Here is a 55436-nt window from a genome sequence, read left to right as displayed (position 1 = left end):
GCCCTCGGCCATCACCGCTTCGGTGATCTTCTGGCGGCGATCGAGCTGCTTTGCGCGTCGACTGTCCGCGGGTGCCTTCTCACTGAACAGTGCATCCAGCGCGTCGTTGGACTGCGTGCCCGTCATGGCCATACGAGGGGTCCTTGGTTTGGATCTCCTCGCAGGATAGCCGCTGTACCCGGCGGTTGCACGACGATCATCAAAGCTCCACCGAATGCCTGCGGCGCAGGCCATCTAAGGTCTGATCCACCTCGGCCCGGGTGCGCTGTTCGTCCCAGCCGCACGCAGCAGCGGTGACGCGCGCCACCTGAACGAGTCCGGCCCGCGTCAGTTGACCGGTGATGGCGAGCAGGGTGCGCCGTAGCACGATGTCCTCGAGGTGCTCGATGCGCTCGTTTCTCGCGAGCCAGTCAATCTCGGCCTCGGTATGCGTCCGTGCGCCGTCGATGGTGACTGTTGATGACGTCGCCTCGTGAGCAGCAATGACCGCCGCTCGGGTGCCATAGCGCTCCAGTAGGATATTCAGACGTGAACCGGTAAGGCCCGTGTCCGATTCGAGGGCACTCAGCCAGGTCGTCCGGGCGTTGGCATCGGCGGGAAAGGCATGTCCGCCGCCGATGGCCAGGTCTCGCGTATGCCTGCGCCGGGCCGCGCCCAGCTCCTCCAGGACATGGTCACTCACTTGCTCGGCGAATGCGCGAAAGGTGGTCCATTTGCCCCCCACCAGCGACAGCACCGAAAACGGCCGATCGCCGCTCGCCGGGAGCCGCGGCATGGAGTGGTCGCGACTGATCAGACTCGGGTCGTCGGAGTCGCTGTTGGGCAGTGGGCGGATGCCGCTGTAGCGGTAGAGGATTTGATCACGCGAGAAGGTCAGCCCGGGTAGCAGCTTGCGCAGGCTGTCGAGAAAGTACTCGACCTCGTCATCATCGCAGCGCACGTTATCCGGATCCGCCGCTGGTTGATCGGTCGACCCCACCAGGGCGCGGCCGTTGTAGGGAAAGACGAGACAGATGCGCCCATCGTCTGCCTCAAAATAAATCATTCGCCCGTCCAGCTGTCGGAGCAGCTCGTCGTGATCAAGCAGGATGTGCGAGCCTTTGGCACCGCCGATCAAGCGGGTAGGCTCCCCAAGGCGGGCATTCACGGCATCGATCCAGGGACCGGCGGCGTTGATCACGGTCCGCCCGCGTGCCTCGAGGGTTGTCCCATCCGGGCGGTCAAACACAAGCCTAGCCCCGTCGCAGCTCCGCAGTGGTGTCCAGTTGCAGGCCATTGATGCCGGCTGCGCGGCGAGTCCGTCCTCGATCAGCTCGAAGACCATGCGCTCCGGTGCGGTCACCACGGCATCATAGTAGAGGCCGGCGGCGCTCACCCGCCGGGTGAGCGCAGGAATCATCTGCCGCGCCGTACGTCGGCTGAACAGCCGATGCCGCGGCATCACCCGGTCGCGGGCGCCATAGAAGTCATAAAGGCTCAGTCCGATCTTGACTAGCAAGGCACCGCGGCTGCGGGGGGCATTGGTGGCGCCGAACAGGGTCTGCAGCGCCGCCCCGGTCCCGCGCAACCATGAAAACGCCGGCAGTAGAGAGGGCAGGGGGTGGACCACGTGCGGGGCATTGCGAAGCAGCCGATTGCGCTCGTGGGTGGATTCGGCGACCAGACGCAGCTCTGCGGTCTCGAGGTATTTGAGGCCACCGTGAATCAGCCGCGAGGGAGCGGCTGAGGTGCCTGCGCCGAAATCCCCCTTGTCCACGATCAGGCAGCGCAGGCCCTGTTCGCAGAGATCGCGAAAGACACCCGCGCCGTTGATACCGGCACCGATGATGATGACGTCGAAGGTTTCGTCACGCATTGGGGCCTGGGCCTCCTTTGTCATTGCAGTGTTTCGAGGCTGGCCAGGCTTTCCCAGTGGGGCATAAGGCCCTGAGCGATTTGCTGGTGGATCCGGTAGCGCCCATCGCGGATCGTCTGCTGGACGGGATCGGGCTCGAACCGAGTGTCGAGCGCCTGCATGTCGCGGGGATCACTCTGGACATCGTCGTACAGGCCCACCGCCGCGCCAGCGCAAAGGGCGGCTCCCCAGGCGGCCGCCTCGTCGGTGGCCGACACCGTGACGGGAAGCCCAAGGACATCGGCGAAGAGCTGGGCGATCAGGGGATTGCGGGATATCCCGCCGGTCAGGCGAATGTCCGTGGCAGAAAAGCCCTCCCGCAGTGCGTCAACGTGAACACGGTGGTTGAAGGCAACGCCCTCAAGGACCGCCGCGAGCATGTCACCGCGGTCGTGCCAGCCGTGCAGGCCCAGAAAACCCGCCGAGGCAACGGCGCCGTGGGGTGATCCGTATAGATAGGGGTGATAGAGCAGCGTCGATGGCTGCGCCAGCGCGCGGGCAATCTCGGGTGAGAGGTGCTTGTGGACACTGATGCCCTCGGACTCGGCGGCTTCGCGCTCGCCGGTGCAAAGCGTATCGATGAACCAGTCGTAATTGGTGGCGGACGCCGGGGAAATGGCCATATTGTTCCATTGTCCGGGCTGGATGGCGCTGCGGCAAAACCAGCGAGGGTCGGTAACCGGTGCCGTCGATACCACCTCGTTGATCGAGTAGGTGCCGGCCACGATGCCGACAACATCCGCGCGGTGAGCGCCGATACCGAGGGCTGAGGCGGTGACATCATGCAAACCGGTAGCCACCGGCGTGCCGGCTAGCAGGCCCGTGCGCGCCGCCGCAGCGGTGGTGATGTGACCCGCCACCGCGGCCGGGTGGTGGATGGGCGGCAGGCAGCCTTGCAACTCCAACAGTCCCAGCTGCTCAAGCAGCTCGGGACTATAGGTCTGGGTGTTTACATCGGTGAAGGCGGTGCTGGCCTCGGTGCGATCCATGCCGGCCTGACCGGTCAGGCAAAGGCGCAGCCAGTCCTTGCAGCCCAGCACATGACCGATGCGCGCATAGCGGGCAGGGTCGTGATCGCGGATCCAGGCCAGCAGCGTGGATGCCGCGGATACGTGGGGCTGCTGCCCAGAAAGCGCCAGTGCGCGATCGGATACCCCGGTTGCCTTCCACTTGCTTAGCGTTGAGCCGGCGCGACTGTCCAGCGACAGGATGCCCGGGCCCAGCGCATCGCCGTGGGCGTCGACCAGATAGAGGCCATCGCCGTGCGCCGTGACGGCCACCGCGACGATTTCGCCGGGCGCGCGACCGGACTGAGTGATGGCGGCGTGGATGGCGCGAGCGGTCGCGTCCCAAAGCACACGCATATCGCGCTCGACATGATGAGGCTGCGGGACGGATTGCGGGACGCGCTCGCGGCAAACCGCCAGCGGCGTGCCCTGTTCATCAAAGACTACCGCCTTGGTGACGGTCAGTCCGTTGTCGATACCCAGCAGGCAGGCCATGGAATATGCCCCTCGGCGGAGGGAAAAAAGAAGGGGGCACCGGGCGGTTGCGCCGGTACCCCGTGGCTTGACTCAGTCGGAGAGAACGAACGGTGCGGTGTACTGATCCACGTTGTCCGCGGTGATGAGAATGCAGTCAAAGAGCTGCTTTTCTTCGTCCACCATGGGCTCGCCGTTGCGGATGTAGTAGTCCGCCTGACGCACAGCCTCTTCAGCAAATACAGCTACGGGCTGGAGGACCGTATAGGCCATCTCGCCGGCCTTGATTGCATCGACCGCATCCGGCGAGCCGTCGAAACCACCGACCATCACTTCATCGAGCTGTCCGCGCTCCTTGAGCACCGCGATGGCTCCCAGCGCCATTTCGTCGTTGCCCGAGATTACGGCGTCAATGTCAGGATTGGCCTGCAGCATGGCTGCCATCTTGTTGTAGCCCTCGGTGCGGTCCCAGTTGGCGACCTCCATGGCCAGACGCTGGACATCCGGATACTGGCTGATAACCGTCTCGTAGCCGTTGGATCGGGTTGCGGCATTGTTATCCGCCGGGTTGCCGAAAAGCTCGACGTAGTCACCCGAGCCGTCCAGACGCTGGACCCACTCGGCGGCACCGATGGCGGCACCCTGGGCATTATTGGACACCAGCTGAGCCACAGCGAGGCCTGCCTCGTTGATTTCGGCATTGACCAGAAACACCGGAATATCGGCATCGACGGCCTTGCGCACGGCACCCACCGAGCCATCGGCATTGGCGGGGTCAAGGATGATCGCGGCCGACTCGTTGGTGATCGCCGTGTCGATCAGGCGGCTCTCGGCATTAGTGTCTCCGTTATGGGCGGCGACATTGGCCTCGTAGCCGAGTTCTTCGGCGGTTTGCCGGGCGACTTCGCCTTCGGTGTACCAGTACGGGTTGGACGGATCGGTCACGATGATTGAAACGAGTCCCTCCGCCGATGCGGCACCGGCAAAGAGCATGGAGCCGGCCAGTACGGCCCGGCCGATATGCTTGAGGGGATTGGGCATGATGATTGATCTCCTGTTGGTGCTTATTATCCAGCCGGGTTTGGCTGGCTCTCCTCCGCAGCGAGGTTGTCCCCGTCTCAGTGGCGGTGAAGTCATTGTGCGGGCGTCAGGACGTCCTGCGCCCGCCGTATTCGAGTGAGTTGAGCAGAACCGCGAGCACGATGACCGAGCCCGTGAATACCTGCTGCCAGTATTCCGAGACGCCGATGATGACCAGTCCGTCGGCTAGAAAGCCGATGACAAAGGCGCCAAGCAGCGTGCCGCGAACCGTGCCGCGACCGCCGGCGAGGGCCGCCCCGCCAATCACCACCCCGGCAATGGCGGTGAGCTCGTAGGTAAAGCCGGCCGTGGGGCCCGCCGAGGTTAGCTGAGAGCTGAGCACAAGCCCGGCAATGGCTGCACACATACCCGAGAACACATACACGCTGATGGTCACGCGGCGGGTGGGAACGCCGGAGAGTTCGGCGGCCCGGTGGTTGCCGCCGGTGGCGTAAAGCCAGCGTCCAAAAGCGGTGCGCGAGATCAGCAGTGCGGCCAGCAGGCTGACCACGGCAAGGATGATGATGCCAATGGGCACGCCCGCGAGGCGGTTGAATCCGAGCCAGTCGAACCCCGTGTTGCCCAGCGCCGAGCTGCCGCCAAGGTTGTTGTAGGTCAGGCCGTTGGTCATGAGCAGGGCAACCCCGCGGGCCACGTACAGCATGCCCAGCGTGGCGACGAAGGCCGGCACCTTGAACACGGCCACCAGGATCCCGTTGATGGCGCCGATGAATGCGCCGAAGCCGAGGGTCAGGATGGCGACGGCCCAGACCGGCGGGTAGAGGATGACGCCGGCGGACTGGATTTCGATGCCCTGCATGAGGAAACCCGCAAACACTCCGGAGACCGCCAGAACGGATCCCACCGATAAGTCGATACCACCGGTCAGGATGACCATCAGCATGCCGACGCTCAGCAGGCCGAAGATGGCGACATGCGAGGACATGGTTAGGAAGTTGCTGATCGTGAAGTAATGGGGAGACAGCAGTGAGAAAACCGCGATGATAGTGATCAGGGCAAAAAACGCTCGCCCCTGGAGCAGGATTCTGCCGGGGTTGAAGCGCCGCCAGGCCGAGGTCGCAACGGGGGCTTGGGTCATGGTTTGAGTGTTCTCCATGGCAATCACGCGATCACGGCTTCGCCCGAGGCGGCCATGATCTCCTCTTTAGTGGTGTTATTACTGAACTCGGCAACAATGCGGCCGCGGTGCATGACAAGGATGCGGTGAGCAATGGCGATGCATTCCTCCACCTCTGAGGTGGAATAGATCACGGCGAGGCCTCTTTCAGCGTGCTGAGCGAGCAGGCGGAATATTTCGCCCTTGGCGCCCACGTCGATGCCACGACTCGGCTCATCCAGGACCATGACCGTGGGTTGAGTGGCAAGCATCTTGCCAATCACGACCTTTTGCTGGTTGCCACCGGACAGTGAAGTAATCGGCGCATCGGGGCTGTCCGCTTTGACGGTCACTTCCTTCATGGCGCGATCGACAATGTCGTGCTCCCGACGGTCCGAGACAAACGCCCGACGACAGAAGTCGGCGATCGAGGCCAGCGAGAGGTTCTGGCCCACGCTCATGGTCTGGACCAGCCCGTCGCGCTGCCGGTCCTCGGGGACCAGAACAAGGCCGTTGTCGATGCGCTCGGGAATGGTCAGCTCGCTGATATCCTCGCCCCGCAAAAGGACCTGGCCGCTTTCCGCCGGCAGCCGGCCGGCCAGGCACTCCAGCAGTTCGGTGCGCCCGGCGCCCATGAGTCCATAGATGCAAACGATCTCGCCAGGGCGCACGCTGAGGTTGAGGTTGGTCACCGCCTTGCCGCCGGCGGCCTCCATGCGAATGCTGACCTCGCGGAGCTCGAGTACCGGATCGGTGTCAAGGGCCAGTGCCGGGGGCGTGCCCAGATCAAAGTGGCTGCCGACCATACTGCGGACGATCCAGGCAAGATCGATCTCGTCTCGCGGCGCGCTCGCCACCATGTTGCCGTCGCGCAACACAACGGCGTGATCGGTGACCTGTAGCGCCTCTTCGAGGTGATGCGAGATATAGACAATGGAGACTCCGCGCGACTTGAGCTCGCGAATCACCCCGAACAGCACCTCGACCTCCGAGGCTGAGAGTGCCGATGTCGGCTCATCCATGATCAGGATGCGCGAGTTCACAGAGAGGGCGCGGGCGATCTCGACGATCTGCTGTTGGCCGAGCCGTAGCGAGCCGACCGGAGCAAGCGGGTTGATGGCCTCCTCGAGATCATCCATCAGGGCCTGCGTCTGGCGGCTTTCCTCGGCATAGTCGACACCACCCTTCCCGGCAATCTCGCGGCCCAGAAAGATGTTGTCGCGCACGTTCAGGTTGGGCGCCAGGCTGAGTTCCTGGTGGATGATCGACACCCCGTGGCGCGCGGCATCAGAGGTTGACTGGAATTCCACCGGGCTGCCGTCCAGCAGAATCTCGCCAGCGGTGGGCTGCATCACACCGGAGAGAATCTTCATCAGCGTGCTTTTGCCGGCGCCGTTTTCGCCGAACAGGGTAGTGACCTGGCCGGCATGGACATCAAAGTTGACGCCTTTGAGGGCCTGGACGCCGCCGAAGGACTTCGCGATGTGGCGCGCGGCGAGTACGACGTTGTCGGCCATGCTCACCGGACCTCCAGCGCCACCGGCGTCACGAACCAGTTATCGGGGTTGATCAGGCGGAAAACGCCAGTCACCTCGAGCGTCCGGCCGGAGAGTGCCTCGCGGTCAAGGTCCTCGAACACCGCGGCTTTCATGGCGTTGTTGATGCCCGAACCAGCGTCCTGATACTCGATTTGGTTGGTGAACTGGCCGAAGCGGATGGTTCCCGTAGCGTCACGCAGGTCGGTGCCGTTGATGGCGGGACCGGTCTGCACGCGGATGTTGCGCCCGGCTGATAACCCGTCGACCCGTACGTTGAAGACGCCAGTGCTGCCTTCACCCACCGTGCCGGTGAAATGGACCGGAATGATCGCGCCGACGCCGGCGCTGACGCCGTACTCGGCAGCCGCCGCGCTGCTGTCGGCATCGATCGCCTCGCTCAGCATGCGGGCGTCGACGGCATTGTCGACGACGTAATCGCGGATCTGCGGGAAGTGCTCGTTGCCGAAACCCACCGGATCGAATGCCGCCTCGCGCTGGTCGGCGGGCGTGCCCATGGAAACCACCGCAGTATCGAGGCCGGCAGCAGCAATGAATGCGAAAACCGCCGCACCCAGCAGCCACCCGCGCCGGCGGCGCTGACGCCGCATTGGCATCTCGGCGTTGACTGACGCCATCGTCCTCTCCTCCTGTTGGGTATCGCGGACCTGACCGGACTCTGTGCGATAAACTTAACTTGAAAGTGATATATGTCACACAGTCTGTCAAGGGGTGTCTCGGGGGGCATCAAGGGCAGGAGCTGGCATGCCGTCAGTTGACACTCAATGGCAGAGATGAAATTAATTACATAATATGAAAAAAGATTCAAAGCCTGATTTGATCGTAGGGATCGACGCCGGCACATCAGTGATCAAGGCGGTGGCATTCACGCTGGATGGCCGGCAAGTCGGCGTCTCGGCAAAGGCCAACCAGTACCGCACCGGCGATGACGGCCGGGCCGAACAGTCGCTGACTCAGACGTGGTCGGATACTGCCCATGCCCTTAAAGCCCTGAGCGATCAGATCGACGGGCTTGGCGAGCGAACGGCTGCCATTGGTGTGACCGGGCAGGGGGACGGGACCTGGTTGATCGGCCCTGGCGGTGAGCCCGTTGGCGATGCCTGGCTGTGGCTGGATGCCCGCGCCGCTGCCACCACCGCGGCCCTGTCGGGTACAGAGGCGAACGCTACCCGCTTCGCGGCCACCGGCACGGGTCTGAACACCTGTCAGCAGGGTGCCCAGCTGGCGCACATGGACCGTAACTGCCCAGAGCGGCTGGACTTGGCTTCAGTCGCCTTTCACTGCAAGGACTGGTTGTATTTCCAGTTGACCGGCATCGCCGCGACAGATCCCTCCGAAGCGAGCTTCACCTTCGGCAACTTCCGGACTCGGGCCTATGACAGCGCAGTACTCGACGCGCTGGGCCTGAGTCATCGGCGCTCGCTGCTGGCCCCGATACTCGAAGGGACCGAGCACACCCATGGACTGACCGAGGCGGCGGCGGCCACGACCGGCCTGCGTGCCGGCACTCCGGTCTGTCTTGGGTATGTGGACATGGCCATGAGTGCGCTGGGCGCCGGCGTGCACACCGGTGAGGCGGGCACCGCCTGTTCAGCCATCGGTTCAACTGGTGTGCACCTGCAAAGCTGCGCGGATCATCAGGTGGTGCTCAATGCCGAGCGCACCGGTTATGTCATCTGTCTGCCGGTGGCCGGCCGCGTCACACAGGTGCAGACCAACATGGCCGCAACCCTCAACATGGACTGGCTGCTGGGGGTGCTTGCCGAAGTGCTCGAGACCTTCGGGCAGCCAGTGAGCGGGCGGGATCTGGTGCCGCGGCTGGACGCCTGGCTGCGCGAGACGCGCCCGGCGGAACTGCTCTATCTACCGTTCATCTCGGAAGCCGGGGAGCGCGGGCCCTTTGTGGATGCCCGCGCCCGCGCCGCGTTTATCGGCCTGTCAACGCGCCATGGCTTCAAGGACATGCTGCGCGCGGTGGTGGATGGCGTAGCGCTGGCAGCGGCGGACTGCTATGCCGCGATGGGCGGTGCTCCGAGGGAGCTGCGCCTGAGTGGCGGTGCGGTGCGATCGCCAATGCTGCGGGCCGCGCTGGCATCGGCAGTGGGCGCCCCGGTGCGGGTCTGCAGCCGCGACGAAGCGGGGGCCGCAGGCTGCGCCATGATGGCCGCGGTGGCCATCGGCGCCTACCCCGACATGGAATCGTGTATTGCCGACTGGGTCGTGCCGCTACTCGGCGAGCGCGAGTACCCGGACGCCGCCGTCACCGAGCGTTATCACGCACTGCTGCCCGCCTACCAGCACGCTCGACAGGATCTTGCGCCCGTCTGGGCCCAGCTTGCCGACATTAGAGGAGTCTGAAATGTCCAATCCGCCGATCGTCGACCTGTTTATCATCGGAGGTGGCATCAACGGCGCCGGGATGGCGCGTGATGCCGCCGGCCGGGGGCTGAATGTGGTGCTCTGCGAGAAGGACGACCTGGCCGAGGGCACCTCGTCGCGCTCGGGCAAGCTCGTTCATGGCGGGCTTCGCTACCTTGAGTATTACGAGTTTCGCCTGGTGCGCGAGGCCCTGATTGAGCGCGAGGTGCTCATGAACTCCGCCCCGCATATAATCTGGCCGCTGCGATTCGTGCTGCCACACTCGCCCGAGGACCGGCCGGCCTGGCTGGTTCGCCTGGGGTTGTTTCTCTATGACCATCTGGGAGGGCGTAAGCGGTTGCCCGGGACTCGCACCCTGGACATGCGTCGCGATCCCGAAGGTGCTGCCATCAAGGATGCCTACAAGCGTGGTTTCGAGTATTCCGACTGTTGGGTGGACGATGCCCGACTGGTGGTGCTGAACGCCCGTGATGCGGCTGAACATGGGGCCACCGTGCTGACTCGCAGCCCCTGTACCATGGCACGGCGTGAGGGCGACTGCTGGCACATCGAGACGCGGGATTCGCTGACCGGCGAGACCCGTGAATTTCGCGCCCGGGCGCTGGTGAACACGGCTGGTCCCTGGGTGACCGATGTGATCACGCGCGTAGCCAATGCCGAGTCCAGCCGCAATGTCCGGCTGGTCAAAGGCTCACACATCATCGTCCCCAAGTTCTGGGACGGCGCCAATGCCTATCTGGTGCAAAACCACGATAAGCGCGTGATCTTCATCAACCCCTACGAGGGTGACAAGGCGCTGATCGGCACCACGGATATCCCTTGGGAGGGGCGGGCCGAGGATGTGGTCGCTGATGAGGAGGAAATCGAGTATCTGATCGCCGCAGTCAATCGCTACTTTAAGCAGCAACTCGGGCGCGAGGATGTGCTCGAAACGTTCTCCGGCGTGCGGGCACTGTTCGATGACGGTCAGGGTAACCCCTCGGCAGTGACCCGCGACTACGTCTTCGATCTGGATGAAAGTAAGGGCGCACCGCTACTCAATGTCTTCGGCGGCAAGATCACTACCTTTCGCGAACTCGCTGAACGCGGCATCAACCGGATGCGCGACTACTTTCCAGCCATGGGTGACGACTGGACCGATCGCTCGCCGTTGCCGGGCGGCGATATGCCGGATGCCGATTACGAGGCGTTCATGCAGTCGGTCAAGGCCCGCTACCCGTGGATGCCGCGCGGGGTGCGCCGGCACTACGGGCGCCTGTACGGCTCACGGGTAAGCGACATTGTCGGCGGCGCCGACTCGCTGAAAGCCCTCGGCCGTCACTTCGGTGGTGACTTCCATGAAGCAGAGGCCCGCTATCTGATCGATCATGAGTGGGCGCGCACGCCAGATGACATCCTCTGGCGACGCACCAAGCACGGCCTGCATCTAACCGAGGCCCAGCGGGAGGCATTCGCCGATTGGTTCCGCGAGCGCACCCGGAAGGCCGCCTGAAATGGCGCTTGTCCTGTCGCTCAATACCAATCCTTTGGTCAACCGCTTTGCCGAGCCCGAGGATCTGATTGAAACCGTGGCGTCGCGAATCCGTATTCGGGATCTGCAGCTCACCCACGAGTTCATCAATCCGAGCTGGCCGGCCGAGACACGGCGAGCCTTGATGCGCCGCATGGATCGGTCGCTGCGCCAGACCGGTGTGCGGGTCACCTCGGGGATGACCGGGCCCTATGGGCGTCTCAATCATTTCGGCCATCCCGACCCCGGGGTTCGCGCCTACTATGTTGACTGGTTCAAACGCTATGCCGATATGATCGCCGAGATCGGCGGACAGGCCATCGGCACGCAGTTTGCCATTTTCACCTATCGCGATTTCGATGACTCCGCTCGCCGTGAAGCTCTGATTGATACCGCGATGGAGTGCTGGGCAGAGGTGGCCGAGCATGCCCGACGGGCGGGTCTGACCTTTTTGTTCTGGGAGCCGATGAGCATTGGCCGCGAGTTTGGTGAGACCATACCCGCCGCCTTGGCATTGCAGCAGCGCATCGATCGGGCTGATCTCGCCTTACCGCTGCGGATGATGGCCGATATTGATCATGGTGATGTCACAAGCCGCGATCCGGCCGATCACGATCCCTATGCCTGGGCCAGAGCCGTACCCCGGCACTCGCCGATCATCCATATAAAACAGAGCCGGATGGACAAAGGAGGGCATCGGCCCTTTACCCCGGCGTACAATGCCGAAGGTCGTATCCAGCCGCAGCCGCTACTCGAGGCGCTCGGCGAGGGCGGTGCAATGGACAACGAGATCTGTCTGGAGCTGAGCTTCAAGGAACGTGAGCCGGACGATCGACAGGTGGTGTCGCAGATTGCCCAGAGCGTGGCGTTCTGGGCGCCGCACATCGATACCGGGGCGGCGGATCTCGCCGGATAGGGAGGATCGGGCGTGGGCCGAGGCAACAACGCAAATGGCGGCGACGAGTACAGCCTGGGGCTGCGAGCCGCCTGGCTGCATTACGCGGGCGGGCTCACACAGGCAGCGGTGGCGCGCAAGCTCCGTCTGACCTCGGTCAAGACGCATCGCCTGATAGCCCGCGCCGTCGCCGACGGGGCGGTCAAGCTGAGCATCGACGGGGATATTATCGAGTGCCTCGAAATGGAAGCCGCCCTGTCCGAGCGCTATGATCTACAGGTCTGCGAGGTGGCGCCTGACCTGGCGGAGCCCGGGCTGCCGCTACGGGCGCTGGGGATTGCCGGCGCCAGCTATATGGCACGGGTAATCGATCAATCCGGCGGCGGGCCAATCGGCCTGGGCCATGGGCGCACCCTGGCCGCGGCAGTGGGGGAGTTGCCGCAGCGGGCCGGAGACAAGACCCGGTTCGTATCCTTGCTGGGCGGGCTGACCCGCAACTTCGCCGCCAATCCCCATGACGTTATGTATCGCATCGCCGAGCGAACCGAATCGCCCGCGCATGTCATGCCGGTGCCGTTTTGCGCCAACAGTGTCCACGATAAGTCCATCCTGCTCGCCCAGCGCGGTGTCCGCGAGGTGTTTGAGATGGCGCAGTCGGCGCCGATCAAGCTCGTTGGTCTGGGCACAGTGGATACCGAGGCTCAGCTCGTGAGAGCCGGAATGATCGATCAATCCGAGCTGGCCGGCATTGTCGCAGCGGGCGCCGTGGGTGAGGTTCTGGGGCACTTCTTTGATGCCGACGGGCAACAGGTGGCGACCCCACTCGATGGGCGGACTCTGACCATCTCACTGCTCGAGAACACCGGCGACGACGAACTGGTGGCGATCGCCGGCGGCGTCGACAAGGCAGCCAGCATCGCCGCCGTGCTTGAGAGTCGCAAACTGACCGGTCTAATCATCGACGAGGCGACGTCGCGACGCATTCTGGGTCGCCCCGCCGCCTGATCGACGCCTTATTCAACGAATCGACTGCCCGGTCGCCTGCCAGTCGCGAATGAACTGATCGATCCCGTTGTCGGTGAGCACATGGCGGGCAAGCCCACGAATCACCGCCGGCGGAATGGTCGCTACATCGGCGCCGGCGAGCGCCGCTTCCTTGACATGGTTGCCGGTGCGGATGGATGCCGCGAGGATCTCGGTGTCGAAGCCGTAGTTGTCGTAGATCGCGCGAATCTCGCGGATCAGTTCCATGCCATCCAGATGGATATCATCGAGTCGGCCGAGGAAGGGCGAGATGTAGGTGGCGCCGGCCTTGGCGGCGAGTAGCGCCTGATTGGCCGAAAAGCATAGTGTTACGTTGGTCTGGATTCCATCGCCACGCAGACGCCGGCAGGCCTTGAGTCCTTCCAGGGTCAGGGGCAGCTTGACCACGACGTTATCGGCAATGTCCGCCAGGATGCGGCCTTCCGCCATCATGCCGTCAAAGTCCATGGCGGCTACTTCCGCAGACACTGGACCATCGACAATCTGGCAGATCTCGCCGACGACTTCCTTGAAGTCGCGCCCGGATTTGGCGACCAGCGATGGGTTGGTGGTCACGCCATCGAGCAGCCCATAGTCGTTGAGTTCGCGGATGTCGTCGGCAATGGCCGTATCAACAAAGAATTTCATCAGTCAGTCTCCGTTATGATTAGAGGCGAAGGCGCGTTCTGGCGCGCTGGATAATGGCATCGGCGGTGATCCCGAAGTGCTCATAGAGTGCCGGACCTGGGCCGGATGCGCCAAAACCGTCCAGACCGATCACGTCGCGCTCGTCATCGACGTAGCGGGTCCAGCCGAACTTACCGGCGGCCTCGATGGCGAGCCGCGGCGCCTGGCCCAGTACGGCGGCCCGCTCAGTGGCCGACTGGTCTTCGAAATGCTCCCAGCACGGCATGGACACCACTCGAACACCAATGCCGTGCTCGGCGCTCAGCACCTCGGCGGCCGCCACGGCGATTGCAACCTCGGTTCCGGTGGCAAGTAGCGCTAGATGGTCGCCGCTGCCCACGCGCCGAATGATGTAGGCCCCGCGTTCGCAGGGGTTTTTCTTGGTCGCCTCGTGACGCAGCTGCGGGGTCGCCTGACGCGATAGGACAATCACCGATGGGGCGTGGCGATGCCGGATCGCAAGCGCCCAGCACTCCAGCGTCTCGACGCTGTCGGCCGGCCGATAGACATTCAGACCGGGGATCGCGCGCAGCGCTGCAAGGTGTTCCACCGGCTGATGGGTGGGACCATCCTCACCCAGCCCGATGGAGTCATGGGTCATGACGAAGATGGTCCCCTGCTTCATTAATGCAGCCAAGCGGATGGCATTGCGGGCATAGTCCGAGAAGACCAGAAAAGTGCCCCCGTAGGGAATGATGCCACCATGATTGCCCATGCCGTTCATGGCCGCAGCCATCGCAAACTCCCGTACGCCATAGCCAATGTAGCGCCCGGGAGCGTCGCGGGTGTAGAGCGGTTCGACCGCCGGGACGCGGGTGAGGTTGGAGCCGGTCAGGTCGGCCGAGCCCCCCACCAGTTCGGGAAGAGCGGCGGCCAGTGCATCCAGCGTCATTTGGCCGGCCTTGCGCGTGGCAACGTTCTGCGGTGCGCTCAGTAGCGCCCGGCGGGCGCTGTCGAACGCGGGCTCGAACCCGTCCGGGAGCTCGCCGGCCATGCGGCGCAGAAATTCCCGGCGCTGCGCGGGCGGCATTGCATCGATGCGCTGTTCCCAGGCCAGCCGCGCGTCGGCCCCACGGGCGCCGATGGCCTTCCACTTGGCTGCCAGCTCAGCGGGGATCGTGAACGCCGGAGCATGCCAGTCCAGTGCGTGTTTGGCACCGGCGGCTTCCTCGGCACCGAGTGGCGCACCATGCGAGGCCGCGGTCCCTGCCTTGGTGGGCGCCCCAAAGCCGATGGTGGTTTTCATGGCCACCATTGAGGGCTTGTCGGTATTGGCCCGCGCTGCCCCGATGGCGGCATCCAGGGCGTCGGGATCGTGGCCGTCGCATTGCTGGATATGCCAGCCGCAGGCAGCGAATCGGGCGGGGACATCTTCCGAAAAAGAGACGTCAGTGGGGCCATCAATGGTGATGCCGTTGTCGTCGTAGAGCACGATGAGTTTGCCAAGCCCCAGGTGACCGGCCAGCGACAGGGCCTCCTGACCGATGCCCTCCTGCAGGCAACCATCGCCCAGCAGGACGTAGGTGTGGTGATCCACCGCCTGTTCACCGAATTCGGCCCGGAGCAACCGCTCGGTCATCGCCATGCCCACAGCGGCGGCAAACCCCTGTCCCAGCGGGCCCGTGGTGGTCTCGATACCCGGTAAGTGGCCGAACTCCGGATGTCCTGCCGTTGCCGATCCGATCTGTCGAAAGTTGCGCAACGCCTCCAGGGTAACCGCCTCGACTCCGGTCAGGTGCAGCAGGGCGTAGAGGAGCATCGAGGCGTGGCCATTCGACAGAACCAGCCGATCGCGATCAGCCCAGTGAGGCGCTGAGGCATCGAACTTGAGATGGCGGCGGGCCAGTACGGTGGCTGCATCGGCCATCCCCATGGGCGCCCCGGGATGGCCGGACTGGGCGGCTTCCACCGCATCGATGGTCAGGGCGCTGATGCAATTAGTGAGATCGGCGTGGTCGATGGTCATCGCAGGGGCTCCGGGCGTGGAAGGACTGGAGCGTTAACTTATCAATTTAAAGTGTTATAAAAAAGGCCTGGCGTGTTATAAAGAACGCGAGTCCCAGGGTCGGGCAAATCACAGGACGGCAACGGCATGGCAACCGCAAAGCTTTGGATCGGCACCAGCTGGAAGATGAACAAAACGCGGGATGAGGCACTGACGTGGGCGTCGGCCGTGGCGCCCCAGTCCTTCCCGAGCGATATGCAACCCTTCGTGATCCCTCCGTATACGAGTATTGCGGTGGTTGCGGAGGCGCTCGCCGCCACGAATGTGAGGATCGGCGCGCAGAACATCCATTGGGCTGATGCTGGTGCTTGGACCGGAGAGGTATCGGCGTCAATGGTCAGGGATTGCGGGGCGAGCCTCGTTGAATTGGGCCATTCGGAGCGCCGAACGCACTTCGGGGACACCGATGGGAGGGTGGCGCAGAAGGTGGCGGCCGCTCTGCGTCATGGTCTGACACCGCTGATCTGTATTGGCGAGACCGCCGCCGACAGGGCCAACGGGCAGGCCGACCGTGTGTTGGCGCAGCAGGTCCGCGCCGCCCTGAGTGGCGTTGCCCCAGAGCACCGTCAGGCGACGGTGTTGCTCGCCTACGAGCCGGTTTGGTCCATCGGCGAGGGCGGGACGCCGGCCAGCGCGGCCTACGCCCAGGCCCGGCATGCCGTGATTGCTGAGGTTGCCCGCGCGGCGACCGGCCGGTCTGTGCCCTGTCTCTACGGGGGCTCGGTCAACGCCGGGAACTGCCGTGACTATGTCCGCCAGCCCGATATTGACGGGCTATTCATCGGTCGCGCCGCCTGGCAGGCGGAGGACTATCTGGAAATCGTTGGCCGCTGCGCCGACGCATGAGACCGAGTGGTCTCCAGCTATCAGGAGAGAGTGATATGAAAATCGCCGTTGCCGGTGACAGTGCCGGAGAAGGACTGGCCGAGGTGCTTGCCGAGCACCTGGCAAAAAACCATGACGTGGAGAATGTCTCGCGGACTGAGCGGGGCCCTGATCCGTTCTATGCGATGCTCGCCGACCGAGTCGGCTCAGCGGTGCTAGCGGGGACCTACGACCGTGCTGTTCTGATCTGCGGGACCGGCATCGGGGTCTGCCTGTCGGTGAACAAGCTGCCGGGCATTCGTGCCGCCCAGTGCCATGACACGTATTCCGCCGAACGGGCTGCACTCTCGAATAACGCGCAAATCATCACGATGGGTGCACGGGTCGTTGGCACGGAACTGGCCAAGTCGGTAGCCGATGCGTTCATGGCCTGTGAGTTTGATCCGCAGGGACGGTCGGCGGGTAACGTGGCCGCGATCAACGAAGTTGACGCCAAGTATCACACGGGAACCTAGACCGGCTGCCGGCAGCGGTGGGCGATTAGCAATCCGCCGACAAACCACATCGCTGCCGTGCCGATCAGAATGGCCGGGTCGTAGGGTGCAATCAGGCGCAATGCCGTTGCACCGCCGATAACCAGGATCGACGGCTCCGATGCCCAGCGCAACGAGGCTTTTCGCGGGATCGCCAGTACCGCCAGGGCTGATACGCCAGCCACGGTGCCAATGGCGAGGCCTTGTTCGCGCAGCGGTTCATCGTTCAGTCCGCTGCCGATGGCGGTCACCACGCTGCCGGCCGCCAGCACCACCAAGGCTGCCGCAAGGGGGACTGCAAGCGCCCATCCTTGGGGCGATGACGCCTTGCCCACCGACCGCAGAATGACGATGCCTAGCGCTATCGCGTACAGGGTCTGAATGGCGTCAGGCAAGGGGCCGGGGCCGCCGGGCAGCCCAAGCAGAGCGCCGGTCATCCATATCCACAAAAGCGGAGTGATCGCGCGCGCGGCCGTGGGCAACCATTACGCGCCAATGTTGCTCGGCGTCAACTCCGGGCGTCGGCGCCAGTCGGCCTGCCTGCTCAGTTCCCCGGCCAGGGCGGCCAGCCCATGCTGCGCCCACCCATTAGGTGGAGATGGATATGCCAGACGGTCTGCCCGGCATCACGGCCGCAGTTGAATATGCTGCGATACCCCGTGTCCGCGATTTCCAGCTCGTGGGCGAGCTTTTTGGCGGTCAGGTGCATGTGGCCGATCAGGGACGCGTCATCGGGCTGGATATCGACCATGCTCTCGATGTGCCTGCGTGGGATGATCAGCACATGCGTGGGCGCCTGAGGGTGAATGTCGTGAAAGGCCACCACCTGGTCATCCCGATGGATTACATCGGCATCCATCCGCCCAGCGACGATCTCACAGAAAATGCACGGTTTACTCATGGGGCGAGATTAAGGCCGACATCCCGCACGACGCAAGCGCTGCCCCATGTCAGTCGGCTTTGGCGTCCACCCGCGCCCGGAGTGCTTCGGCAAGGGTCCTCGCCTGGGTGTTGTCGGCGGCATCCACTGGCGTGAGTCCTTCGCGGGTCAGAAACGTGTCCGACCAGTGGTCACCGGCGGCCGCGAAGGTCGTGAAATCGCCCCACCAGAGGATCTGGTAATGATCGGCCGTGATGCGGTTGTGGGCGAGGCGGCTGTCCTCCTCGAGGCCATACACATCGACCCGGGTGAGTATCGGCTCGAGTGCCGATTTGATCGCAATCAGCGCAGGCCCCCGCAGCGCCCAGCGCTGCGGCTCCATGCGTCGCAACCACTGCGAGATCTCGGGCATGTTGCGAAACCACTGCAGCACCACGGCCTCGCCGTTGCTGGTGGCACAGCCGACCTGGAACCGACGGGGGTCACGGCGTTGGGTGAGCAGGCTGACGTCGCTGAAGTTCTGTCCTTCCCATGCGTGCATTTATACGATCCGGTTATATAAAGATAAGAAATGATTCTTTTGGTTTGGGGCCTGTCCCGTCATACGGTGCTGGTATTGCTATCCAACACAAATCAATGGAGCGTTTTGATGGGACTGCGTATCGGAAGCCTCGCGCCGGATTTTACCGCCAAAACAACCGAAGGCGAGATCCGCTTTCATGACTGGATCGGTGACAACTGGGCGATTCTTTTCTCGCATCCGAAGGACTTCACGCCGGTCTGCACCACTGAGCTCGGCTACATGGCCCAGCTCAAGCCTGAGTTCGACAGGCGTGGCACCAAGGTGATCGGCCTGTCGGTGGATCCGGTCGAAAACCATGCCACCTGGGCGCAGGATATCGAGGAGACTCAGGGGACGGCGCCCAATTATCCGATGATCGGCGATACGGACCTGACCGTCGCCAAGCTCTACGACATGCTGCCGGAGGACGAGGGTGACAGCTGCGAGGGTCGCACGGCCATGGACAACGCCACCGTGCGTGCCGTCTACGTCGTGGGGCCGGACAAGCGCATCAAGGCGATGCTGGTTTACCCGATGACCACCGGGCGTGACTTCAACGAGATCCTGCGGTTGCTCGATTCCCTTCAGCTGAACGCCCGACATACGGTCGCGACGCCCGTGAACTGGCAGGACGGTGATGACATCATCATCCCGCCGGCGGTCAGTGACGAGCAGGCCCGGGATAAATTCCCCGAGGGCTGGGAAACGCTTAAGCCGTATCTGCGGGTGGCCAAGCAGCCGGCGGACTGAATCGGTTAAAGGCCGGGGCAGCAGGGGCTGGCCCGGTCCGCCCCTCCCGCCTCGAATGTGCCCGATGGCCTCGCGTGTTACGCTCCCCGGCTAATGTCAGCAATCACCGGCGGGACCCGCATGGCGTCTGCAGAGCATATCTATCGCGTGATCTTCCACAATCAGGGCAAGATATATGAAATCTATGCCCGTAATATTTCCGATGGCGGGCTGCTTGGGTTTGTGGAGATTGAGGAGCTCACCTTTGGCGAGCGCACCCAGGTGGTCGTGGATCCCGCCGAAGAGAAACTCAAGAGCGAGTTCGAAGGCGTCAAGCGCACCTATGTGCCCATGCACTCCATTGTCCGAGTCGACGAGGTCGAAAAGGAAGGCACCGCTAAGATCTCTGAGGCGGACGGCAACGTCACACCGTTCCCCAGCTCGGTTTACACCCCGGGGCACCGCACCGATTGATCGTGAGCCGGGTGTGAATTAACCTGCACGCTGTTCTGGAGAGGTGTCCGAGCGGTCGAAGGAGCGCGCCTGGAAAGCGCGTGTACGGTAACCCCGTACCGAGGGTTCGAATCCCTCCCTCTCCGCCAGACATAAAACAGGGGCCGCGGGCCCCTTTTTTGTGTCTGACAGTGCCAGGGGTTCGAACCCTCGGTACAAGCAGATAGTGGGTTCGACCAATCGCGAGAGCGATTGGGACGCCGAGCGCCGCGAGGCGCCCGTAGGGTGAGGCCCGCAGGGCCGAATCAATCCCTCCCTCTCCGCCAGACCCACCTATTGATTGCAGCTAACAGAAAGCCTCGCTCGATTGCTCCCAGCTATTACCCCCATTGGCAGCAACAACTTCCATCCTCAGCTGTGTTTGTTATAACTGCAGCCTGAAGAGCAACCATTGGCACGAGCGGAGTATACGAGCTATGGCAGCAGCCGATATCGATAAAGCGGGCAAATGCCCGGTCATGCATGGCGGGGCGACCAGCCAGAGCAGCGACAATATGGAGTGGTGGCCCAACGCGCTGAATCTGGAAATCCTCCACCAGCACGACACCAAGACCAACCCGATGGGCGAGCATTTTGACTACCGCGAGGAAGTCAAGAAGCTCGACTACGAAGCGCTGTGGAATGACATGCGGGCGTTCATGAAGGACAGCCAGTCCTGGTGGCCGGCCGACTGGGGCCATTATGGGGGCCTCATGATCCGTATGGCCTGGCATGCTGCTGGCTCCTATCGCACATCCGACGGCCGGGGCGGTGGGGGCACCGGCAACCAGCGCTTCGCGCCGCTGAACTCCTGGCCGGATAACACCAACCTGGACAAGGCACGCCGCCTCCTGTGGCCGCTCAAGCAGAAGTACGGCAATCAGGTGAGCTGGGCGGACCTGATCATCCTTGCCGGCACGGTGGCGTATGAGTCCATGGGCCTCAAGGTGTTCGGCTTTGGTTATGGCCGTGAAGACATCTGGCATCCCGAGAAGGACATTTACTGGGGCTCGGAGAAGGAATTTCTTGCGCCCAGTGACGAGCGCTACGAGGATGTTGAGAACCCCGAGACGATGGAAAACCCGCTGGCCGCCGTCCAGATGGGACTGATCTACGTGAACCCCGAGGGTGTCAACGGCAACCCGGATCCGCTGGCTACGGCCGAACAGGTGCGGGTGACCTTCGATCGCATGGCGATGAACGACGAGGAAACCGTCGCGCTGACCGCTGGCGGTCACACCGTGGGCAAGTGCCACGGCAATGGCGATGCCGAGCTGCTCGGGCCCGATCCGGAAGCGGCCGACGTCGAAGAGCAGGGCCTTGGCTGGAACAACCACACGACGCGCGGCGTCGGGCGTGACACGGTCACCAGTGGTATTGAGGGCGCCTGGACCACGAAGCCGATCGAGTGGGACAACGGCTACTTCTATCTGCTGCTCAATTACGAGTGGGAGCTCAAGAAGAGCCCGGCCGGCGCCTGGCAGTGGGAGCCGGTGGACATCAAGGAAGAGGACAAGCCGGTTGATGTCGAGGATCCCTCCATCCGACTCAATCCGATCATGACCGATGCCGACATGGCCATGAAGATGGACCCGGCCTATCGGGAGATCTCGGAGCGGTTCTACAACGACCCGGCCTATTTCGACGACGTGTTCGCCCGCGCCTGGTTCAAGCTCACGCACCGTGACATGGGTCCCAAGGACCGCTACATCGGCCCGCATGTCCCGGATGAGGACTTGATCTGGCAGGATCCGGTGCCCGCGGGCAACCGCGATTACGATGTGGATGCACTCAAGGCGGCGATAGCCGGGAGTGACCTGTCGATCGATGAAATGGTCGCGACCGCCTGGGACAGCGCCCGCACGTTCCGCAACTCGGACCTGCGCGGCGGTGCCAACGGCGCCCGCATCCGCCTGGCGCCCCAGAAGGACTGGGCCGGTAACGAGCCTGAGCGGCTGCAGAAGGTACTCGGTGTGCTCGAGCCGCTGGCCCGTGATGCCGGGGCGAGCCTGGCCGACACCATCGTTCTGGCCGGCAACGTCGGCATCGAGCAGGCGGCCAAGGCGGCCGGTTACGATGTCACGGTGCCGTTCCTGACCGGACGGGGTGATGCGAGCGAAGAGCAGACTGATGCCGCGTCCTTCGATGTCCTGGAGCCCGAGGCCGATGGCTTCCGCAACTGGATGAAGAAGGATTACGTCGTCAGCGCCGAAGAGCTCATGCTCGACCGCGCCCAGCTGCTGGGTCTGACCGGGCCGGAAATGACCGTGCTTGTCGGCGGCATGCGGGTGCTCGGCACCAATCACGGCGGCACGCAGGAGGGTGTGTTCACCGACCGGACCGGCGAGTTGACCAACGACTTCTTCGTCAACCTGTGCGACATGGGCAACACCTGGAAGCCGGTGGACACCAACCGCTACGAGGTGCGTGACCGGCAGACCGACGAGGTCAAATGGACGGCCACCCGGGCCGACCTGGTGTTCGGCTCCAACTCGATCCTACGGTCCTATGCCGAGGTCTATGCGCAGGACGACAACCAGGAGAAGTTCGTCAACGACTTCATCAGCGCCTGGACCAAGGTGATGGACAACGATCGGTTCGATCGCGTCGCCTGAGCCCTTCACCCCGTGAAGCGAAGCCCCGCCGCGGCCACTGCGCCCCGGCGGGGCTTTTTGTGTCGGATCCCCCGGAGACTCGGCGCGGCGGCCTTTTCGTGGCAATATCTAGCGCCGATCCATTGATGACAGGTTTCAGGACCTCATGCCTCATCTTTTCGTCAACCGCAGCCGGGCCTATGACCTGCTCGAGTCCTCCGAGAAGGCGGGACGCACGTTTGTCTGGGAGAGCGTTAACGCCATTCTCTACGTCTTTGGCGGCGTTGCGTTCATCTTTGGCAGCCTGTTCTTTTTTCCTGCGCTGGAGGCCGAACTCAACTGGGGTGTCTGGGGCTTTTTCATTGGCTCCATCCTCTATCTGCTGGTCACGGCGCATGATGTGCTGGAGGTGCTGCGCTACCGGCGCGAGCCGCACCGGGGGCGTTCACTCGAACTGGTTGCGGCCAGCGGCTATCTGATCGGCACGATCCTGTTCCTTGTCGGCAGCGTCCTGTTCTTCACCTTCGTGGACCTGACGGTCGCGGGCGCCTGGTGCTTCATCATCGGCAGCCTGTTGTTCACCGCCTCGCCATTCGTCAATGTGCTCCAGGTCCACCATCTCAGTGCGCGCGCCCTGCGCCTATACACCCTGACCGGCATCAGCTTTGTGGCCGGCGCGGTGCTCTTCACCACCGCCTCCATTCCCTATCTGTGGAACATCGGGGATTCGCGGCTTGCGATCGAGCTGTCGGATTTTCTGGGGGCGCAGTATCTGGTCGGCAGTGTCCTGTTCCTGGCCGGCGGGTTTTTCAACTATCTGCGCGCCTGGGTCCGGGTGCGGGAGTATCGCTCGCAATGATCCCGCTGTTTGGCACCCTTTTCCCCGGTTGGATTCTGGTGGTGGCGGCGGCGGCGCTGATCACCATCGGGCTGACGCTGATCCTGCGCTGGGTGGGTCTGGGGGCTGCGATTCCCGCCAGGCCGGTGTTCAATCTGGCGCTTTTCCTGCTGGTGACGTTCATTCTCTGGGAGGTCCTCTATGCCAGCCATTGATCGCCACGCCGTCAGAAGGCAGGGACAGCGATGAGCGCCCGGGAGGCGATGCGCCAGCGAATCACCGACCGCCATGGTGCCGGCTCGGGATCGCCGGGGCGCTGGCGCCGGATAATCGGGGTCGGCCTGCTGATTGGCGTGCTGTTGGGTGCCGGCATCATGGGCGAGCGGGTGGTGAGCACGCTCGATACGCGCCCGCGGACCAGTGATGCCCAGATCGCGGCGGATACGACGCTGTTGGGCGCCCCGTTGCCGGGCCGTGTTGTCGAGATCGGCGTTCGCGAAAATCAGTCGGTGAAAGCCGGGGCGGTTCTGTTCACGATCGACCCGGCCCCCTACGCCATGGCGCTCAGTCAGGCTGAAGCCACGCTCGACGCCGCCAAGGCCGAACTGGCGGACGCCCGCCGGCGGATTGAGGCCGAGGCTGCCAACGCCGATGGCGCGCGTGACGAGATTCAGCGCGCGGAAGACGACCTGGCGCTGGCGGAGCGTACTGTGGTGCGCCTGACCCCATTGGCAGAGGCGGGCATCGTCTCGCAGCAGACCTATGATGAAGCCGTCACCGCCCGTGCCAATGCGCAGACGGCGCTGCGTCAGGCACAACAGGCGGCCGTTGCGAGCGTCGATCTCATCGAGACCGCTGAGGCGCTGGAGGCTGAGCGCGATGCGGCCCGGGCGGCGGCACAGCTCGCCCGCTGGGAGCTTGAGCAGACCACTGTCAGGGCGCCGTTCGATGGGGTTGTCGTGGGTCTTTCCGCGGCCAGGGGGCAGTACCTGGTCCCGGGCGAATCGATCCTCACCCTCATTGATGACCAGTCCTGGCAGGCGGTGGCACTCGTGCGGGAAACCGACCTCGCCGGGATACGCCCCGGGAGCGACGCGGAAGTGAGTGTCGCAATTGATACCAGCACGGCCGTCAAGGGCCGGGTCGAGAGCATTGGGCGGGGCATACAGCTGTCGGATGACGTCGATCTGGCCGGCCGGCTGCCCTACGTTCAGGCAACGCTTGACTGGGTACAGGTGGCGCAGCGCTTCCCGGTGCGCGTCAAACTCGACAACCCACCGGATCACCTGCGGCGGCTGGGGGCGTCGGCCCGGGTCGTGTTCACGCCCGATGCGAGCGCGGCCCCTGAGTCCGGAGGAGGGCGGTGAGCATTCTCGCGGATCTCGCCCCGCGACCGGGGCGTTTTCGTGACGCCGTCTCCATCGGAGGGCTCTGTACCGCCATCGTCGTGGTGTCCATGACGCTTCGCATTCCCGAAGCGGGTCTGGCCGCCTATCTGGTTTTCTTCGCCTATCGGCCCGATGCCAACGGCACCATCGCCGTGGCGGTGGTTTTCGCCGCACTCTCGATCCTGGTGGTGGGTCTGTCCATCCCGATGCTCGCCGCGGTGGTGGATAACCCACCGGCGCGCATGGCGTTGGTCGCGGTGATCACATTTGTCGGAATGTGGCTGGCGAGCGCTACGCCACTCGGACCCATCGCCAGTACGCTGGCGATGCTGTTGACGTTTCTGGTGATCCTGCCGGATGTGGTCAATCTGCCCATCCCCAACGAGATCGAACTGCTCACTCGCGGTATCGCCTGGGTGGGGCCCATTGTCATCGTGGCGATGATCACCATCGGGGTGCTGGCGTATCTGTTCGGGCGTAATGCGGTGGGCGTGGTCGAAGATCGTCTGGCGGAACGGCTTGCGGCGGTGGAGGAGCGGCTCGCCGGGCGGATCGATGCCCGGGCCTTTGCCGAACGGGCCACGGCGGCGCCGGCACGGGTCGAGGATCTGAATAAGTTTGCGGGCCTCTCGACTTCCCGGGCGGACTGGCAGCGGCTGCAGGCGCTCGACCGAGAGCTGCTCGAGCTGATGCTGGCGGTGGCGGCCCTGGACGCCAGCGGCGCCGATCAGCGCACGCGGTCCGGCCTGGCGGCGGCCCTGACCGACACCGCGGCGATGGTCCATGCGAGAGCCCCCGAGTCCGCCGCCGACAGGCCACTGGTCGCGGCCACCGCCGAGGACGTGGCGGCGCAGCTGCGTCGGGTGGGCGGTATTCTCAAAGGCGACCCGCTGCCGGCGGCGCCCGCCCGCGCCAACGAGTCAGTCGGGTTTCGGGCGTTGTTGGCCGAACCCCGCCACTGGCAGTTCGCCACCAAGGTCACGCTGGCGGCGATGGCTTGCATCGTGCTTTTTACCGGACTTGAGTGGGTAAGCGTCCACACTTGCCTGATTACCTGCTACTACGTCTCAGAGGCCACTCTGGGCGAGTCGGTTCACAAGATGACGCTGCGGATGATCGGGTGTCTGATCGGGGCGGCGATCGCGGCGTTGAGTCTGATCTATTTCGTCCCACTCATGAATGATGTCGGCCAGCTCGCGCTACTGGTGTTCGTTGTCGCATCCATTGGCGGTTGGATCGGGGTCGGCTCCGAGCGGATTGCCTACGCGGGCTTTCAGATTGTCCTCGCGTTCTTTCTCGTGGTGCTCGAGGCCTTCGGGACTTTTGGGGTGAATTTCGGCCCGAGCTACGATTTCGAGCCGGCCACCGGGCGCATCATCGGTATCCTGCTCGGCTCGCTGGCCTGCGCGTTCGCCTTTGTCGCGCTCTGGCCGCTGCCCATGCGGGTGGATGTCGCCGATGGGATTCAGCGGGCCTACCGGTCCGTGGCGGCCGGACTCCGGGGGAGTCCGCTGCCCGAGCGCGCGGGTGTGCTCGCGGGCCTGGGGCGCGCGCGGGACCTGCAGGATTACACCGCCTTCGAGCGGGCCGTCGAAATCGATTCCATCACCCCCGCCTGGGGCGCCGCCGTCGATGAGGCGTTCACCACCCTCGCCGTGGCATCGACGCTCGAGCGTCGCCGGGCGCGGGCCTCCGGTGCCCCGTTGATCAACACGCAAGCGTTTGCCGAGGCATTCGAGCAGGATGCCGAGACCTTCGCCATGGGCCGCCTGGCGCCGCCATGGACACGCACCGCCGACCCGTCACTGCGTGCCACCGGCGCGGACGCGAAGGACCAGGCCCTCGTCAATTACCTCCAGGAGATCGCAGGATGCCGTACCGCTCCCTGCGCGGCCGAGTCGCCGCAGCCAGCGCTCTCGTCATAGTCCTCTGCGGATGTTCCCCGCGCATGGATTCGCTGGCGCCGGCAAGCTCAGTGACTGAGTGGGATGTGCCCGTGACGCTGACCGATCAGGCCCAGCAGGCACTGGGGGCGACGGATCGCCCGATGCCAGCCGTGCATGGGGATGCGCCGCACGATCTGCCGGCGCTTATTGATCTCGCTCAGCGCCTCAACCCCGAGACGCGGGTCGCCTGGGAGCAGGCACGGGTTGCCGCCCATGCCGTGGATGCGGCCAGCGCCGAGTATTTCCCGCAGATCGGCGCGGGACTGGTCATGGGGCGCGGGCGCTCCGACATTACCTATGACCTGCCCGGACTTGGCAGTACCACCGTCGACAATACCGCCACGGCCACCGTGCCCACGGTCTATGCGGAGTGGCTCCTTTACGATTCCGGCGGTCGCGATGCCGCTGTCAGACTCGCGCGCCGACTCGCGCTCTCGGAGAACATCGGGTTCAACCTGGCCCACCAGGAAACGGTGCTCGATGTGACCCGCGAGTACCACGAGCTGCGATCGGCGCGCACCCAAGCGGAGGCGGCGGCAGAGGCGCTTGCCAATAGCCGGCGGATTCTGGCGGCCGCTCGGGCCCGGCGGGATCAGGGCCTGGGCGATGTTGTCGAGGTCGCCCAGGCCGAGCAGGCGCTGGCGCAGGCCCAGCTTGATGATCTACGCGCCCGGGGCGAGGCCCGGAGCGCGCGCGCCGCCCTGCTGGCAAGCGTGGGTGTCGCGCCGGATGATGATCTGGCGATCGCCACGGGGCCCATGCCTTTGCCGGTGGAGATGACCCAGCGGCTGGATGGTCTTGTCCGCGACGCCCTGGTGCACCGGCCCGACATTCTCCAGGCCGTGCTCAATCTCCAGGCGCAGCGCGCTGCACAGGCTGGTGCCGAGGCCGAATTCCAGCCCAAAGTCGGTGTGGTGGCGTCGCTGGCTCGTAACGAGGGTGGGCTGGCGATCAATCGTAATCGATTTGATCTACCCGCGACGGACAGCCTTGCGCTGTTGACGCTCGAGGTGCCCATCTTCAATGGTGGGCTTCGGGAGAGTCGACGCAGCGCCGCGGCAGCCGAAGTGGCGGGCGCCGAAGCGGCCCTCGCTGCCGTGCGTAATGAGGCCGAGGCGGCCATCATCACGGCTTATGAGGGCATGCGGACCGCGGTCGAGGCGGTGCGCAGTGCCGAATCCCTGGTGGCGGCCTCGCGCCGGACGGCCGAGGCGACGCTCTCGGCCTATCGCGAGGGGGTCGGCAATCTGCCCGATGTGCTGGCCGCACAGAACGGGCTTCTCGATGCCGAACAGCTCGCCTCGCAGGCGCGGGCCGACGCGCATGTCTCGGTGGCAGTGCTTGCCTTCGAGACGGGTAACTTTCAGTAAGACGTCAAGGAGTCATCGATGTACAAGGATTGGGCGAACACAACCGACGAGCTGACCAAGCTCATGCAGTCCTTCGGCAAGGGGCATCCCGAAGTCGCCAAGGGCTTTACCCAGCTCTCGAAGGCGGCGGAAAAGGACGGCGCGCTCAGTGCCAAGGACAAGGAGCTGATGGCGCTGTCCATTGGTGTGGCGATTCGCTGCGAGGGCTGCATCGCCTTTCATGCCAAGGCGGCGGCCGAGTACGGCGCGACCCGCGCCGAGGTGCTGGAGACCATCGGGGTCTGCCTCTACATGGGCGGCGGCCCGGCATTCGTCTATGGCGCTCAGGCGCTGGAGGCATTCGACGCCTTTGCCGAAGACCGCTGACCCTCTCGTCTGAGCACAAAAAAAGGGCCGACGCCGATGGCGTGGCCCCTTTTTCTACCCGCGGGCAGTCGGCTCAGTAATTGCCGCGCACGCCATCCACCGCCGCGCTGGTGGGCACAAGGGCCTTGACCAGGGTCTGCATGTCGATCATGCCCACCTGCTCTCCGTCCTTGGTCACCCGATAGACCAACCCGGTGTCACCATCCGAGGCGGCAATCACCGACTCGAGGTTGGACTCCTCGTCGATCTCTCCCGCAACGGGGCCGTCAATGGGCTCGCGGGTGTGCTGCATCACCGAGCGGACCCGCAGCACGCGGGCGCGGTTGATGTCGCTGATGAAGTCGATGATGTAGGGGTCATTGGGTCGCAGGAGGATGTCCTGCGGCTCGCCCTGCTGCACCGTATAGCCGTCCTTGAGAATCACCAGATGGTCGGCGAGCTTCAGCGCCTCGTCCAGGTCATGGGTGATGAACACGATGGTCTTGTGCAGTTCCTGCTGCAGCTCGAGCAGCAGGTCCTGCATGTCGGTGCGGATCAACGGATCGAGTGCCGAGAAGGCCTCGTCCATCAGCATGATGTCGGAGTTGGACGTCAGCGCCCGTGCGATACCGACCCGCTGCTGCATGCCACCGGAGAGCTGATGCGGGTGCTGGTTGTCATTACCCTGAAGCCCGACCCGCTTGAGCCATTTGCTGGCTTCCTCCAGGGCGGCCTGCTTGTCTTCACCGCGCACGATCAGCGGCATTGCCGCATTCTCGGCGATGGTGCGATGGGGCAGCAGGCCGAACTTCTGGAACACCATGGACATGTGCTCACGCCGCAGTTGGCGCAGCGCGGTCTCGTCATAGGCGATGACATTCTCGCCATTGACCGTGACGTCACCGGAGGTGGGCTCGATCAAGCGGTTGAGGTGCCGGATCAGCGTCGATTTGCCCGAGCCGGACAGCCCCATGATGACGGTGATCTGACCATCCGCCATGTCCACGTTGATGTCCTGGAGCCCCAGGACATGTCCGTACTGCTCGAGCAGATCGGTTTTGTTGACACCGGCCTTGACGTGTTCCAGCGCTGCGGCCGGGTCGTCACCGAAGATCTTGTACAGATGCTGGATCGAGATCTTTATCTGATCGCTCATTGAATCGACCTCCTGTGATTACTGCTGCGACGTGTTGACGCGGGCCAGTGCGGCCTTGGTCACACGATCGAGGATGACGGCGAGGAGGACGATGCCGAGCCCGGAAACCAGTCCCACACCCAGCTCGAGGTTGCGGATGCCGCGCAGCACCAGCACGCCCAGACCCGGCGCGGACACCAGCGAGGCGATCACGACCATGGCCAGGCTCATCATGATGGTCTGGTTGACACCCGCCATGATGTTGGGGAGTGCGAGCGGGATCTGCACGCCATAGAGCTTCTGCCGATCGGTCATGCCATAGGCGTCCGCGGCCTCGATCACGTCCTTGTCGACCAGCCGGATCCCCAGGTTGGTCAGTCGGATCACCGGCACGATGGCGTAGAGGATGATCGCGATGCCGTAGAGCTTGGGCTCGGTAATCGAGAACAGGAAGATCAGCGGGATCAGATACACAAACGGCGGCAGGGTCTGGAGCATATCCAGCACCGGCGTGATACCGCGTTGCAGGTTGTCGCTGCGGGACATGGCGATGCCGATGGGCACCCCCAGCAATACGCAGATCAGCGAGCAGACGAAGATGATCGCCAGCGTCTGCATGGCGTAGTCGTAGTGGTCGATGAAGGCGAGGAACAGGATCATGGCGGCCACCATGCCCACCAGCCGGACCGACTTGGAGGCGACGAACACCACGGCCAGCATGATCGGCACCATGATGAACCAGGGCACGGTCTGGAACATGTTGAGGGCGCCGTTCAAAAACCAGCTCAATGGCTGGGTGATCGGGTCAAGCACGAACTTGAGGCTGTCCTTGATGGCAAGGAAGCCACTCTCCAGACCGCTGGTCAGATCTCGCGTCTGGGCAATGGCCGGGCAGGCCTCGTTGAGGTTGTCGAGGGACGGGAACGGGAGTTCCCATAGGGAGGGCGAACCGGTGTTCTGGCTGGCCAGGAGGTCATCCATACTCATGGATCCACCACCTTTTTCGCCGCACCACTGGCGCAGTCCCAGGCTATTGAAAATAAAATCGTAGGTCGCCATCGGCGGATTCCTTTCGTGGGATGAGAAAAGGCGCCGGGGCGGAAGCCCCGACGCCTGTGGTCATGTCAAGGCGCGTGCCCTTAGAACATGCCCTGCAGGTTGGAACGGGCATCCTCGCTCAGCCAGCTCATCCACTCTTCCTGATTGTTCTGCAGGAAGTAGACGACCGCCTCGTCAACGGTTGCCTCGTTATCGGTATGCCAGGCCAGCAGACCGTTCATGACGTCGTTGTCGAACGTGACGTTCTGCATGAGCTCGAAGGCTTCCGGCTCGCGCTCGGCCAGATCCGCGGTCACGACGTTGAACACGCTGGCGGACGGGAACGACGAGACGCCGACCTCGTTGCACTCGGTGTTCTGGTTGCAGTCGTGGACTTCCTCGTTGTACGGACCCAGATCAACGCTCACGAAGTCGTACTTGCCGAGCGGTGCGGTGGGACCCCAGTAGTAGCCGAAGTAGGGCTCTCCGGCCTCATAGGCCGATGCCATGGCGGCCTGAAGGGTCTCGCCGGAACCGTGGTTGAACACCTCGATGCCATTGCCTTCCAGATCAAACGCCTCTTTCAGCGAGTCGTTGACGATCCGGCAGCCCCAGCCGTCAGGGCAGTTGTGGAAACGGGCGCCGACGAGATCGGGGTTGTCCAGGATCCCTTCAATGGTGCCGAGCTCGGGGTTTTCCTCGACGAGGTAGCTCGGCACGAGCCAGTGCTCGGTACCGCCTTCGCTGAAGGCGTCGGAGGCCTTCACGACCTTGCCTTCTTCGGCAAGCTCGAAGTACAGCGGGGCGGAGTTGACCCACAGCTCAGGCACGATGTCGGGCTCGTTGTTCTCGGCCAGCGAGGTGATCGCGGTGGTGGTCGCCGACGGCACAACCGTGACATCGCAGCCATAGCCCTGCTCGAGCAGGAACTCGGTGACACCGGTCATGATGCCGCCCGAGGTCCAGTTCATCTCGGCGACGGACACTTCGCCGCACTCGGCGTTGGCCGCCATGGGTGCCATCGCACCGGCGAGGACGAGGGCGTATAGAGGACGCTTACTCATGGTTTTCTCCATTATCTTGGATTAATTGAAGGATTGGCCATCAGCCGGGGCGGCCCGAGTACCCGCTGATAACGGGGTCGCGCCTGCACCGGTGCGATGGAAAGGGGAGAATCTGCTGCACAGCGCATGCAGTCTGAATTTTGCGCGGTCGATCGGGTATCGGATTGCCCGGTCTCCGTGTCCAAGTTGAGTTAACTATAGATCAACTTTTCTGATCAGCGCAAACGGCCGGACTCATCCGAGCCAGGAAAGGGCCAGGGCGCCCGCCAGCGGGCCCAGCACCATGCTGACCAACCAGCGGCGCCAGACGAACGCCCAGCCGAGGGTCGGCAGTTCATAGGCAAGCACACGATGGAGGGCAAAACACGACCATCCGGTCAGCAGCGCGATGAGCTGCGGGGTGCCCACGCCGGCGCGCTCGAGCACCAGGATCAGTGGGAATGTGACGGTCGGCCCGCCCGGCAGGATGCCGCCGAGCGCCGAGGCGATGACAACGCCGGTGAGCCCCGAGCGGGCACCGAGCCACTCGCCGAACAGCGCCTGGGGGATCAATTCACCGACAAGGCTTGCGGCAATCAGTGCGATGGGCAGTCGGATCAGCAGCGGAGCGAGCTGTCGCCACGCCCCACGGATGACGCTGGCATGGCTGACTCCGCTGTGGCGATGGCCCATCACGCCAAGGGTCAGTGCCATGCCGAGGATGCTCAGATAGGCATAGACCATTCAGCGGCGCACCGGCTCGCCCAGCCATTGGGCGGTGACGCCCGCGATCAGCGGCAGGGGCAGTGACACGAGAAGGCGCAGCACAACAAAGTCGACGCCAAAGAAGGGTAATTCCCAGATCAGGATGCGCTGGATTCCGAGCACCGACCAGGCGGTCAGGTAGGTGATGCAGATCGGCAGCGAGGCACCCACCGCACGCAGTCCGACAACCAGCGGAAACGCCATGAACGGTCCGCCCGGGGTGACCGCGCCGGCGGCAATGGCGATGAAAAGTCCGCGCCAGCCGGCATCACGGCCGAGCCATCGTTCAACGATCTCCCGGGGTAGCAGGGCCTGGGCATAGGCCGCCATGACAATGGCGATGACCACCAGTGGAATGACCAGGGCGATCAGCTCGCCGGCTGATAGAAGCGCACCGGTCACGGCCTCCACGCCCTGACGCTGGGCGAGGAGGGTGCCGGCGGCTGCGGCCAGCACCACGAAAAACACCGTCATCCGCCGGTTTCCTCACGAAGGCGTTGCCAGCGTTGCCACTGCCCGGCGTCTATTTCACCGCTCTCCAGCCCCTGCCGAATGGCGCAGGCGGGCTCATGGCCGTGACGGCAGTCATTGAAACGACAGCGGCGGGTGGCCGCCGCAATCTCCGGGTATGCGGCATCCACGTCACTCGCGGATAGATGGTCGAGCCGCAATGTGCGGACCCCGGGCGAGTCGACCACGGCGCCCCCATCGGGGCGCTCGAACCAAGTGGTCGCACTGGTGGTATGCCGGCCCTGGCCGCTGGTCGCGGATATTTCCCCGATACGCCGCGATGCCGTGGGGATGAGGGCCTGGGTGATGGACGATTTGCCGACCCCGGACTGCCCCACCAGGATCAGGGCTTCATGGCGGGTCGCGGTCCGCAGGTGGGCGAGCCCGTCGTCGGATAGGAGGCTGCCCGTCATCAGGACGATCCCCTGGTGCTCGCAGCGTGTCCGTAAGGCGTGCATCGCCCCCGTCGGCGTCGACGGGGCCAGGTCCTGCTTGTGACACCAGATGAGCAGCGGAATGCGCAGTGCCTCGCCGAGGACGATATAGCGGTCGATCAGCAGGGCGTCGGGGACAGGCTGTGGGGCGATCACCACGACAATGCGGTCGATATTGGCGGCCAGTCCCCGGGGTCGACCGCGAAAGTCACCGCGTTCGATGAGATTGGTGCGCGGCCGGATCGCATCGATCCAGCCCGCGGTGGCGTCGGCGGACCAGTCCACCCGGTCGCCACAGACCGGACGGGGCGCGCGCCGACTGCGGGGGTGGCAGCGATGCAGCGCGCCGGACGAGTCGGCCACAAGGCAGTGATTGCCGCTGCTCACGATCACGCGGCTGCCGGTCTCATCCATGGCGTGGGTGTCTCGGTCGGGGAGTGGCTTTGGTAGACTGCCGGCTCAACGCAGGCAAGGGGAATGCAGACCAATGCTTTACTCGGCGACGAATCTGATCTGGATCGATCTTGAAATGACCGGGCTCGACGTCGATCGCGACCAGGTCATCGAGATTGCCACGATCGTCACTGACGCCGATCTGAATGTGCTTGCCGAGGGGCCGGTGCTGGCCATCCATCAGCCTGAGTCGGTGCTGGCCGGCATGGACGAGTGGAATCAGACCCAGCACGGTGGCTCGGGCCTGCTCGAGCGGGTGCGTCAGAGCGTGGTGGATGAGCGTGAGGCCGAGCGTCAGACCCTGCGATTCCTCGAGCAATGGGTGCCGGCGGGGGTGTCGCCCATGTGCGGCAACAGCATCTGTCAGGATCGTCGCTTCCTCCATCGGGTGATGCCCGAGCTCCTGGGGTACTTCCACTACCGGCACATCGACGTGAGCACGCTCAAGGAGCTGGCGCGGCGCTGGCTGCCTTCCGTGGCCGAGACCACCGGTAAGACGAGCTCGCATCTGGCGCTTGACGATATCCGCGACTCCATCGCCGAGCTGCGCCACTACCGCGCCAGTTTTCTGTGCGAGGCGGCACGGGGCGGTTGATGTCGGGCGTGCTCAGGCGTTGCTCCCGGCACTGACGGGGCGCCGCGGGTCGTTACCCCATTCCGACCAGGACCCATCGTATCCGCGGACCCGCTCGAAACCGAGCCAGCGCAGCACGACATAGCTCAGCGATGAGCGGTGATGCGTCTGGCAGTGCGTGATCACCTCGCGCTCGGGCGTTACGCCGAGTGCGGCATAGGCCTCGCGCAGGCTCTCCGCTGGCCGCAGGCGGCCGTCACCGGCTGCGTCGACGTTATCGGTCCAGTCCAGGTTGACGGCGCCGGGAATATGCCCGGCGCGTGCCGCGCGAACGTCGTCGCCGCGATACTCGCCCGGCGAGCGGGCATCGAGGATGACCACATCCGGGTCGTCGAGGTGTGATTCGATGTAGTCGGCGTCCGCCCGCGCGCGGCTGGCGGCCGTATCGACGGGGTAGGGCGGCGCCTCGGCCCGGGCTGCGTGGTTGTCGGCCACCAGTGGCAGTCCTTCCGCCCGCCACGCCGGCAGTCCGCCGTCGAGCAGCGACCAGTCGTCGTGACCCACGCAGTCCAGGGTCCAGAGCAGTCGCGAGGCGGCGCCACCGCCGCTTGCATCATACGCAACGACATGCCGCGTCGGGGTGATGCCCGCTTCGGCCAGCACCCTCGCGAGTGTGGCCGAATCCGGCAGCAGCCCGCTGGCCGGGGGCCGGGCGGCTACCAGATCCGCATAGCGCAGGCAGGTCGCCCCCTCGATGTGGCCCTGAGCGTGAACGGTCTCATCGCCCACAAACACCACCTGGATCCCGGGGTCGCCCAGGCGCTGCGCCAGATGATGCGCCGCGATCACTCGTGGCATGGCCGCCATCAGTGGGTCTCGCCGCCCAGGTACAGCCAGGTCTCGACCACGCTGTCAGGGTTGAGTGAGACACTATCAATGCCCTCATCCATCAGCCAGCGCGCCAGGTCGGGGTGATCCGAGGGGCCCTGGCCGCATATCCCGACATATTTGCCCGCCTTGTTGGCGGCCTGGATCGCCATGTGCAGCAGCGCCTTGACGGCCGGGTCCCGCTCCTCGAACAGGTGCGCGACCAGTCCTGAATCGCGGTCCAGCCCCAGGGTGAGCTGGGTGAGATCGTTGGAGCCGATGGAGTAGCCATCGAAGATCTCGAGGAACTCGTCGGCCAGCACGGCATTCGACGGCAGCTCGCACATCATGATGACCTTCAGCCCGTCACGACCTTTTTCGAGCCCGTTGCGGGCAAGCAGATCCACCACCTGACGGCCCTCATCGGGGGTGCGCACGAACGGGATCATGATCCAGACATTGGTCAGCCCCATTTCCTCGCGCACCTTGCGCAGGGCCCGGCATTCGAGCTCAAAGCAGGGCCGGAAGTCCTCCGAGATGTAGCGCGACGCCCCACGGAAGCCGATCATCGGGTTCTCTTCCTCGGGCTCGTAGGCCGCCCCGCCGATGAGGTTGGCGTACTCGTTGGACTTGAAGTCGGACATGCGCACGATCACCGGCTGATCGGCAAAGCTCGCGGCCAGTGTACTGATGCCCTCGGCGAGTTTATCGACGTAGAAACTGACCGGATCATCATAACCGGCGATCTGATTGTCGATGACCGATTTAAGGTCATCCGGCTGCTGGTCATACTCCAGCAGTGCCCGGGGATGGATGCCGATCATGCGGTTGATGATGAACTCGAGCCGGGCCAGCCCTACGCCGGCATTGGGCAGCTGGGCAAAGTCGAAGGCGCGGTCCGGGTTGCCCACATTCATCATGATCTTGAATGGCAGCTCGGGCATGTTGCCCAGCTCGATGTTGCGGATCTCGAAATCCTGGATGCCCCGGTAGATGTAGCCGGTATCCCCCTCGGCACAGGACACCGTCACCTCGAGGCCATCATGCAGGCGGTCGGTGCCATTGCCGGTGCCGACCACCGCGGGAATGCCCAGTTCGCGGGCGATGATGGCGGCGTGGCAGGTCCGCCCGCCGCGGTTGGTGACGATCGCCGAGGCGCGCTTCATGATCGGCTCCCAGTCGGGATCGGTCATGTCGGTGACCAGGACGTCGCCGGCCTCGACGGTGTGCATGTCCTCGAGATCATCCACCACACGGGCGCGGCCGGCGCCGATACGCTGACCGATGGCGCGGCCTTCAACCAGCACCTGACCGCGTTCGTGGAGCTGGTAGCGCTGTAGACTCTGGCCGCCGTCGCGGCTTTTCACCGTCTCTGGCCGGGCCTGGAGGATGTACAGGCGCCCGGTCTCGCCATCCTTACCCCACTCGATGTCCATGGGGCGGCCATAGTGGGCCTCAATGGTCATCGCCTGACGCCCCAGCGACTCGACATCCGCATCACTGAGGCAGAAACCGGCCCGTTCCGCCTGTGATGTCTCAACGACCCGCACCGTCTCGTCGCTGTCCGGGTCGTCCTCATAGACCATCTTGATGGCCTTCTCACCCATCGTCCGGCGCAGGACGGCGGGCCGCCCGGCGGCCAGCGTCGCCTTGTGAACATAAAACTCGTCGGGGTTGACCGAGCCCTGCACCACGGTCTCGCCAAGACCGTGGGAGGCGGTCACGAACACCACGTCACGGAAGCCGGATTCGGTGTCCATGGTGAACATCACGCCCGAGGCACCGACATCGGTGCGCGCCATTTCCTGAATGCCCGCTGAGAGCGCGACCTTGTCGTGCGCAAAGTCATGGTGCACGCGGTAGGAGATCGCGCGGTCGTTGAACAGCGAGGCGAAGACGTCCCGGATCGTGCGGCGGACGTTGTCAAGCCCGCGGACGTTGAGAAAGGTCTCCTGCTGGCCGGCGAAGGAGGCGTCGGGCAGGTCTTCGGCGGTCGCTGAGGACCGCACCGCCACCGACAGATCGGCTTTCTGCGAACGCTCGACCAGCTGCGACCAGGCCTTCGCGATCGCTTCGTCGAGTTCCGCCGGGAAGGGGGTTTCGATGATCATCGAGCGGATCTGTGCGCCAACCCGTGCCAGCGCCTGGACATCGTCGATGTCGAGGCCGTCGAGGGCGGCCTCGATCCGCGGCCGCAGCCCGCTTTCATCCAGAAAGTCCCAATACGCCTGCGCGGTGGTGGCGAAGCCCCCGGGGACCTGCACGCCCGCGCCGGAAAGGTTGCTGATCATCTCACCGAGCGAGGCATTCTTGCCGCCCACCCGCTCGACATCGTCCATGCCCAGCGACTCGAACCAGACTACATATTCGCTCACTACCGCTCTCCCGTTAAAAGTATGTGCCGCACCGGTATACTGATGCGTGATTATCGTTGATCAAGTCGAGTCCCGCCATGTCTGAATCGCGCAGTGTCTTTTTCATATCGGATCGCACCGGGATTACCGCCGAGACGCTTGGCCACAGCCTGCTCACTCAGTTCGCGCTCGAGGCGTCGCCGGTGAGCATGCCTTTTACCGACAGCCCGGACGCGGTGGATGCCGCCATCGAGCAGATCGAATCGGCGGGACGCGCCAGCGGCGTGCGCCCCATCGTTTTCAGTACCATCATCGATGCGGGCCTGCGCAACCGGCTGCGGCGGGTCAACGCCGTGGTGCTTGATTTTTTTGACACCTTCATCGGCCCGCTCGAAAGCGAGCTCGGCATGGAGTCGAGCCACACCATCGGCCGCAGCCATGGCATTGCCGATCCCGGGGCGTACAAGCTGCGTATCGATGCCATGAACTACGCGCTATCCGCCGACGATGGCGCCGCGGTGCGTCACTACGAGCAGGCCGACGTGGTCCTTGTCGGCGTGTCGCGCTCGGGCAAGACACCGACCTGCATCTACATGGCGCTTCAGTACGGGATCTACGCGGCGAACTATCCGCTGACTGATGATGATCTGCTCAGTGGCCGGCTGCCGGAAGTGCTGCGGCCGTTCCGCCAGCGGATCTACGCGCTCACGATCCGCCCCGAACGGCTCGCCCAGATCCGTGCCGAGCGGCGCGCGAACACCCGTTATGCGTCGCTGCGCCAGTGTCAGTATGAAACGGCTCGCGCCGAGGGGCTTTTTCACCAGGAGAAACTGCCTTTCTCGAACACCACCACCATGTCCATTGAGGAGATCGCGGCGATGATCATCCAGTCGCGTCATCTTCCGCGGCGACTCTATTAAAATCCCGGCTTTGATGCCAGTCAGGGGGCGTCCCACGCCGCGTGGCTGTGCTAGCATCCGCGCATGATCAAGCAGCCTGGCCAACTCGTTGCAGAGCGCCCGCCGCAGGGCAGTTTCGCCGCGCTCATGGAGCTCTACGAGAGCAACTACATCTTCCTGCGCCGCCTGGTGCCGCAGCTTGACGGACGGCGTGACGCGCAGGTCTCGAGCGTTGACCGCGGCCCCGATCTGCATCTTGAAGTCATTGAACGTTGCCCCTACACCACCACGCTGATGCTCACCCACCGGTTTGCCCGTCGTGATGGTGATGAGTCGCTGCCGGATCTGCAGGTGCGTATCTATCACGATGCCCGGGTGGCCGAGGTGCTGGCCACTGAGACCGAGACCGCGGGGCAGGCGCCGCTGGCCTGGCGCTGGGGGGCCAACCGGTTCCTCTATCGCTGGCTGCGCTACTGTCTTGGCGAGGGACACGGTTTTCCGAGTGCCAGCGGCGAAGCGGTCGTGCTGAGGCCTTCCGCAAGACGCTGGGCCGTCTAGGAGGGGGTTGCATGCGCCTTTCAACGAAGGGCCGCTACGCCCTGACCACCATCATGGACCTGACGCTGCATCAGGACGGTGGGCCGGTCACGCTGGCGGATATCTCCCAGCGTCAGTCGCTCTCCCTGTCCTATCTTGAGCAGCTGTTCGCCGATCTGCGCCGCGACGGACTGGTCCATGGCATGCGCGGACCGGGCGGCGGCTATCGCCTGGCCCGGGCGGCCGACACGATCAGCGTGGCGGCGGTCATCATGGCGGTGGATCCGCCGGCTGCCGCCATGGTGGATGACGGGGGTGGGCATGATGACGCGGGCAATCACTGCATCACCCATGACCTGTGGTCGGATCTGTCCGATCAAATCCGGGATTTTCTGGCCGGTATCACGCTGGCCGACCTTGCCGCGGATCCCGCGCTGGTGTCGCTGGACGGGTGACTACGGTTCGAGGTCGACGAGGCCGAGTTTGACCGCCGCCAGGGTCGCCTCGGCACGGGTCGATACATTGAGTTTGAGATAGATCGACTTGATGTGGCCGGCCACGGTGGACGGCCGGATCACCAGTGCCTCGCCCACCCGATGCCGATCGAGCCCCTGGGAGAGCAGGGCAAGGACCTCGATCTCGCGCTGGGTCAGTCCGGCCGCTTCGCTATCGGCGGGTTCAGAGCCCGTGCCGGACCCCGGCTCAGTCAGTGGCGCTTCAAACTGCCGCAGCGCGAGGCGCGTGATTTCGGGCGAGAGCCCGGGGTCTCCCTTGCCGATGGCGGCGAATAGCGCCTGGATCCCGTCGTTGCCCTGGTCCTTGAGGATATAGCCGTCAATGCCCTGGCGCAGGGCCGCCCGCAGATGGGCCTCGTCATCATGCCGGGTCAGCAGCACGCGCGGCGAATCGGGGTAGAGCATGCGCATCTGCTCGATCAGCTCAAGCCCCGAGCCGTCGGGCAGATAGAAGTCGGTGATGAGCAGTCCCGGCATCGAGCGGCCAAGCTGCCCATGGGCCGACTTGATGTCGGAGACAGCGATCAGGTCAATTTCGGGCCAGAGCCTGCAGAGGATGTTCTGGACCCGCTGCTGTTCGTCGCCATCCGGGTCGATGACCAGAGCGCGCTTCATCCAATCATCCGTTCCTCAGTGCTGCAGGATCTGTTCGAGAAACTCGCGGGTCCGCGGTTGCTCGGGGCGGGTGAAAAAGTCCCGGGGTGGCGCGGCCTCGACGATCTGGCCGTCATCCATGAAGATCACCCGGTCCGCCACGGTCTTGGCAAAGCCCATTTCATGGGTGACACACAGCATGGTCATGCCGCTGCTCGCCAGCTCGACCATGACATCCAGGACCTCCTTGATCATCTCCGGGTCGAGCGCCGAGGTCGGCTCATCGAACAGCATGATCTTGGGCTGCATGCACAGGGCCCGGGCGATGGCCACCCGCTGCTGCTGTCCGCCTGAGAGCTGGCCCGGGTATTTGTCCGCCTGTTCCGGGATGCGCACCCGTTCGAGATAGTGCATGGCCATCTCGATGGCCTCGCGCCGGGGCGTCTTACGGACCCAGATGGGCGCCAGCAGGCAGTTCTCGAGCACGCTCAGGTGCGGGAACAGGTTGAACTGCTGGAACACCATGCCGACCTCGCGCCGGATGGCCTCGATGTTCTTGACGTCTTCATTCAGCTCGACGCCGTCGATGATGATCTGGCCGCGTTGATGGGCCTCGAGGTGGTTGAGGCAGCGGATCAGCGTGGACTTGCCCGACCCGGACGGGCCGCAGATCACGATGCGCTCGCCCTTCTGGACATCGAGGTTGATCGAGTTGAGCACATGGAAGTCGCCGAACCACTTGTTGAGGTCGTTGACCTGAATGATGCTCTCATCACTGGCGGCCGATTCAACCGGGGTGGTCAGGGTCTCGGCCTCGAAGCCCGTGCCGTTGTTTTCCATGCCGGGTGTCCTTTACTACTGCCGATGGTCGGTATCGAGCTGCTTTTCAACGCGGTGGCTGTACCGCGACATCCCAAAGCAGAATACCCAGAAACAGAAGGCGACGAATAGATATCCTTCGGCCATGACGTTGTTCCAGGCCGGGTCGCTGAGCGTTGACTTGACCGCACCGAGCAGGTCAAACAGACCGATGATCAATACGAGCGTGGTGTCCTTGAACAGCGAGATCACGGTATTGGCGATCCCGGGGACGACGATCTTCAGTGCCTGCGGCAGGATGATCAGCCGCATGCGGCGCCAGTATCCCAGCCCCAGCGCCTCGGCCGCCTCATACTGTCCCTTCGGGATTGCCTGGAGTCCACCGCGCACCACCTCGGCCATATACGCGGCCTGGAACAGTGTGATGCCGATCAGTGCCCGCAGCAGTTTGTCGAAGGTCACCCCATCCGGCAGGAACAGCGGCAGCATGACCGAGGCCATGAAAAGGATGGTGATCAGCGGCACCGCCCGCCAGAATTCGATGAATATCACGCAGATGCCGCGGATGACCGGCATTTCGGAGCGTCGCCCCAGCGCCAGGGCGACGCCGATGGGCAGGGCGGCGATGATGCCCACATAGGCCAGTATCAGGGTGAGCATCAGCCCGCCCCACTGGGAGGTATCCACCGACTCGAGGCCGAACACACCGCCGGCGATCAGGATATACCCACCCACCGGTAACCCGGTGAGACCGAAAATGGCGACGCCGCGCCGCAGCCTGGCTGGCAGTGGCAGAAACGGCGGGACAACGGCGAGGGCGAACAGCACGAACGCCAGGGTGGGCCGCCAGCGCAGGGCCTCGGGATAGAAGCCATACATGAAAAAGCCGAAGCGCTCCTCGACGAATATCCAGCAGGCCTTGCCGGGCCGACAGGCGTCGACGCCATCGCCGGTAAAGACCGCGCCGATGAACGCCCAGTCGATCAGCGGAATGAGCGTGCTCAGCAGGTAGTAGCCCACCACCAGAGTGACCAGACCATTGATCCAGCTCGAGAAAAGGTTGGCGCGCAGCCAGCGGATGACGCCACGCTGCGTCACCGGAGGGGGCTGATTGGGCAGGGGCTGATGCGGGGCCATGTCGCTACCGCTCCTTCAGCGCCACGGCGCGATTGTAGATGTTCATGAGAAGCGAAATGCTCAGGCTGATCGCCAGGTAGACCGCCATGGTCATGGCGACGATCTCCACGGCCTGACCGGTCTGGTTGAGGGACGTGCCCATGAATACGTTGACCAGGTCGGGATAGCCGATGGCCACTGCCAGGGATGAGTTCTTGGTCAGGTTAAGATACTGACTGGTCAGTGGCGGGATGATCACGCGCAACGCCTGAGGGATGACCACCAGTCGCAATACGCGTCGCGGCGGCAGTCCCAGTGCCAGGGCGGCTTCGGTCTGGCCGCTGCTGACCGAGACGATGCCCGAGCGGACGATTTCGGCGATGAAAGTCGCGGTATAGATCGTCAGCGCCAGAAGCAGGGCACCCAGTTCGGGAATGGCGGTGATGCCGCCTGAGAAGTTGAATCCGCCCATGGCCGGAATATCCCACCCCACCGGCCGCCCCATGACGAAGTAGGCGAGCGCCGGGAGGCCGAGGATCAGCGCGGACGCCAGGGGAAACGCCGGAAAGATCCGGCCGGTCGCGGCCTGACGGCGGCGCGCCCAGGTGACCATCACGGCCGAGGCGATCAGCGCGATGATCAACGCAATGCCGATCCATCCCGCGCCGGCCTCGAACACGGGCCGGGGGATGATGATTCCGCGGTTGCTCAGAAAGGCGACACCGCCGACATCGAGGGCCTGCCGCGGGCCGGGCAGGGTGCCGAGCACCGCGAAGTACCAGAAGAAGATCTGCAGCAGCAGCGGGACGTTACGAAAGATCTCGATGTACGCGAGCGCGAGCTTTGCCACGAGCCAGTTGGTGGAAAGCCGCGCGATGCCGACGATGAATCCGACGATCGTCGCAAAAAGAATGCCCAGCCCTGAGACCAGCAGGGTATTGGTCAGCCCGACCAGAAAGGTCCGGGCATAGGTCATGGTTTCGTTGTAATCGATCAGGCTCATGATGATGCCGAAGCCGGCGGTTTCATTCAGAAACCCGAACCCGGTGCGGATGCCCCGGCTTTCCATGTTGCTGATCGTATTCTGAAAAAGGCTGTATCCGATCCAGGCCACGGCGGCGATTGCGATGAGCTGGAAGGCCACCGAGCGGACGCGCGGATCATTCCAGGGTTTGGGGTTGCCCGGCTTAAGCGGTGTCGGGTCGCTGCTCATGACTGCCGGCCTGTGCCGTGGGTGAGTGGGTTGTCAGCACCCGGGCATCGGCATCCGACGCCCGGGCGGTTTCATTGCGCCGTAGTGCGCTTACCGGAACGGCGGTGCGTAGAGGATGCCACCGTCGGTCCACAGGGCATTATTGCCCCGGTTGAGGCCAAGCGGCGTGTCCGGGCCCACGTTACGCTCGAACATCTCGCCGTAGTTCCCGACCTGGCTGATCACATCGACCATGAAGTCGTCGTCGAGGCCAAGGATCTCGCCCATGTTGCCGGAGGTGCCGACGATACGCTGCACGCTCGGGTTGTCCGAGGACTCCATCTCTTCGACGTTCTCCGAGGTGATGCCGTACTCTTCGGCATTGATCTGCCCGAACAGCACCCATTTGACGACGTTGAACCATTCGTCATCGCCCTGCCGGACCACGGGGCCCAGCGGTTCCTTGGAGATGATCTCCGGCAGGATCTCGGCGGAATCCGGATCCGTCAGCTGGGTCTTCAGCGCCGCGAGCTGCGAGGTGTCCGAGGTCAGGACGTCACAGCGGTTGTTGTCAAAGCCCTGGGCACTCGCCTCGGAGGTGTCGAACACCACCGCTTCGTACTCCATGTCGTTGGCCCGGAAAAAGTCGGCCAGGTTGAGCTCGGTGGTGGTGCCGGCCTGGGTGCAGACCGCGGCCCCGTCGAGGTCGTAGGCGCTGTCGACGCCGAGCGCGGTCTTGATGAGAAAGCCCTGCCCGTCGTAGTAGTTGGTGCCGGTGAAGTTCAGGCCCAGCGACGCATCACGGGTGGTCGTCCACGTGGTGTTGCGCGACAGCACATCGATCTCGCCCGACTGCAGGGCGGTGAAACGCTCCGCGGCGGTCAGGGGGATGAATTCCACGGCATCGGCGTCACCGAGTACCGCGGCCGCGACGGCCCGGCAAGTGTCCACATCGATGCCCGCCCAGTTGCCGCTGCTGTCGGGTTGTGAAAACCCGGGCAGCCCGTTGCTGACGCCGCAGCGCAGTTCCCCTGCATCCTGCACGTCCTGAAGGGTGGCCGCCTGTGTGGTGCCGGCAAACGCCAGCAGCCCGGTCGCGGCAAGGCCCATTGAGATGATTGTCTTATTCATTCCCGCGTTCCTCTTTTGTCTCGAGGGTGTGCAAAGCCAGTTCGGCACCCCTGTTTCAAGCAAACTACGTGCCAATCGGGTGGACTCTCCTCCTCGACCCGCGGCCGTCAACGGTGCCGGGATCCGTTATGTCACGGATGCACCAGTCTGGACAAGTCCGGGCGATCTGCACACAAACAGTGCATCTGATGGCATGGACGACCCGGCATCCGCCTGCGACGATAGGCGGCTTGAAAAATCCCGGAGAAGCGCATGTCCACCGCCTTTGATCTGCACCTGCCCCGTCATGTCCGGTTTGGTCGGGATACGGCCGTCGAGGCGGTCAGTACCGTGTTCGCCCATGGCCGCCGGGCATTGGTCGTTCATGGTGCCAACGCCGCTCGGGCGCAGTGGCTGGTCGACGGACTGACGGAAATGGGCACCGGGTGCGCGTGCCTGGCCTGCCCCCACGAGCCCGATGTGGGTCTCATCGAGACCGGCGTGGCGCTGGGGCGTCAGGCCGACGTCGACGTGGTCGTGGGGTTGGGCGGCGGGTCCGTGATCGATACCGCCAAGGCGGTGGCGGCGCTCATCCCGGCCGCGGGGGATGTGCTGGACTATCTCGAGGTGGTGGGTGGCGGTGCCGCGTTGGATGCCACGCCGCTGCCGTTCATTGCCCTCCCCACGACGGCCGGCACTGGCACCGAGGCGACCCGCAACGCGGTGATTGACGTGCCCGAGGCCCGCCGCAAGGTGTCACTGCGTGATCCGCGTCTGCTCCCGGCAGTGGCCCTCGTCGATCCTGCCCTGACCGATCACTCACCGGCCGCGGTCACCCTGGCAAGCGGTCTCGACGCCGTGACGCAGGTGATTGAGCCGTATCTCAGCGGTCAGGCCAATCGGTTTACCGATGCACTCTGCCGCGATGCGATTCCTCTGGGACTGACGGCGCTCCGGCGATTGATGGCGGGCGAGGATCCGGCCGCGCGTGACGACATGGCCTGGGTCAGTCTGACCGGGGGGCTGGCCCTCGCCAATGCCCGGCTGGGTGCGGTGCATGGCCTTGCCGGGCCGCTTGGCGGCATGACCGACCTGCCCCATGGCGCCATCGCCGGCGCATTGCTGCCAGCGGCCCTGCGGGCCAATCGCGCCGCCACCCATGGTGCAACCGCCGCGCGGATCCGCGCGGTGGAGGGGTGGATCGCCGACGCCCTGGGTTGCGAGGCTGACACGGCCATTGATCACCTCGCGCAGTGGTCCCGTACGCAGGGGCTGCCCGGTCTGGGCTCGGCGGGGCTAGCGCGCAGTGATCTGCCAGCGATTGCCGCGGCCGCCGAGCGGTCCTCATCGATGAAGGGCAACCCGGTGGTGCTGCCCGCCGAAACCCTGGTGGCGATGATGGAGTCGGCCTGGTGAGTGGCCGTGTGATGCGCGGACTGCTGACGCTCTCAGGAATGATTGATGCGCTCAGCGACCGGGTGGGCCGGGCGCTGCGATGGGTGGCGATGCTGATGATCGCCCTCGGGGTGATCAACGTGATTGGCCGTTATCTGGGCGCGGAGCTCGGCATGCAGCTGTCCTCGAACGCCCTGCTCGAGGGCCAGATCCAGGCTTTCGCGGTGATCTTCCTGCTGGGTAGCGCCTATCTGCTCCGCCACGATGGGCACATCCGCGTCGACATTCTCCAGTCCCGATTCAGCGCCCGCACGCGGGCGTGGGTGGATCTGTTGGGTGCGCTGCTCGCGCTGGTGCCATTCTGTGGGGTCATGCTCCTCAATGGCGTCGACTATGTCGCCCTGGCCTGGGCGCGGGGCGAAGTCAGCCCTAACCCCGGGGGGTTGCCGCTCTACCCGATCAAGACCGTCATCCTGATCGGTTTCGCGCTGTTGCTGGCCCAGGGGATCAGTCAGGCGATCAAGGCCGCCGCCACGCTGACCGGGCGGGAGGCGCAATGATTTACGAGCTTCTGCCCCTGGCCATGTTCGCCGTGCTGCTGGTGTTCCTGCTCAGCGGCTATCCGGTCGCCTTCGCCCTGGCGGGGACGGGGTTGCTGTTCACGCTCATCGCCAGCGACTGGCTGCCCGGTCTGGGCATCGCCCTGCCGTGGGAGCCGCTGTTCCGTGTCGCCCGGCTCAGCATCCTGCCGCAGCGGGTGTATGGCTCGATCATGGACAATTACACCCTGGTTGCCGTGCCGTTTTTCATCTTCATGGGCAGCATGCTCGAGCGCTCGGGCCTTGCCGAGGACCTGCTGCAGACCATGGGCCGGCTGTTCGGACGGCTGCGCGGCGGGCTGGCGGTCTCGGTGGTGCTGGTGGGCATGCTGCTTGCCGCCGCCACCGGTGTGGTGGGCGCCTCGGTGGTCACGATGGGCGTGCTGGCACTGCCGGTCATGCTCAAATACGGCTACGACCAGCGCCTCGCCACCGGCACCATCGCCGCCAGCGGCACGCTGGGCCAGATCATCCCACCGTCCATTGTCCTGATCATTCTCGGCGATCAGATGGGCGTGAACGTGGGGGACCTGTTTGTCGGTGCGCTGATCCCCGGCCTGTTACTGGGCATCGCCTACGTGGCATGGATCGCGCTGGTTGCCTGGCGCCGGCCCCTGGCTGCTCCGGCGCTGCCGGAGGGTGCCGACGACCGCGGCCCGGCTGGCCCCCTGTGGCTGGCGGTGCTGCGCTGCCTGGTCCCACCGCTGGCGCTGGTGGGCGCGGTGCTGGGGACGATTTTCGTGGGCTTGGCCACCCCCACCGAAGCGGGCGCCATGGGGGCGTTCGGGGCGCTGCTGCTGGCGCTCGCCTATGGCAAACTCTCGCGCGGCAGTCTGCTGTCCGTGTCCGACACCACGGTCCGGCTGACCGCGATGGTGTTCACCATTCTGGTGGGCGCCACGGTATTCGCCACCGTGTTCAGTGCCATGGGCGGTCAATGGCTGGTGGAAGACTTTCTGCTGGCGCTGCCCGGTGGCGAGACGAGCTTCATCCTGTTCGTCATGCTGACGATCTTCATCCTCGGGTTCTTTCTCGACTTCATCGAGATCACGTTCATCGTGGTCCCGCTGGTGACGCCGATCGCCGAGAGCTTCGGGCTGAGTCCCCTGTGGTTTGCGGTGCTGATCGCGATGAACCTGCAGGCCTCGTTCCTGACGCCGCCGTTCGGGTTCTCACTGTTCTATCTGCGCGGTGTCACGCCCGATGCGGTGCCCACCCGCGCCATTTACGCCGGGATCCTGCCCTACATCGGGATACAGCTGCTGATGCTTGTGCTGATCGTGGCCTTCCCTGGCCTGGTCACCTGGCTGCCGGGACTCGCCGGCTGATTCAGTCGGCGTCGCGGTAGATGAATTCGCGGTACCGGTAGCTGTTCACCTGATCCCAGCCGCGCAGCCGGTCGCGGAAGGCCGACCAGTTGGGGTAGATGCGGGCGTAGTCCTCGTTGTCCATGTCCTCTTCGTGCACGGCCGCGGCGCCATTGCGGAAAGCGGCCAGGACGCTGTCGGGAAAGTCGAGGACCTCGACCCCCTGCGATTTCAGGGACTCGAGTGCGACCGGATTCTTGGCCAGGTACTGAGCCGCCATCCAGTTGTTCGCCTCGGCGCAGCAGGCACGGATCTGCGCCTGGATATCGGCCGGGAACCCGCTCCAGACGTCGAGGTTGAAGTAAAAGCCCAGCATGGCACTGGGCTCGGCCCAGCTCGGCAGGTAGTAGTACTGGGCGACGTCCTGCATGCCCAGGATCTGGTCGTCGTAGGGGCCGACCCATTCGGCGGCGTCCAGCGCGCCACGCTCCATCGCGGTGAATACCTCGCCGCCGGGAAGCTGCTGGATGTTCACGCCGGCCTTGGCCATGGCACGCCCGCCGTGCCCCGGGAAGCGCATGCGCAGCCCCTGGAGGTCGGCCGGCGAGTTGATCCGGACATTGAACCAGCCACCGCACTGGGCACTGGTGTTGCCGCCCGGAAAGGCGATCAGATTGTCCTGGGCGTTGAGCTCGTCCCAGAGCGCCTGGCCGTCGCCCGCGGTCATCCAGGCATTCTGCTGCTCCAGGGTCATGCCGAAGGGCAGCGAGGTGAAAAAGCCGTGCGCCGGATTCTTGCCGATGAAGTAGTAGGGCGCGGTGTGGCAGGCCTCGAAGGCGCCGCTGGACACGGCATCGTAGACCTCCACCGGTCCGACCTCGGCGCCGCCCGGCGAGGTGCGGACCCGGACGTCCCCATCGGTGAGGGCCTCGATGCGTTCGGCAAAGTACTCGGCCGTGCCGTAGAGGTTGTCCAGCGAAGCCGGCCATGACGTCAGCATATTCAGCCGAAAGCGCCGCGGCTGCGCGATCACTGCCGGCGCGTTGATGCTGCCGGCGGCCACCAGCCCGGTGCCGGCGCCCTTGATGAACCCTCGACGATCCATTGCGTTTTCTCCGAACCTAAAACGGCAAGCGTAATGCCGGCTGTGGACCCGCCGCAATGGCTGACGGGCGATGGCGGTTTTGCTACTGTCAGTGACCAACAAGATAAGGGGGCAGTAATGACGACCTACACACCCACCCGGGTATCCGACTGGGCCAATGGCAACCGCATCCGGCAGGCGCTCTGCGTGCTGGTGGGCACGGGATTACTGGCGCTTTCCGCGCGGGTCGAGATCCCGTTCTGGCCGGTGCCGTTCAGCATGCAGACCTTTGTGGTGCTGGCCCTCGGCATGGTCTATGGCCCCGTACTGGGGGCGGCGACGGTGCTGACCTATCTGGCCCAGGGGCTGATGGGGCTGCCGGTGTTTGTCGGCGGCGGTGGGCCGGCCTATCTGGCGGGTCCCACGGGGGGTTATCTGCTGGGCATGGTGGCGGCGGCATGGGTCGCTGGCTGGCTGGCGTTTCACGGCTGGGCCCGGCATCCGCTGACCGCGATTGCCGCGGCGGGCATCGGTAACCTGCCGGTCTATCTGCTGGGACTGCCGTGGCTTGCGGTGTGGGTCGGCAGTGCCGAGCAGGCGGTGGTTGCCGGCCTTGTGCCGTTCATCCCCGGTGCGATTCTCAAGGTCATCGGCGCCGGTCTCGTCGCCTGGGGCATGATGCGGATCGCGCGGCGCTAGGCGGCCGGCGGCGATGTCGCGGGATACAACGTCAACCGCCGCCGCCACGGAGATCGCGCCGGGCCTGATACGGATCGACACCGGCTATCTGCGGCCGGCGCATACGGCCTGCTACCTGGTCATCGACCAGGGCCGGGCAGCCCTCGTCGACACCGGCGTCGTCCACAGCGTCCCGGTCATCCTCGAAGCGCTTGCCGCGTCCGGACTCGACCGCTCGGCGGTGGACTGGGTCATCCCCACCCATGTGCATCTGGACCACGCGGGGGGCGCCGGCCCGCTCATGCAGGCCCTGCCGGAAGCGCGGCTCGGGGTGCATCCCTCGGGCGTAGACCATCTGGTGGATCCCGGGCGGCTCGAGGCGGGCGTCCGGGCGCTCTACGGCGACGCCTTCTTTGATCGTGAATATGCACCGCTCGTCCCGGTGGACCCGACGCGCATCGTGGCGCTGGAGGACGGCGCCATGGTGGCGACGGGCGCAAGGCAGCTCCAGGTCATCCACACGCCGGGGCATGCCTGGCATCACCTGAGTCTGCTGGACGCTGACCGGTCCGTATTCATCGCCGGCGACGCCTTCGGCGCGGGTTATCCCGGCTATGCCGAGGGCGCCGCGCCGTTTCTGGTGCCCGTCGTGCCACCCCCCCAGTTCGACCCTGACGCCTATCGCCAGACCCTCGAGCGCATCCGTGACATCGATCCGCGCTACGTGGCACCGGCCCATTTCCCTTTGATCGAGGCACCGCGCGCCGCCGCGGACCGGCTCCAGACCCTGCTGGATGCGGCCGTTGACTGGACGCTTGAGTGCGACTCCCTGGACGATCTTCAGCGGCGCCTCGTCAGCGGCTGGGCCGAGGCATTGCCGGCCGGCGCGGATCGGGCCGCCTTTGAGCGTGATTTTGGCCTGGATCTGTGGCTGACCGCGGAAGGCCTCTGGCACTGGCGCCGGAAAAAGGCGCGCCGCGCTTCGGGCTAGACGCCCGTCACCCCCAGGATCCACCCTTCGTACGCTGCGGCCGCCGCGGTGGTGGCATCCAGCGTCGGCTCCAAACAGGCGTCAAGCTGATGATTCTGATCGGCGGCCTGCAGCGCCCGGGCAACGCTGTAGGCGTCCTGTTGATCGGCCGTCCGGCCGTCGCGGGGATAGTCGGCGGCCCATAAAGACGGGTAGATCTCGGCGATCGCCGAGCGGTCCGCGGGTATGGACCAGCCATCAAAGGGCCAGGCATGCAGCCGCGGCCCGAGGCGATGGCGTAGACGATTGATCCATGGCAGCCCGGCGTGGGTTGATTTGGCTACCGATCCCGGCACGTCGAAATGAAATACCGACTTCGCGCCCACCGGATGCTCCGTATGACGGCGCCAGCGTGCGTTGCCGAGGCGGGCCAGGCCATCGCCGCATTCGCCCCGACGGATGGATTCGACGGGGGTGTCGGGCTGGTCGGTCGGCCAATGACGACAGAAGTCGTCGAGAAAAACATCCCAGTCGCGCGCCACGCCATGGGCATCAAACCACGCGCCGGGGAAGGCGAACCCATGGTCGATGCCGACGAGGACGCGGTCATCGGTGAGCAGACGCGTCTCGAGCCATGCCGCCAGCGCCCGACGACTCCAGTGCTGGCGGCCGCTCGGAGTGGGCCGGATCTCGGTGATGGAACCGCCGGCAGTGGCCTCGTAGACACGCAGTCCAGTGAGTCCGCGCTCGGCGGTGGCCGCGCCCGAGTAGTCAATCCCGATACAGGCGTCGAAGCGCGGCATGGGATTCATGCCACCTGAGGGCGTTGCTCCAGAGCGCCTCGGGCGGCGGCTTCGCCGGCCAGCAGCGCGCCCTCCAGCAGGCCCGTGCTCTGGTCGGCCGTTTCCGCTGCGCAGAACCACAACCGTCCGCCCAGGTGCGGGGCCCGCAGTGTCGCAGGCCCCACTGAGGGGTGGGCCGGTGGCTCGCGGCGATCGGCCTCGGAACAGACCGTGTCATCCATGGCCCAGTCGCGGATCACCACGGCCTCGGGCTGCGCGGCCTGCGGCCCGAGGCAGCGCGTGAGCTGATCGATGATCGGCTGCTCCAGCGATCGCCCCCGGCGCTCGGAAAGCGGGGTCGAGATAAATCCGAACAGCGCGGCATCGCCCTCGGCACTGGTGTGGTCATGGGCCTCGAAAAGCGGCCCGACGCGGCTGGCGATACGGCCCGAAAGTCCCGCATCACGCCAGAATGGGTGTGCATACTGGATGATCGCCTTGGCCTGAGCTGCCATCCAGGTCGATTGCCCGGCAAGGGCCCGGTGGAGTCCCGGATCGATCGAAGCAGGCAGGGTGATGCGCTCGGCAACCCGCCGGGGCGGCGCCGCCACCAGAACCTGCCCGGCAATCACCGGCGGACCGGACTGCCGGTGGACTTCGAGGCGGCCGTCATCACGCTGGCGGATCGACTCGACCGGTGAGCCATAGTGGAAACAACCCGCGTCCAGCGGCGCTGCCATCGCCTCGACCAGTCGGCTGGGGCCGCCGACGATGCGCGCCATGCCGAACTGCCCGGGCAGTTGATGGCGCATGGGGGTCGGCGCGAACCCATCGAGGACCGCGTCGCCGTGCTCGTACTGATCGAAGACTGGCAGATCGAGGCGGTCCAGCCAGCGCTGGATGCCCGGCTGAAAGGCCGGCCACACCCACGAAGGGCCGAGATCGCCAACTACGCGTCCATCGGCGTCGGGCAGGCCCTCGATGCGCCCGCCGATGCGATGCCCCGCCTCGAGGATGAGCGGCCGGGTGCCGGCTTCAAACGCCGTCCGCGCAGCCGTCATGCCGGCAAGGCCTGCACCGACGATCGCCAGCTCGGTCTCGATCATGCGTCACCTTTTCTATTTTCTCGCAATGGGCTGAATATCCGATTCCGTCGATTCGTAGCGCAGGGCGCGCATCAGGCTGAAGCAGCAGACCACCAGGATGACCGCCACTGGCAGGCCCGCGGTCAGGGCACCGGTCTGGAGCCCCTGCAGCGCGGTTTCACCGCCAATCAACAGCAGCGTCGCGGCGACCGCCCCCTCGGTAATGCCCCAGATCACCCGCTGGCGGCGCGGCGAGTGCGTCGCGCCGCGCGAGATCAGCGAGTCGACAACGAACGTCCCCGAATCGGACGAAGTGACGAAATATGTGGCAATCAGCAGTGTCGCCAGCGCCGACGTGAGGGTCGACCACGGGAGGGCGTCGAGGGTTCGGTAGAGGGCCACCGTGGTGTCCTCGCTGACCGCCGCGGCAATGCCGGCGTTGCCGCCAAAGACTTCCAGATGCAGGGCCGTGCCGCCGAAGACGGTCAGCCAGGCGAACACGAACAGCGTCGGCAGCGCGAGCACGCCGACAATGAATTCGCGAATGGTGCGGCCACGGGAAATCCGGGCGATGAAAAGCCCGACGAAGGGCGACCAGGCGATCCACCAGCCCCAGTAGAACATGGTCCAGTCCTCGTGCCACTGAGTGCCCTGCATGGCCCCGGTGGACAGACTCAGGCCCACCAGTTGCTGGAAATAGCCGCCCACTGATTCGAGCAGAAAACGGATCAGGAACAGCGACGGGCCGGCCATGAAGATGAACGCGAGCAGCAGCAGCGCCAGGCTGAGGTTGAAGACGCTCAGCCATTTCAGGCCCCGGTCAAGCCCCGAGATCACCGAGACCACGGCAAACCCGGTGATCGTGGCGATGATGCCCACCTGCCAGACAGGCCCCACCGGCATCCCCAGTAACTCGTTGAGTCCGGTGTTGAGCTGCATTGCCCCAAAGCCGAGCGAGGTCGCGAGCCCGAACAGCGTGCCGAACACGGCCAGCGTATCAATGGCGTGACCGATGGGCCCGTGGATCCGATCGCCGATCAGCGGGTAGAAGATCGAGCGGATGGTCAGCGGCAGCTGATGGCGGAAGCTGAAGTATGCCACTGACAGGCCCAGCACCACGTAGACGGCCCAGGCGTGCAGTCCCCAGTGGAAAAAGCTGTAGATCATCGCCTGACCGGCGGCCTCGCGCGTGCCCCCGGGGCCGGTCGGTGGGTTCTGGTAATGCAGGATCGGTTCGGCGACGCTCCAGAACACCAGTCCGATGCCCATCCCGGCGCTGAACAGCATCGCGAACCAGGCCGAGAAGCGAAAATGCGGCCGGTCCCCGGGCTGACCCAGGCGGATGCGCCCGTAGCGACTCAGCCCCAGCCAGATCAGAAAGCCGACAAAGAACGTCACCACCACCAGATAGCTCCAGCCCAGATAGGCGGTGATGAGATCGTGAACGGCTTCGAACAACGCCGTGGCCTGAGCGGGCAGCAGGATGCCAAACGCCAGAAACCCGCCGACGATCAGTGCCGAGGCGGTGAACACCGTCGGGTTGACGGTGGCGAAGAACCGCTCGTCGCGCGGCTTGTCGCGCATCAGCGCCGCCCCGGTCTAGTCGTGATCATCGCCCGCGACGGCATGGGCGGCGAGCGTTTCAAAGCCGATCACGGCGAGGGTTTCTTCGTGGGTGGCCGCAAGGTCGACCAGCGGCGCGACACCGGCGCGATGGGCCTCGAGCCAGCGCCCGGCACACAGGCACCAGCGATCGCCGGGCTTGAGCCCCGGGAAGTCGGCGAATGGTACGGGTGCAGTCAGGTCATTGCCGCGGCTGCGTGAAAACGACAGGAACGCCTCGGTGACGATGGCGCAGACCGTATGCATGCCACCGTCGGCGTGGCCGGTGTTGCAGCAGCCATCCCGGTAAAACCCGGTCACCGGGTCCTGCCCGCAGGGCTGGAGTGCGCTGCCGAATACGTTGGTGCTCTTGAACTGATCCATGTTCCCAGTCTACCCCTGCAGGATGCGGGTTGCCTACGCAGGGTCGAGTGCCTACAATTGGTTGCAAGAATAGCGTCGTGGATCGTATCAGGAGTACTCATGAGGTCACTCGTTCTGCCGTTGGCAACCCTTGCCCTTTTGCTGTCGCTGGCAGCGGGATCCGTCAACGCCCACTCGATGGTGACATCGAGTACACCGGCTGATGGGGCAACCGTCGGCGAGTCGCCGGAACGCATCGCCGTGGCGCTGAGCGCACCCATGCGCATTGTGAGTGTCACGCTGCGTGCCGAGGACGGCACCGACTACGCGGTGAGCGCCATGGCCGGTCGCTCGGCGAGTGACCGCCTTGTCGTCGAGCCGCCGAATCTGCCGGCTGGCGACTACACCCTCGAATGGCGCGGCCTGTCCGGCGACGCACACACCCTGTCGGCGGCGCTCAGCTTTACGGTGAGTGAGCGCTGAGTGCTCGAAGTCATCGCCGACGCGACCGCTTTCGATGGCGTTGTCATCAGCCTCAAGGCGATCACTTATGGCGCTCTGCTGGTGGCGGCGGGGTCCATTCTGGTCGGCCTGACCATCGACGGCGTGCCGTTGAAGGAGCGCCGGTTTCTGCGTCGGCTTGCGGCCGCTCTGGTACCGGTCATCCTGTTTGCACTGATGGCCCAGCTGATGCTGGAGGCAGTCTTTCTCGCCGGCAATGACTGGACGGCCGCGGTCGATGTTCAGCTACTGGGCCTGCTGGCCACGGGCTCGCTGGGAAAGGCACTGGGCCTGGAGGGCCTCGGTGCCGTGTTGCTGGTCGGTGGGTTGATGCGTGGCGCGAGCGGAGCCGCCGTATCGTTGGCAGGTGTTGCGCTGATCGTTGGAGCGTTTGCCGTCGGTGGTCATGTCAGCAACACGCCCGGCGCATTGGATAATCTCCTGCTGGCCATTCACATGCTCTGCCTGGCGTTCTGGGTGGGTATCTTCCTGCCGCTCGAGCGCCTGAGCCATCAGCCCGGCAATGCTGCCGCGCGGGTTGCCGAGGATTTTGGTGACAAGGCACCGGTGGCTGTCGGGCTGTTGCTGGTGGCCGGTGCGCTGACCCTTGACCAGCTCACCGGAGGCATCGTCGCTGCCCTGCAGACACCCTATGGCCAGCTCTTTGCGCTCAAGCTGGCCGCGTTTGCCGGGGTGCTATGGTTGGCGGCCTTGAACAAACGCCGGTACACACCGGCACTGGTTGCCGGGCATCCCGGCGCGCGGCGGCGACTGCGCCGGTCGTTGCACGTCGAAGCGGTAGCGATTGGATTCATCCTGGTGGTGAGCGCGACTTTCACGACGCTGACCGGGTCGAGCGGCTGAGATAGGCCTCAATGCCGTCGAGGGCCTCGGGCATGTGCTCGAAGCGGTGGGATCCTCCCTCGAACACCAGTGCCGCACCCAGCGACGCGTACCGTTTGTGGGTGGCCCGGGCGTCCAGCAGT

General features: G+C 64.8%; 57 protein-coding genes and 1 tRNA gene (2 of these 58 cut by a window edge). 27 read left to right on the top strand and 31 right to left on the bottom strand.

Annotated elements, in window-relative coordinates; translation table 11 throughout:
* From BBH56_RS05305 to BBH56_RS05275, 7 genes are all read right to left on the bottom strand, one after another.
* Window positions 1-132: the 5' end (the start) of a DeoR/GlpR family DNA-binding transcription regulator gene (locus BBH56_RS05305; RefSeq protein WP_148122170.1), read on the bottom strand. Its footprint begins 714 nt before the window's first position; the window shows 132 of its 846 coding nt (coding positions 1-132); it begins with the start codon at window positions 130-132; its stop codon lies off the left edge, out of view.
* 67 nt (window positions 133-199) lie between these two features.
* The gene (locus BBH56_RS05300) at window positions 200-1855 is read right to left on the bottom strand and encodes a glycerol-3-phosphate dehydrogenase/oxidase (RefSeq protein ID WP_198515189.1); all 1656 of its coding nucleotides are present in this window, start codon (window positions 1853-1855) and stop codon (window positions 200-202) included.
* A gap of 20 nt (window positions 1856-1875) precedes the next feature.
* Window positions 1876-3396, bottom strand: coding sequence for an FGGY-family carbohydrate kinase (locus tag BBH56_RS05295; RefSeq protein WP_148122168.1), 1521 nt, complete (start codon window positions 3394-3396; stop codon window positions 1876-1878).
* A gap of 72 nt (window positions 3397-3468) precedes the next feature.
* Window positions 3469-4416, bottom strand: coding sequence for a D-ribose ABC transporter substrate-binding protein (locus BBH56_RS05290; RefSeq protein ID WP_148122167.1), 948 nt, complete (start codon window positions 4414-4416; stop codon window positions 3469-3471).
* 106 nt (window positions 4417-4522) lie between these two features.
* A complete protein-coding gene (locus BBH56_RS05285; RefSeq protein WP_198515188.1) occupies window positions 4523-5554 on the bottom strand; it encodes an ABC transporter permease in 1032 nt (343 codons plus the stop codon).
* A 23-nt stretch (window positions 5555-5577) separates the two neighbouring features.
* Complete coding sequence (locus BBH56_RS05280) at window positions 5578-7089, bottom strand: sugar ABC transporter ATP-binding protein (protein WP_148122165.1); 1512 nt, start codon at window positions 7087-7089, stop codon at window positions 5578-5580.
* A gap of 2 nt (window positions 7090-7091) precedes the next feature.
* Window positions 7092-7745 (bottom strand): DUF2291 domain-containing protein, encoded by a 654-nt coding sequence (locus BBH56_RS05275; protein WP_148122164.1) that lies wholly within the window; start codon window positions 7743-7745, stop codon window positions 7092-7094.
* A gap of 175 nt (window positions 7746-7920) precedes the next feature.
* Here BBH56_RS05275 and BBH56_RS05270 point away from each other — a divergent pair, with 175 nt between their 5' ends.
* The 4 genes from BBH56_RS05270 to BBH56_RS05255 are packed head-to-tail and all read left to right on the top strand — an operon-like array spanning window position 7921 to window position 12917.
* Window positions 7921-9486, top strand: a complete 1566-nt coding sequence (locus tag BBH56_RS05270) for an FGGY-family carbohydrate kinase (RefSeq protein ID WP_148122163.1) — start codon at window positions 7921-7923, stop codon at window positions 9484-9486.
* A gap of 1 nt (window position 9487) precedes the next feature.
* Window positions 9488-10999, top strand: coding sequence for a glycerol-3-phosphate dehydrogenase (locus tag BBH56_RS05265; protein ID WP_148122162.1), 1512 nt, complete (start codon window positions 9488-9490; stop codon window positions 10997-10999).
* A gap of 1 nt (window position 11000) precedes the next feature.
* Window positions 11001-11933 (top strand): sugar phosphate isomerase/epimerase family protein, encoded by a 933-nt coding sequence (locus tag BBH56_RS05260; protein ID WP_148122161.1) that lies wholly within the window; start codon window positions 11001-11003, stop codon window positions 11931-11933.
* Between the two features lie 12 nt (window positions 11934-11945).
* Window positions 11946-12917 (top strand): sugar-binding transcriptional regulator, encoded by a 972-nt coding sequence (locus BBH56_RS05255; RefSeq protein ID WP_148122160.1) that lies wholly within the window; start codon window positions 11946-11948, stop codon window positions 12915-12917.
* Between the two features lie 12 nt (window positions 12918-12929).
* On the opposite strand, the gene fsa is transcribed toward BBH56_RS05255, so the two are convergent.
* Both fsa and tkt read right to left on the bottom strand, forming a co-directional pair.
* Entirely contained in the window at window positions 12930-13583 is a 654-nt protein-coding gene (gene fsa / locus BBH56_RS05250; RefSeq protein ID WP_148122159.1) for a fructose-6-phosphate aldolase, read from the bottom strand.
* Window positions 13584-13602: 19 nt separating this feature from the next.
* Window positions 13603-15588: a transketolase gene (gene tkt, locus BBH56_RS05245; RefSeq protein ID WP_148122158.1), complete on the bottom strand. Its 1986-nt coding sequence runs from the start codon at window positions 15586-15588 to the stop codon at window positions 13603-13605.
* A 126-nt stretch (window positions 15589-15714) separates the two neighbouring features.
* Between tkt and BBH56_RS05240 the strand changes: the two genes are divergently transcribed.
* Window positions 15715-16473, top strand: a complete 759-nt coding sequence (locus BBH56_RS05240; protein ID WP_148122157.1) for a triose-phosphate isomerase — start codon at window positions 15715-15717, stop codon at window positions 16471-16473.
* Between the two features lie 35 nt (window positions 16474-16508).
* Entirely contained in the window at window positions 16509-16967 is a 459-nt protein-coding gene (gene derI, locus BBH56_RS05235; RefSeq protein ID WP_148122156.1) for a D-erythrulose-4-phosphate isomerase, read from the top strand.
* On the opposite strand, the gene BBH56_RS05230 is transcribed toward derI, so the two are convergent.
* The 3 genes from BBH56_RS05230 to BBH56_RS05220 form a co-directional block, all read right to left on the bottom strand.
* Complete coding sequence (locus BBH56_RS05230; protein WP_157809099.1) at window positions 16964-17422, bottom strand: hypothetical protein; 459 nt, start codon at window positions 17420-17422, stop codon at window positions 16964-16966. The genes derI and BBH56_RS05230 overlap by 4 nt on opposite strands.
* Window positions 17423-17529: 107 nt before the next feature.
* Window positions 17530-17886 (bottom strand): histidine triad nucleotide-binding protein, encoded by a 357-nt coding sequence (locus tag BBH56_RS05225; protein WP_148122154.1) that lies wholly within the window; start codon window positions 17884-17886, stop codon window positions 17530-17532.
* Between the two features lie 49 nt (window positions 17887-17935).
* Window positions 17936-18406 carry a hypothetical protein gene (locus BBH56_RS05220; RefSeq protein WP_148122153.1) on the bottom strand — a complete coding sequence of 157 codons (471 nt, stop codon included), beginning with the start codon at window positions 18404-18406 and terminating at the stop codon, window positions 17936-17938.
* 108 nt (window positions 18407-18514) lie between these two features.
* Between BBH56_RS05220 and BBH56_RS05215 the strand changes: the two genes are divergently transcribed.
* From BBH56_RS05215 to BBH56_RS05170, 10 genes are all read left to right on the top strand, one after another.
* The gene (locus BBH56_RS05215) at window positions 18515-19177 is read left to right on the top strand and encodes a peroxiredoxin (protein ID WP_069134004.1); all 663 of its coding nucleotides are present in this window, start codon (window positions 18515-18517) and stop codon (window positions 19175-19177) included.
* 120 nt (window positions 19178-19297) lie between these two features.
* Window positions 19298-19630, top strand: coding sequence for a DUF1820 family protein (locus BBH56_RS05210; RefSeq protein ID WP_069134005.1), 333 nt, complete (start codon window positions 19298-19300; stop codon window positions 19628-19630).
* 37 nt (window positions 19631-19667) lie between these two features.
* Window positions 19668-19758, top strand: a tRNA-Ser gene (locus BBH56_RS05205).
* A 327-nt stretch (window positions 19759-20085) separates the two neighbouring features.
* Complete coding sequence (gene katG / locus BBH56_RS05200; RefSeq protein WP_148122152.1) at window positions 20086-22263, top strand: catalase/peroxidase HPI; 2178 nt, start codon at window positions 20086-20088, stop codon at window positions 22261-22263.
* Between the two features lie 145 nt (window positions 22264-22408).
* On the top strand, window positions 22409-23101 hold the full coding sequence (locus tag BBH56_RS05195) for a YrhK family protein (RefSeq protein ID WP_069134007.1): 693 nt from the start codon (window positions 22409-22411) through the stop codon (window positions 23099-23101).
* Complete coding sequence (locus BBH56_RS05190) at window positions 23098-23295, top strand: DUF1656 domain-containing protein (RefSeq protein ID WP_148122151.1); 198 nt, start codon at window positions 23098-23100, stop codon at window positions 23293-23295. Before BBH56_RS05195 ends, BBH56_RS05190 begins: the two co-directional genes overlap by 4 nt.
* A gap of 48 nt (window positions 23296-23343) precedes the next feature.
* Window positions 23344-24447 (top strand): HlyD family efflux transporter periplasmic adaptor subunit, encoded by a 1104-nt coding sequence (locus BBH56_RS05185; RefSeq protein WP_157809098.1) that lies wholly within the window; start codon window positions 23344-23346, stop codon window positions 24445-24447.
* On the top strand, window positions 24444-26393 hold the full coding sequence (locus tag BBH56_RS05180; protein WP_148122149.1) for an FUSC family protein: 1950 nt from the start codon (window positions 24444-24446) through the stop codon (window positions 26391-26393). Before BBH56_RS05185 ends, BBH56_RS05180 begins: the two co-directional genes overlap by 4 nt.
* A 23-nt stretch (window positions 26394-26416) precedes the next feature.
* The gene (locus tag BBH56_RS05175; RefSeq protein WP_198515187.1) at window positions 26417-27784 is read left to right on the top strand and encodes a TolC family protein; all 1368 of its coding nucleotides are present in this window, start codon (window positions 26417-26419) and stop codon (window positions 27782-27784) included.
* Window positions 27785-27802: 18 nt separating this feature from the next.
* Window positions 27803-28150, top strand: coding sequence for a carboxymuconolactone decarboxylase family protein (locus tag BBH56_RS05170; protein WP_148122147.1), 348 nt, complete (start codon window positions 27803-27805; stop codon window positions 28148-28150).
* Window positions 28151-28223: 73 nt separating this feature from the next.
* On the opposite strand, the gene BBH56_RS05165 is transcribed toward BBH56_RS05170, so the two are convergent.
* The 6 genes from BBH56_RS05165 to rsgA form a co-directional block, all read right to left on the bottom strand.
* Complete coding sequence (locus BBH56_RS05165; RefSeq protein ID WP_148122146.1) at window positions 28224-29285, bottom strand: ATP-binding cassette domain-containing protein; 1062 nt, start codon at window positions 29283-29285, stop codon at window positions 28224-28226.
* A gap of 18 nt (window positions 29286-29303) precedes the next feature.
* Window positions 29304-30251 carry an ABC transporter permease gene (locus tag BBH56_RS05160; protein WP_318262495.1) on the bottom strand — a complete coding sequence of 316 codons (948 nt, stop codon included), beginning with the start codon at window positions 30249-30251 and terminating at the stop codon, window positions 29304-29306.
* Window positions 30252-30403: 152 nt separating this feature from the next.
* Entirely contained in the window at window positions 30404-31366 is a 963-nt protein-coding gene (locus tag BBH56_RS05155; protein WP_148122751.1) for an ABC transporter substrate-binding protein, read from the bottom strand.
* 234 nt (window positions 31367-31600) lie between these two features.
* The gene (locus BBH56_RS05150; RefSeq protein WP_148122145.1) at window positions 31601-32089 is read right to left on the bottom strand and encodes a hypothetical protein; all 489 of its coding nucleotides are present in this window, start codon (window positions 32087-32089) and stop codon (window positions 31601-31603) included.
* Window positions 32090-32584, bottom strand: a complete 495-nt coding sequence (locus tag BBH56_RS05145; protein WP_148122144.1) for a hypothetical protein — start codon at window positions 32582-32584, stop codon at window positions 32090-32092.
* Window positions 32581-33468 carry a ribosome small subunit-dependent GTPase A gene (gene rsgA / locus BBH56_RS05140; RefSeq protein WP_148122143.1) on the bottom strand — a complete coding sequence of 296 codons (888 nt, stop codon included), beginning with the start codon at window positions 33466-33468 and terminating at the stop codon, window positions 32581-32583. Before rsgA ends, BBH56_RS05145 begins: the two co-directional genes overlap by 4 nt.
* A gap of 73 nt (window positions 33469-33541) precedes the next feature.
* On the opposite strand from rsgA, the gene orn reads away from it, so the two are divergent.
* A complete protein-coding gene (gene orn, locus BBH56_RS05135; protein WP_069134017.1) occupies window positions 33542-34102 on the top strand; it encodes an oligoribonuclease in 561 nt (186 codons plus the stop codon).
* A 12-nt stretch (window positions 34103-34114) separates the two neighbouring features.
* Here the strand turns inward: orn and BBH56_RS05130 are convergent, their stop codons facing one another.
* Window positions 34115-34939: a sulfurtransferase gene (locus tag BBH56_RS05130; RefSeq protein WP_318262494.1), complete on the bottom strand. Its 825-nt coding sequence runs from the start codon at window positions 34937-34939 to the stop codon at window positions 34115-34117.
* An 8-nt stretch (window positions 34940-34947) separates the two neighbouring features.
* Window positions 34948-37323, bottom strand: a complete 2376-nt coding sequence (gene ppsA / locus BBH56_RS05125) for a phosphoenolpyruvate synthase (protein ID WP_069134019.1) — start codon at window positions 37321-37323, stop codon at window positions 34948-34950.
* Between the two features lie 77 nt (window positions 37324-37400).
* Between ppsA and ppsR the strand changes: the two genes are divergently transcribed.
* The 3 genes from ppsR (at window position 37401) to BBH56_RS05110 (ending at window position 39193) form a co-directional block, all read left to right on the top strand.
* Window positions 37401-38222 (top strand): posphoenolpyruvate synthetase regulatory kinase/phosphorylase PpsR, encoded by an 822-nt coding sequence (ppsR, locus tag BBH56_RS05120; protein WP_069134020.1) that lies wholly within the window; start codon window positions 37401-37403, stop codon window positions 38220-38222.
* Between the two features lie 63 nt (window positions 38223-38285).
* Window positions 38286-38759 carry a DUF1249 domain-containing protein gene (locus tag BBH56_RS05115; RefSeq protein ID WP_144348431.1) on the top strand — a complete coding sequence of 158 codons (474 nt, stop codon included), beginning with the start codon at window positions 38286-38288 and terminating at the stop codon, window positions 38757-38759.
* A gap of 11 nt (window positions 38760-38770) precedes the next feature.
* Window positions 38771-39193 (top strand): Rrf2 family transcriptional regulator, encoded by a 423-nt coding sequence (locus BBH56_RS05110; RefSeq protein WP_144348430.1) that lies wholly within the window; start codon window positions 38771-38773, stop codon window positions 39191-39193.
* On the opposite strand, the gene BBH56_RS05105 is transcribed toward BBH56_RS05110, so the two are convergent.
* The 5 genes from BBH56_RS05105 to BBH56_RS05085 all read right to left on the bottom strand — a co-directional run bounded on the left by BBH56_RS05105 (window position 39194) and on the right by BBH56_RS05085 (window position 44105).
* Entirely contained in the window at window positions 39194-39868 is a 675-nt protein-coding gene (locus tag BBH56_RS05105; protein ID WP_069134023.1) for a response regulator, read from the bottom strand.
* Window positions 39869-39883: 15 nt separating this feature from the next.
* Window positions 39884-40687 carry an amino acid ABC transporter ATP-binding protein gene (locus tag BBH56_RS05100; RefSeq protein WP_069134024.1) on the bottom strand — a complete coding sequence of 268 codons (804 nt, stop codon included), beginning with the start codon at window positions 40685-40687 and terminating at the stop codon, window positions 39884-39886.
* Between the two features lie 15 nt (window positions 40688-40702).
* Complete coding sequence (locus BBH56_RS05095) at window positions 40703-41803, bottom strand: amino acid ABC transporter permease (RefSeq protein ID WP_148122141.1); 1101 nt, start codon at window positions 41801-41803, stop codon at window positions 40703-40705.
* A gap of 4 nt (window positions 41804-41807) precedes the next feature.
* A complete protein-coding gene (locus BBH56_RS05090; protein WP_144348428.1) occupies window positions 41808-42995 on the bottom strand; it encodes an amino acid ABC transporter permease in 1188 nt (395 codons plus the stop codon).
* Window positions 42996-43085: 90 nt separating this feature from the next.
* Complete coding sequence (locus tag BBH56_RS05085; RefSeq protein ID WP_069134027.1) at window positions 43086-44105, bottom strand: amino acid ABC transporter substrate-binding protein; 1020 nt, start codon at window positions 44103-44105, stop codon at window positions 43086-43088.
* Window positions 44106-44357: 252 nt separating this feature from the next.
* Here BBH56_RS05085 and BBH56_RS05080 point away from each other — a divergent pair, with 252 nt between their 5' ends.
* From BBH56_RS05080 to BBH56_RS05070, 3 genes are read left to right on the top strand one after another with little or no spacing between them, the layout of a single operon-like run.
* The gene (locus BBH56_RS05080) at window positions 44358-45500 is read left to right on the top strand and encodes an iron-containing alcohol dehydrogenase (protein ID WP_148122140.1); all 1143 of its coding nucleotides are present in this window, start codon (window positions 44358-44360) and stop codon (window positions 45498-45500) included.
* Window positions 45497-46039 (top strand): TRAP transporter small permease subunit, encoded by a 543-nt coding sequence (locus BBH56_RS05075; RefSeq protein WP_235011820.1) that lies wholly within the window; start codon window positions 45497-45499, stop codon window positions 46037-46039. The genes BBH56_RS05080 and BBH56_RS05075 overlap by 4 nt, the downstream gene beginning before the upstream one ends.
* Window positions 46036-47406 (top strand): TRAP transporter large permease, encoded by a 1371-nt coding sequence (locus BBH56_RS05070; RefSeq protein WP_069134030.1) that lies wholly within the window; start codon window positions 46036-46038, stop codon window positions 47404-47406. The genes BBH56_RS05075 and BBH56_RS05070 overlap by 4 nt, the downstream gene beginning before the upstream one ends.
* A 1-nt stretch (window position 47407) precedes the next feature.
* Here BBH56_RS05070 and BBH56_RS05065 read toward each other — a convergent pair whose 3' ends face one another.
* Complete coding sequence (locus tag BBH56_RS05065) at window positions 47408-48490, bottom strand: TRAP transporter substrate-binding protein (protein ID WP_069134031.1); 1083 nt, start codon at window positions 48488-48490, stop codon at window positions 47408-47410.
* A gap of 117 nt (window positions 48491-48607) precedes the next feature.
* Here BBH56_RS05065 and BBH56_RS05060 point away from each other — a divergent pair, with 117 nt between their 5' ends.
* Entirely contained in the window at window positions 48608-49168 is a 561-nt protein-coding gene (locus BBH56_RS05060) for a biotin transporter BioY (protein WP_144348425.1), read from the top strand.
* A gap of 13 nt (window positions 49169-49181) precedes the next feature.
* Complete coding sequence (locus BBH56_RS05055) at window positions 49182-50138, top strand: MBL fold metallo-hydrolase (RefSeq protein ID WP_148122139.1); 957 nt, start codon at window positions 49182-49184, stop codon at window positions 50136-50138.
* Here BBH56_RS05055 and BBH56_RS05050 read toward each other — a convergent pair.
* Genes BBH56_RS05050 through BBH56_RS05035 form a run of 4 tightly spaced genes read right to left on the bottom strand, consistent with a single transcriptional unit; the run spans window position 50135 to window position 53970 of the window.
* A complete protein-coding gene (locus tag BBH56_RS05050; protein WP_318262493.1) occupies window positions 50135-50920 on the bottom strand; it encodes a hypothetical protein in 786 nt (261 codons plus the stop codon). The genes BBH56_RS05055 and BBH56_RS05050 overlap by 4 nt on opposite strands.
* Before the next feature lie 5 nt (window positions 50921-50925).
* A complete protein-coding gene (locus BBH56_RS05045) occupies window positions 50926-52005 on the bottom strand; it encodes a flavin monoamine oxidase family protein (protein ID WP_148122137.1) in 1080 nt (359 codons plus the stop codon).
* Between the two features lie 12 nt (window positions 52006-52017).
* A complete protein-coding gene (locus BBH56_RS05040) occupies window positions 52018-53568 on the bottom strand; it encodes a BCCT family transporter (RefSeq protein WP_144348421.1) in 1551 nt (516 codons plus the stop codon).
* Between the two features lie 15 nt (window positions 53569-53583).
* Window positions 53584-53970 carry a DUF2237 family protein gene (locus BBH56_RS05035; RefSeq protein WP_110882593.1) on the bottom strand — a complete coding sequence of 129 codons (387 nt, stop codon included), beginning with the start codon at window positions 53968-53970 and terminating at the stop codon, window positions 53584-53586.
* A 99-nt stretch (window positions 53971-54069) separates the two neighbouring features.
* Between BBH56_RS05035 and BBH56_RS05030 the strand changes: the two genes are divergently transcribed.
* Together BBH56_RS05030 and BBH56_RS05025 are read left to right on the top strand one after the other, a co-directional pair.
* Window positions 54070-54432: a copper resistance CopC family protein gene (locus tag BBH56_RS05030; RefSeq protein ID WP_144348420.1), complete on the top strand. Its 363-nt coding sequence runs from the start codon at window positions 54070-54072 to the stop codon at window positions 54430-54432.
* Window positions 54433-55314, top strand: coding sequence for a copper resistance D family protein (locus tag BBH56_RS05025; RefSeq protein ID WP_148122136.1), 882 nt, complete (start codon window positions 54433-54435; stop codon window positions 55312-55314).
* On the opposite strand, the gene BBH56_RS05020 is transcribed toward BBH56_RS05025, so the two are convergent.
* Window positions 55286-55436 carry the 3' portion of a YqiA/YcfP family alpha/beta fold hydrolase gene (locus BBH56_RS05020; protein ID WP_157809097.1) on the bottom strand. It continues 443 nt past the right edge of the window, so 151 of the gene's 594 nt are visible here — the last part of the coding sequence; the start codon falls outside the window, past its right edge; the stop codon is at window positions 55286-55288. The genes BBH56_RS05025 and BBH56_RS05020 overlap by 29 nt on opposite strands.

The sequence above is a fragment of the Spiribacter roseus genome (assembly GCF_002813635.1).
In the GTDB taxonomy this organism is placed as follows: domain Bacteria; phylum Pseudomonadota; class Gammaproteobacteria; order Nitrococcales; family Nitrococcaceae; genus Spiribacter; species Spiribacter roseus.
This window is presented reverse-complemented; position numbering and strand designations above follow the sequence as displayed.

Bases quoted from the DNA above. Each gene is read 5' to 3' on its own strand.
- BBH56_RS05145 (WP_148122144.1), bottom strand. From the start codon at position 32,584: ATGACGGTGTTTTTCGTGGTGCTGGCCGCAGCCGCCGGCACCCTCCTC.
- BBH56_RS05225 (WP_148122154.1), bottom strand. From the start codon at position 17,886: ATGAGTAAACCGTGCATTTTCTGTGAGATCGTCGCTGGGCGGATGGAT.
- BBH56_RS05160 (WP_318262495.1), bottom strand. From the start codon at position 30,251: ATGAGTATGGATGACCTCCTGGCCAGCCAGAACACCGGTTCGCCCTCC.
- BBH56_RS05155 (WP_148122751.1), bottom strand. From the start codon at position 31,366: ATGAGTAAGCGTCCTCTATACGCCCTCGTCCTCGCCGGTGCGATGGCA.
- BBH56_RS05175 (WP_198515187.1), top strand. From the start codon at position 26,417: ATGGATTCGCTGGCGCCGGCAAGCTCAGTGACTGAGTGGGATGTGCCC.
- BBH56_RS05165 (WP_148122146.1), bottom strand. From the start codon at position 29,285: ATGAGCGATCAGATAAAGATCTCGATCCAGCATCTGTACAAGATCTTC.
- BBH56_RS05190 (WP_148122151.1), top strand. From the start codon at position 23,098: ATGATCCCGCTGTTTGGCACCCTTTTCCCCGGTTGGATTCTGGTGGTG.
- BBH56_RS05080 (WP_148122140.1), top strand. From the start codon at position 44,358: ATGTCCACCGCCTTTGATCTGCACCTGCCCCGTCATGTCCGGTTTGGT.
- BBH56_RS05285 (WP_198515188.1), bottom strand. From the start codon at position 5,554: ATGACCCAAGCCCCCGTTGCGACCTCGGCCTGGCGGCGCTTCAACCCC.
- BBH56_RS05150 (WP_148122145.1), bottom strand. From the start codon at position 32,089: ATGGTCTATGCCTATCTGAGCATCCTCGGCATGGCACTGACCCTTGGC.
- BBH56_RS05105 (WP_069134023.1), bottom strand. From the start codon at position 39,868: ATGAAGCGCGCTCTGGTCATCGACCCGGATGGCGACGAACAGCAGCGG.
- BBH56_RS05260 (WP_148122161.1), top strand. From the start codon at position 11,001: ATGGCGCTTGTCCTGTCGCTCAATACCAATCCTTTGGTCAACCGCTTT.
- BBH56_RS05065 (WP_069134031.1), bottom strand. From the start codon at position 48,490: ATGGATCGTCGAGGGTTCATCAAGGGCGCCGGCACCGGGCTGGTGGCC.
- BBH56_RS05300 (WP_198515189.1), bottom strand. From the start codon at position 1,855: ATGCGTGACGAAACCTTCGACGTCATCATCATCGGTGCCGGTATCAAC.
- katG (WP_148122152.1), top strand. From the start codon at position 20,086: ATGGCAGCAGCCGATATCGATAAAGCGGGCAAATGCCCGGTCATGCAT.
- BBH56_RS05100 (WP_069134024.1), bottom strand. From the start codon at position 40,687: ATGGAAAACAACGGCACGGGCTTCGAGGCCGAGACCCTGACCACCCCG.
- BBH56_RS05280 (WP_148122165.1), bottom strand. From the start codon at position 7,089: ATGGCCGACAACGTCGTACTCGCCGCGCGCCACATCGCGAAGTCCTTC.
- BBH56_RS05220 (WP_148122153.1), bottom strand. From the start codon at position 18,406: ATGCACGCATGGGAAGGACAGAACTTCAGCGACGTCAGCCTGCTCACC.
- BBH56_RS05230 (WP_157809099.1), bottom strand. From the start codon at position 17,422: ATGACCGGCGCTCTGCTTGGGCTGCCCGGCGGCCCCGGCCCCTTGCCT.
- BBH56_RS05070 (WP_069134030.1), top strand. From the start codon at position 46,036: ATGATTTACGAGCTTCTGCCCCTGGCCATGTTCGCCGTGCTGCTGGTG.
- BBH56_RS05240 (WP_148122157.1), top strand. From the start codon at position 15,715: ATGGCAACCGCAAAGCTTTGGATCGGCACCAGCTGGAAGATGAACAAA.
- ppsR (WP_069134020.1), top strand. From the start codon at position 37,401: ATGTCTGAATCGCGCAGTGTCTTTTTCATATCGGATCGCACCGGGATT.
- rsgA (WP_148122143.1), bottom strand. From the start codon at position 33,468: ATGGATGAGACCGGCAGCCGCGTGATCGTGAGCAGCGGCAATCACTGC.
- BBH56_RS05130 (WP_318262494.1), bottom strand. From the start codon at position 34,939: ATGCCACGAGTGATCGCGGCGCATCATCTGGCGCAGCGCCTGGGCGAC.
- BBH56_RS05185 (WP_157809098.1), top strand. From the start codon at position 23,344: ATGCGCCAGCGAATCACCGACCGCCATGGTGCCGGCTCGGGATCGCCG.
- BBH56_RS05050 (WP_318262493.1), bottom strand. From the start codon at position 50,920: ATGCCGCGCTTCGACGCCTGTATCGGGATTGACTACTCGGGCGCGGCC.
- BBH56_RS05275 (WP_148122164.1), bottom strand. From the start codon at position 7,745: ATGGCGTCAGTCAACGCCGAGATGCCAATGCGGCGTCAGCGCCGCCGG.
- tkt (WP_148122158.1), bottom strand. From the start codon at position 15,588: ATGACCATCGACCACGCCGATCTCACTAATTGCATCAGCGCCCTGACC.
- BBH56_RS05270 (WP_148122163.1), top strand. From the start codon at position 7,921: ATGAAAAAAGATTCAAAGCCTGATTTGATCGTAGGGATCGACGCCGGC.
- BBH56_RS05035 (WP_110882593.1), bottom strand. From the start codon at position 53,970: ATGGATCAGTTCAAGAGCACCAACGTATTCGGCAGCGCACTCCAGCCC.
- BBH56_RS05060 (WP_144348425.1), top strand. From the start codon at position 48,608: ATGACGACCTACACACCCACCCGGGTATCCGACTGGGCCAATGGCAAC.
- BBH56_RS05045 (WP_148122137.1), bottom strand. From the start codon at position 52,005: ATGATCGAGACCGAGCTGGCGATCGTCGGTGCAGGCCTTGCCGGCATG.
- BBH56_RS05290 (WP_148122167.1), bottom strand. From the start codon at position 4,416: ATGCCCAATCCCCTCAAGCATATCGGCCGGGCCGTACTGGCCGGCTCC.
- BBH56_RS05085 (WP_069134027.1), bottom strand. From the start codon at position 44,105: ATGAATAAGACAATCATCTCAATGGGCCTTGCCGCGACCGGGCTGCTG.
- BBH56_RS05295 (WP_148122168.1), bottom strand. From the start codon at position 3,396: ATGGCCTGCCTGCTGGGTATCGACAACGGACTGACCGTCACCAAGGCG.
- BBH56_RS05030 (WP_144348420.1), top strand. From the start codon at position 54,070: ATGAGGTCACTCGTTCTGCCGTTGGCAACCCTTGCCCTTTTGCTGTCG.
- BBH56_RS05215 (WP_069134004.1), top strand. From the start codon at position 18,515: ATGGGACTGCGTATCGGAAGCCTCGCGCCGGATTTTACCGCCAAAACA.
- BBH56_RS05210 (WP_069134005.1), top strand. From the start codon at position 19,298: ATGGCGTCTGCAGAGCATATCTATCGCGTGATCTTCCACAATCAGGGC.
- BBH56_RS05170 (WP_148122147.1), top strand. From the start codon at position 27,803: ATGTACAAGGATTGGGCGAACACAACCGACGAGCTGACCAAGCTCATG.
- fsa (WP_148122159.1), bottom strand. From the start codon at position 13,583: ATGAAATTCTTTGTTGATACGGCCATTGCCGACGACATCCGCGAACTC.
- BBH56_RS05195 (WP_069134007.1), top strand. From the start codon at position 22,409: ATGCCTCATCTTTTCGTCAACCGCAGCCGGGCCTATGACCTGCTCGAG.
- derI (WP_148122156.1), top strand. From the start codon at position 16,509: ATGAAAATCGCCGTTGCCGGTGACAGTGCCGGAGAAGGACTGGCCGAG.
- BBH56_RS05110 (WP_144348430.1), top strand. From the start codon at position 38,771: ATGCGCCTTTCAACGAAGGGCCGCTACGCCCTGACCACCATCATGGAC.
- BBH56_RS05115 (WP_144348431.1), top strand. From the start codon at position 38,286: ATGATCAAGCAGCCTGGCCAACTCGTTGCAGAGCGCCCGCCGCAGGGC.
- BBH56_RS05095 (WP_148122141.1), bottom strand. From the start codon at position 41,803: ATGGCCCCGCATCAGCCCCTGCCCAATCAGCCCCCTCCGGTGACGCAG.
- BBH56_RS05265 (WP_148122162.1), top strand. From the start codon at position 9,488: ATGTCCAATCCGCCGATCGTCGACCTGTTTATCATCGGAGGTGGCATC.
- orn (WP_069134017.1), top strand. From the start codon at position 33,542: ATGCTTTACTCGGCGACGAATCTGATCTGGATCGATCTTGAAATGACC.
- BBH56_RS05090 (WP_144348428.1), bottom strand. From the start codon at position 42,995: ATGAGCAGCGACCCGACACCGCTTAAGCCGGGCAACCCCAAACCCTGG.
- BBH56_RS05040 (WP_144348421.1), bottom strand. From the start codon at position 53,568: ATGCGCGACAAGCCGCGCGACGAGCGGTTCTTCGCCACCGTCAACCCG.
- BBH56_RS05055 (WP_148122139.1), top strand. From the start codon at position 49,182: ATGTCGCGGGATACAACGTCAACCGCCGCCGCCACGGAGATCGCGCCG.